General features: G+C 46.4%; 46 protein-coding genes and 2 riboswitches (2 of these 48 running past the window's edge). Of the genes, 15 read left to right on the top strand and 31 right to left on the bottom strand.

Features of this window, described 5'->3' with window-relative positions:
• Nucleotides 1–54 carry the 5' portion of a hypothetical protein gene (locus tag AC58QT_RS27230; protein WP_497411754.1) on the bottom strand. Its footprint begins 588 nt before the window's first position, so 54 of the gene's 642 nt are visible here — the first part of the coding sequence; its start codon is at nucleotides 52–54; its stop codon lies off the left edge, out of view.
• A 150-nt stretch (nucleotides 55–204) separates the two neighbouring features.
• Here AC58QT_RS27230 and AC58QT_RS27225 point away from each other — a divergent pair, with 150 nt between their 5' ends.
• On the top strand, nucleotides 205–651 hold the full coding sequence (locus tag AC58QT_RS27225; protein WP_497411753.1) for a MarR family winged helix-turn-helix transcriptional regulator: 447 nt from the start codon (nucleotides 205–207) through the stop codon (nucleotides 649–651).
• 293 nt (nucleotides 652–944) lie between these two features.
• Here the strand turns inward: AC58QT_RS27225 and atzF are convergent, their stop codons facing one another.
• The 4 genes from atzF to AC58QT_RS27205 are packed head-to-tail and all read right to left on the bottom strand — an operon-like array spanning nucleotide 945 to nucleotide 7800.
• Nucleotides 945–2726 (bottom strand): allophanate hydrolase, encoded by a 1782-nt coding sequence (atzF, locus tag AC58QT_RS27220; protein WP_497411752.1) that lies wholly within the window; start codon nucleotides 2724–2726, stop codon nucleotides 945–947.
• 16 nt (nucleotides 2727–2742) lie between these two features.
• Nucleotides 2743–6366, bottom strand: coding sequence for an urea carboxylase (gene uca, locus AC58QT_RS27215; protein WP_497411751.1), 3624 nt, complete (start codon nucleotides 6364–6366; stop codon nucleotides 2743–2745).
• Between the two features lie 32 nt (nucleotides 6367–6398).
• Complete coding sequence (locus AC58QT_RS27210) at nucleotides 6399–7049, bottom strand: urea amidolyase associated protein UAAP2 (RefSeq protein ID WP_497411750.1); 651 nt, start codon at nucleotides 7047–7049, stop codon at nucleotides 6399–6401.
• A gap of 31 nt (nucleotides 7050–7080) precedes the next feature.
• Nucleotides 7081–7800, bottom strand: coding sequence for an urea amidolyase associated protein UAAP1 (locus AC58QT_RS27205; RefSeq protein ID WP_497411749.1), 720 nt, complete (start codon nucleotides 7798–7800; stop codon nucleotides 7081–7083).
• Between the two features lie 68 nt (nucleotides 7801–7868).
• Nucleotides 7869–7968, bottom strand: a riboswitch (guanidine-I (ykkC/yxkD leader).
• A 190-nt stretch (nucleotides 7969–8158) separates the two neighbouring features.
• Nucleotides 8159–8263, top strand: a riboswitch (guanidine-I (ykkC/yxkD leader).
• An 89-nt stretch (nucleotides 8264–8352) separates the two neighbouring features.
• On the opposite strand from AC58QT_RS27205, the gene AC58QT_RS27200 reads away from it, so the two are divergent.
• From AC58QT_RS27200 to AC58QT_RS27180, 5 genes are all read left to right on the top strand, one after another.
• A complete protein-coding gene (locus AC58QT_RS27200) occupies nucleotides 8353–9714 on the top strand; it encodes an APC family permease (RefSeq protein ID WP_497411748.1) in 1362 nt (453 codons plus the stop codon).
• 269 nt (nucleotides 9715–9983) lie between these two features.
• Nucleotides 9984–10937: a metal ABC transporter solute-binding protein, Zn/Mn family gene (locus tag AC58QT_RS27195; RefSeq protein ID WP_497411747.1), complete on the top strand. Its 954-nt coding sequence runs from the start codon at nucleotides 9984–9986 to the stop codon at nucleotides 10935–10937.
• Between the two features lie 48 nt (nucleotides 10938–10985).
• Complete coding sequence (locus AC58QT_RS27190; RefSeq protein WP_497411746.1) at nucleotides 10986–11741, top strand: metal ABC transporter ATP-binding protein; 756 nt, start codon at nucleotides 10986–10988, stop codon at nucleotides 11739–11741.
• A gap of 13 nt (nucleotides 11742–11754) precedes the next feature.
• On the top strand, nucleotides 11755–12702 hold the full coding sequence (locus AC58QT_RS27185; RefSeq protein WP_497411745.1) for a metal ABC transporter permease: 948 nt from the start codon (nucleotides 11755–11757) through the stop codon (nucleotides 12700–12702).
• A complete protein-coding gene (locus tag AC58QT_RS27180; RefSeq protein ID WP_497411744.1) occupies nucleotides 12695–13588 on the top strand; it encodes a metal ABC transporter permease in 894 nt (297 codons plus the stop codon). Before AC58QT_RS27185 ends, AC58QT_RS27180 begins: the two co-directional genes overlap by 8 nt.
• Before the next feature lie 81 nt (nucleotides 13589–13669).
• Here AC58QT_RS27180 and AC58QT_RS27175 read toward each other — a convergent pair whose 3' ends face one another.
• From AC58QT_RS27175 to AC58QT_RS27160, 4 genes are all read right to left on the bottom strand, one after another.
• Nucleotides 13670–14656 carry a Gfo/Idh/MocA family protein gene (locus AC58QT_RS27175; protein WP_497411743.1) on the bottom strand — a complete coding sequence of 329 codons (987 nt, stop codon included), beginning with the start codon at nucleotides 14654–14656 and terminating at the stop codon, nucleotides 13670–13672.
• A gap of 101 nt (nucleotides 14657–14757) precedes the next feature.
• Nucleotides 14758–15867 (bottom strand): Ger(x)C family spore germination protein, encoded by a 1110-nt coding sequence (locus tag AC58QT_RS27170; protein ID WP_497411742.1) that lies wholly within the window; start codon nucleotides 15865–15867, stop codon nucleotides 14758–14760.
• Entirely contained in the window at nucleotides 15860–16939 is a 1080-nt protein-coding gene (locus AC58QT_RS27165) for a GerAB/ArcD/ProY family transporter (protein ID WP_497411741.1), read from the bottom strand. Before AC58QT_RS27165 ends, AC58QT_RS27170 begins: the two co-directional genes overlap by 8 nt.
• Nucleotides 16940–16952: 13 nt before the next feature.
• Complete coding sequence (locus AC58QT_RS27160) at nucleotides 16953–18458, bottom strand: spore germination protein (RefSeq protein ID WP_497411740.1); 1506 nt, start codon at nucleotides 18456–18458, stop codon at nucleotides 16953–16955.
• A 270-nt stretch (nucleotides 18459–18728) separates the two neighbouring features.
• On the opposite strand from AC58QT_RS27160, the gene AC58QT_RS27155 reads away from it, so the two are divergent.
• From AC58QT_RS27155 to AC58QT_RS27140, 4 genes are all read left to right on the top strand, one after another.
• On the top strand, nucleotides 18729–19151 hold the full coding sequence (locus AC58QT_RS27155) for an SRPBCC family protein (protein WP_497411739.1): 423 nt from the start codon (nucleotides 18729–18731) through the stop codon (nucleotides 19149–19151).
• A gap of 1 nt (nucleotide 19152) precedes the next feature.
• On the top strand, nucleotides 19153–19527 hold the full coding sequence (locus AC58QT_RS27150) for an ArsR/SmtB family transcription factor (RefSeq protein WP_497411738.1): 375 nt from the start codon (nucleotides 19153–19155) through the stop codon (nucleotides 19525–19527).
• A gap of 188 nt (nucleotides 19528–19715) precedes the next feature.
• Nucleotides 19716–20483 carry a DODA-type extradiol aromatic ring-opening family dioxygenase gene (locus AC58QT_RS27145; protein WP_497411737.1) on the top strand — a complete coding sequence of 256 codons (768 nt, stop codon included), beginning with the start codon at nucleotides 19716–19718 and terminating at the stop codon, nucleotides 20481–20483.
• Nucleotides 20484–20497: 14 nt separating this feature from the next.
• Nucleotides 20498–20944 (top strand): DoxX family protein, encoded by a 447-nt coding sequence (locus tag AC58QT_RS27140; RefSeq protein ID WP_497411736.1) that lies wholly within the window; start codon nucleotides 20498–20500, stop codon nucleotides 20942–20944.
• Nucleotides 20945–20999: 55 nt separating this feature from the next.
• Here AC58QT_RS27140 and AC58QT_RS27135 read toward each other — a convergent pair whose 3' ends face one another.
• The 10 genes from AC58QT_RS27135 to AC58QT_RS27090 form a co-directional block, all read right to left on the bottom strand.
• Nucleotides 21000–22283, bottom strand: coding sequence for a ferredoxin reductase family protein (locus AC58QT_RS27135; protein WP_497411735.1), 1284 nt, complete (start codon nucleotides 22281–22283; stop codon nucleotides 21000–21002).
• Entirely contained in the window at nucleotides 22284–22574 is a 291-nt protein-coding gene (locus AC58QT_RS27130; protein ID WP_497411734.1) for a hypothetical protein, read from the bottom strand.
• Entirely contained in the window at nucleotides 22575–22916 is a 342-nt protein-coding gene (locus AC58QT_RS27125) for an ArsR/SmtB family transcription factor (RefSeq protein ID WP_497411733.1), read from the bottom strand.
• Nucleotides 22917–23168: 252 nt separating this feature from the next.
• Entirely contained in the window at nucleotides 23169–24074 is a 906-nt protein-coding gene (locus AC58QT_RS27120) for a GyrI-like domain-containing protein (RefSeq protein WP_497411732.1), read from the bottom strand.
• 72 nt (nucleotides 24075–24146) lie between these two features.
• A complete protein-coding gene (locus AC58QT_RS27115; protein ID WP_497411731.1) occupies nucleotides 24147–24857 on the bottom strand; it encodes a metallophosphoesterase family protein in 711 nt (236 codons plus the stop codon).
• A gap of 158 nt (nucleotides 24858–25015) precedes the next feature.
• The gene (locus AC58QT_RS27110) at nucleotides 25016–30421 is read right to left on the bottom strand and encodes a right-handed parallel beta-helix repeat-containing protein (RefSeq protein ID WP_497411730.1); all 5406 of its coding nucleotides are present in this window, start codon (nucleotides 30419–30421) and stop codon (nucleotides 25016–25018) included.
• Between the two features lie 471 nt (nucleotides 30422–30892).
• Nucleotides 30893–31768 carry a carbohydrate ABC transporter permease gene (locus AC58QT_RS27105; RefSeq protein ID WP_497288412.1) on the bottom strand — a complete coding sequence of 292 codons (876 nt, stop codon included), beginning with the start codon at nucleotides 31766–31768 and terminating at the stop codon, nucleotides 30893–30895.
• Between the two features lie 34 nt (nucleotides 31769–31802).
• A complete protein-coding gene (locus AC58QT_RS27100) occupies nucleotides 31803–32753 on the bottom strand; it encodes an ABC transporter permease (protein WP_310502950.1) in 951 nt (316 codons plus the stop codon).
• Between the two features lie 87 nt (nucleotides 32754–32840).
• Entirely contained in the window at nucleotides 32841–34376 is a 1536-nt protein-coding gene (locus tag AC58QT_RS27095) for an extracellular solute-binding protein (protein WP_497411729.1), read from the bottom strand.
• Nucleotides 34377–34801: 425 nt separating this feature from the next.
• Nucleotides 34802–36319: an extracellular solute-binding protein gene (locus tag AC58QT_RS27090; protein ID WP_497411728.1), complete on the bottom strand. Its 1518-nt coding sequence runs from the start codon at nucleotides 36317–36319 to the stop codon at nucleotides 34802–34804.
• A 156-nt stretch (nucleotides 36320–36475) separates the two neighbouring features.
• Here AC58QT_RS27090 and AC58QT_RS27085 point away from each other — a divergent pair, with 156 nt between their 5' ends.
• Nucleotides 36476–38797, top strand: a complete 2322-nt coding sequence (locus tag AC58QT_RS27085) for a helix-turn-helix domain-containing protein (RefSeq protein WP_497411727.1) — start codon at nucleotides 36476–36478, stop codon at nucleotides 38795–38797.
• Nucleotides 38798–38884: 87 nt separating this feature from the next.
• On the opposite strand, the gene AC58QT_RS27080 is transcribed toward AC58QT_RS27085, so the two are convergent.
• From AC58QT_RS27080 to AC58QT_RS27070, 3 genes are all read right to left on the bottom strand, one after another.
• Nucleotides 38885–39181, bottom strand: a complete 297-nt coding sequence (locus tag AC58QT_RS27080) for a hypothetical protein (RefSeq protein WP_310502954.1) — start codon at nucleotides 39179–39181, stop codon at nucleotides 38885–38887.
• Between the two features lie 1079 nt (nucleotides 39182–40260).
• Nucleotides 40261–41097 carry a sugar phosphate isomerase/epimerase family protein gene (locus tag AC58QT_RS27075; RefSeq protein ID WP_497411726.1) on the bottom strand — a complete coding sequence of 279 codons (837 nt, stop codon included), beginning with the start codon at nucleotides 41095–41097 and terminating at the stop codon, nucleotides 40261–40263.
• A gap of 35 nt (nucleotides 41098–41132) precedes the next feature.
• A complete protein-coding gene (locus AC58QT_RS27070; RefSeq protein WP_497411725.1) occupies nucleotides 41133–42206 on the bottom strand; it encodes a Gfo/Idh/MocA family protein in 1074 nt (357 codons plus the stop codon).
• Nucleotides 42207–42328: 122 nt separating this feature from the next.
• On the opposite strand from AC58QT_RS27070, the gene AC58QT_RS27065 reads away from it, so the two are divergent.
• Nucleotides 42329–43219 (top strand): helix-turn-helix domain-containing protein, encoded by an 891-nt coding sequence (locus tag AC58QT_RS27065; protein ID WP_497411724.1) that lies wholly within the window; start codon nucleotides 42329–42331, stop codon nucleotides 43217–43219.
• 49 nt (nucleotides 43220–43268) lie between these two features.
• On the opposite strand, the gene AC58QT_RS27060 is transcribed toward AC58QT_RS27065, so the two are convergent.
• From AC58QT_RS27060 to AC58QT_RS27025, 8 genes are all read right to left on the bottom strand, one after another.
• Nucleotides 43269–43637 (bottom strand): aminoacyl-tRNA deacylase, encoded by a 369-nt coding sequence (locus AC58QT_RS27060; protein ID WP_497411723.1) that lies wholly within the window; start codon nucleotides 43635–43637, stop codon nucleotides 43269–43271.
• A 165-nt stretch (nucleotides 43638–43802) separates the two neighbouring features.
• A complete protein-coding gene (locus tag AC58QT_RS27055; RefSeq protein ID WP_497411769.1) occupies nucleotides 43803–44786 on the bottom strand; it encodes an aldo/keto reductase in 984 nt (327 codons plus the stop codon).
• A 192-nt stretch (nucleotides 44787–44978) separates the two neighbouring features.
• On the bottom strand, nucleotides 44979–46307 hold the full coding sequence (locus AC58QT_RS27050; protein ID WP_497411722.1) for an ABC transporter substrate-binding protein: 1329 nt from the start codon (nucleotides 46305–46307) through the stop codon (nucleotides 44979–44981).
• Between the two features lie 177 nt (nucleotides 46308–46484).
• Nucleotides 46485–48095 (bottom strand): response regulator transcription factor, encoded by a 1611-nt coding sequence (locus tag AC58QT_RS27045; protein ID WP_497411721.1) that lies wholly within the window; start codon nucleotides 48093–48095, stop codon nucleotides 46485–46487.
• Complete coding sequence (locus tag AC58QT_RS27040; protein ID WP_497411720.1) at nucleotides 48073–49842, bottom strand: sensor histidine kinase; 1770 nt, start codon at nucleotides 49840–49842, stop codon at nucleotides 48073–48075. Before AC58QT_RS27040 ends, AC58QT_RS27045 begins: the two co-directional genes overlap by 23 nt.
• An 80-nt stretch (nucleotides 49843–49922) precedes the next feature.
• Nucleotides 49923–50768, bottom strand: a complete 846-nt coding sequence (locus AC58QT_RS27035; protein WP_310502220.1) for a carbohydrate ABC transporter permease — start codon at nucleotides 50766–50768, stop codon at nucleotides 49923–49925.
• Entirely contained in the window at nucleotides 50765–51724 is a 960-nt protein-coding gene (locus AC58QT_RS27030; RefSeq protein ID WP_497411719.1) for a carbohydrate ABC transporter permease, read from the bottom strand. The genes AC58QT_RS27035 and AC58QT_RS27030 overlap by 4 nt, the downstream gene beginning before the upstream one ends.
• 183 nt (nucleotides 51725–51907) lie before the next feature.
• A complete protein-coding gene (locus AC58QT_RS27025; RefSeq protein WP_497411718.1) occupies nucleotides 51908–52108 on the bottom strand; it encodes a hypothetical protein in 201 nt (66 codons plus the stop codon).
• 196 nt (nucleotides 52109–52304) lie between these two features.
• On the opposite strand from AC58QT_RS27025, the gene AC58QT_RS27020 reads away from it, so the two are divergent.
• From AC58QT_RS27020 to AC58QT_RS27010, 3 genes are all read left to right on the top strand, one after another.
• Nucleotides 52305–53048, top strand: coding sequence for a spermidine synthase (locus AC58QT_RS27020; protein ID WP_497411717.1), 744 nt, complete (start codon nucleotides 52305–52307; stop codon nucleotides 53046–53048).
• Between the two features lie 96 nt (nucleotides 53049–53144).
• Nucleotides 53145–54701, top strand: a complete 1557-nt coding sequence (locus tag AC58QT_RS27015) for an ABC-F family ATP-binding cassette domain-containing protein (protein ID WP_497288428.1) — start codon at nucleotides 53145–53147, stop codon at nucleotides 54699–54701.
• Between the two features lie 144 nt (nucleotides 54702–54845).
• Nucleotides 54846–55181, top strand: coding sequence for a DUF5658 family protein (locus tag AC58QT_RS27010; RefSeq protein WP_497411716.1), 336 nt, complete (start codon nucleotides 54846–54848; stop codon nucleotides 55179–55181).
• Nucleotides 55182–55284: 103 nt separating this feature from the next.
• On the opposite strand, the gene AC58QT_RS27005 is transcribed toward AC58QT_RS27010, so the two are convergent.
• Nucleotides 55285–57671, bottom strand: partial view of a hybrid sensor histidine kinase/response regulator gene (locus AC58QT_RS27005; RefSeq protein ID WP_497411715.1) — the 3' portion only. The gene runs 580 nt beyond the window's last position; 2387 of the gene's 2967 nt are visible here — the last part of the coding sequence; its start codon lies beyond the right edge, outside the window — the gene reads right to left on this strand; it ends in the stop codon at nucleotides 55285–55287.

Raw genomic sequence — 57671 nt, 5'->3', positions numbered from 1 at the left:
AGCGATAATTGAAGGAATCAAAACTCCTCTACTTTTGCTTTTGCTCATCGACATTTCGTCATAACCTCCTAAGACGCAAAAATAGTACGTGATACAAACAATATAGTTTGCGCCACGTACAATGTCAATGACTTTTATGATAAAATAAAATTGAAAATAACTTACAGGCTGTTTACGAATATCTGAGCTTAGCTGGAGTGAATAATGGTGAACGAAAAAAACACTAATTCCCAAGAAAATCTCTCGATTATGGATAGTTTGATCCAATTATCCTTCCTTGTTCAAGGAATCCTTACCCGGGTCGGAGCTGAATACGATGTTTCCATCATTCAGATTCGGTTGTTCGGCATTTTACGCGATCGAGAATTAAGTATGTTACAGCTAGCCCAGTACCTTGATCTCGACAAATCCAGCATTACCGGATTGATCAATCGTGCGGAGCGCCGGGGGCTAGTTGAACGCAGTAATTCCCCTCACGATGGTCGCGTCGTTCATGTAAAGGTGACCGCCGAGGGACATCAACTGATTCAGGTTGTAAGCAGTAAGATCGGACGTCAAATTAAAGCCATCACGGATACCCTTACTGACAAAGAGAGCTTACAATTCCGTGCTCTTGCTTCTAAAATGTTGTTCCCTTTAAGCCAACAATAGGTTGGCTGACCTCAACATAAAAATGAGGCGGTCCCAAAAGACCTAAATAACGCAACTACTTTACATAACGTTTCGGGATAACGCTAAAAGCTCCAAAGTCGATGTTTTCCTGCGTATTTCAACGCTTTAGCGCTATACCATCACTTTATTTCCAGTAAAAAGGAGAAAACACGCAAAATAAGATGATGCCATCACCTTATCTTGCGTGGTGGTCTTCCGAGTAGCGAAAACTAACTAAAAGGAGCTTAGCAGGTACTAGGTACCAACTGCTAAGCTCCTTTGTCATTCACTTATTAAACCACGTTGCGCCAACCGCGCAACGCCGTAATATCTTCCGCGCCCGCAGCCGCGTAAGCTTCACAAACAAAACCCGGGACTTCCGTGCCGTCCCGGAGCTCAACCTTACCGATCCCGAGCGGAGCCGGGATCGCTGCCGCGAAGCCGCCGAATGCCTCGAGCGGCATCTCCCAAATCTCCAGCAGGATGGCCGCGCCACCCTGCTGTTGCTTGATCATCCCCGGCTTCGCAGGGGATGTCGGCAGCTTCACAAGGCTGTACTTCGCCGCAGATTCATCCTCCCGGATGAACCGCGCTCCGCAGCCTTGCATCTGTTTCTCCAGCGGGTAGCCACGCATGTGCAGCCCACAAACCGCCACCAGCGTCGTCGGCGCTGGAAGTGAAGGTGTTGGTTTGGATATGAATATATCCGCCGCCCCACAAATCAGTCCCTCCTCCTCCGCCACAGCGAAGAGGGTAATTCCAAAAGGCGTCTCCGGCGCCGCATCGCCCGCAGGCACAGCAACCGCGCACAGATCGAGCAGGTTGCAATGGTTCGTATAACGACCCATATCGCGATTCGTGCTGATCGGGTCTGCAAGAACTTGCTCACGCGTCCACGTACCACCACAGGTTGGCATTACAAGCACGGCATCCTCAAGTAACTTGCGAGCCTCCAGCTTCAGAGCTTGAAGCTTATGCATCGCAACAAATACCGATGCTGCATCATACTCGACAGCTGCACCCGAGCGTAATATCGTCTCCGTCACTGGATAGGCTACGCCAGGATTAGCTTCGATAAACGGACCAATATCCGCCCAGCGTTCCGCCACCCAAGGACCTTCATATAAGATCGCCGCAGCTTGCCCGAATAGTTCGACATCTACCTCAACAATCGAAATCCCCTCACGGCGGCTAACCTCACGGACCTGCTCAACGGCGCGCAGCCACGCTTCACGATACTCCGCAGCGTAAGGCCCATAGAAACCTAACTCGCCTTTAGGCAAGCAAACTCGACTAGGCAGTCCCGCTGGCTTCCGTACCACGTGGCGGGACCAAGGATCTTCCGCGTGGACACCCCGCGCCACGCTGTCTACGACAAGCGCATCCGCCAGGGTATGCGCGAAGACCGTGACACAGTCGAGGCTCGCACAGGCTGGCACGACCCCAAGGGTCGGCCATGCGCCGAGACTCGGCTTATAGCCGACTAGGCGATTCAGCGCTGCCGGCACACGGCCGGAGCCTGCTGTATCGGTGCCAAGTGAGAATACCACTTGGCCACGGGCCACGCTGACGGCTGAGCCTGAGCTCGAGCCGCCGCTGATCAGTTCGGGACGCAAGGCATTATGTGCGTCCCCGTAAGGGCTGCGAGCGCCGACTAAGCCTGTTGCGAACTGATCCAGATTGGTTTTGCCCACAGGAATGGCGCCTGCCGCAATCAATCTCGCCACGACACCCGCATGCTCACTCGGTGTAAACGCGTATTCCGCGCAGGCAGCCGTCGTCGGAATACCAGCTAGGTCAATGTTATCTTTGATTGCGAAGGGAATACCCCACAGCGGTGCATCCGCAAAGGATAGCGTGGATAAACGGTCCAAGTACGGTTGAATCGCATCCATCGACGGCGGTGTAATCCAAATGTTCATGTCAGCATCCGCGATGGAACGCTCTACAATAGCCGCCATAACCTCTTGTGGAGATAACGCGCCTGCTTCATACTTTTCACGCAAGTAAGATAGAGTTAACTCTTTTTCCAACAAATCACTCATCGTTCGTTCTCCGTCTCTTCGCTCTCCCATACCCTTCACCTCTCCCTTACGCAGATTGTGCGATACCTAGAATTAATTGTCCGGCATGCACTTGATCACCCGGCTTCACACCAACCATTGACACATAACCATCACAAGGTGCGTGCTGTGGGAACTCCATTTTCATACTTTCGAGGATCGCCAGTTGGTCGCCTTTCTTCACTTGCTCACCGGGAGATACCAACACTTTCCAAACACTGCCTGGCATAATCCCCCGTACCGCAATCGTGCCTGCAGGCAGCTCATCTTCTGGCGCAGCATCCCCTGTCTCCTGCTCGGAGACATATTCAGCAAGTCCTTTCGCCTTCCAGCTCTCACGCTCCTCATTGAACGCTACGCGCTGCTCAGCACGGAAAGTTTCCGCACTTTCTTCTATAGAACTTAAAAATTGCAGATACTCCCCTAAATCAAACGTCGTCTCTTGAATATCAGCCTCATATCGACCGCGAGGGAAGTCCTCGCGCAGTTGTAGCAGCTCTTCCGCACTCACTTCATAGAACTGGATTTGATCAAAAAATCTCAACAACCAAGGCTTACCCGTCTGAAAGCTCTCCGTTGAGCGCAGACGATTCCACATTTGAATGGTGCGACCTACGAATTGATATCCGCCAGGACCTTCCATTCCATACACACACATGTAAGCTCCGCCGATGCCGACAGCATTTTCAGGGGTCCATGTACGAGCTGGATTGTATTTCGTAGTAACTAGACGATGACGAGGATCAACCGGCGTTGCTACTGGCGCCCCTAAATACACATCACCTAACCCCAGTACAAGGTAGTTGGCTTCATATACAATCTTTTTCACTTCATCTACGGTGTCTAGGCCGTTAATCCGTTGAATGAACTCAATATTGCTCGGACACCAAGGTGCATCTGGACGCACGCCTTGTTGATAGCGCTCGATCGCAAGCTGCGTTGAAGGATCATCCCATGACAACGGCAGACGCACAATACGCGAAGGTACACGGAACTGTTCCAAAGGCGGGAGAGCAGCGTCGATCTCGATGACCTTTTGGCACGCTTCGGATACCGTAATTTGCGATGGATCAATATGAATTTGCAAAGAGCGAATTCCCGGCGTCAGATCAAGCACTGGAATTGAACCACTTTCCACGATTGCCTGCATCAATGCCTGAACTTGGAAGCGAAGCAGCAAATCCAGCTCAAGCTCACCGTATTCGACGAGCAAGTTTTGGTCTCCACAGCAGCGGATCGTGATTGGGAAGCGACGGTTCTCCACAGCATGATAAAGACGCGGATACTCCGGCGTAATCTCCTCATTTACATCAGGCAACTGCACGTGTACCAATTGGTCAAAATGTCCCTCGCCAATCGCACGCAGGTTGCTCTCTTGCAGATCACGCAATGCCTCGGCTTCCGGCAGCGTCAGCAGGTGGAAACGGATGGAGTCACCAGGATGCAATTGACCTAGCTTCCAGAACTCGGCTGACGCCGTCGTCACCGGACATACGAAACCGCCAAGACTCGGCCCATCAGGCCCTAGCAGAATCGGCATATCGCCGGTCAAATCCAGCGTACCAATCGCGTAGGCATTATCATGAATATTGGAAGGGTGAAGTCCCGCTTCCCCGCCATCTTCACGCGTCCATAGCGGAGCAGGCCCTTTCAAGCGAACACCAGTTCGAGAGGAGTTAAAATGCACTTCCCAGCTCGTTTCGGTCAGTTGATCCAGATACTCCGTCCGCAAAAACTCACCTGTACAATGTGGTCCAGGCACGACCCCAATCGTCCACTCGCGTGTCATGCCAGGGCGATGATCTTGAGCTAATTCATAAACGTCTTGCACACGGTTGTCGCCGCCTTCATTCACACCAAGGACGTCGCCTGTGCGAAGCGCACGTCCCCCGTGACCCCCGAAGCCGCCCAGCGTAAACGTGGACGAACTGCCTAGTAGCTTCGGCATATCGAGCCCGCCGCCGATGAGCAAATACGTGCGCATGCCCTCTTTGGCTTCGCCAAAGCTCAGCACTTGCCCTTTCGCCGCATGGACAGGTCGATACGTTGCAACTGTCTCTCCATCCAACTCCGCCTGCATATCCGCCCCAGTCACACAGAACCACATGTCGCTGCGGAACTTGTAGGAGCCGCCACGCAGGGTCATTTCAAGACCAGGCGCATCGTCAGCATTGCCAAGCAGCTTGTTCCCGATACGGAAAGACAAAGGATCCATCGGTCCGCAAGGCGGGACACCGACATCCCAATGGCGAATACGACCCGGGAAGTCTTGCACGGTTGTTTGAATGCCACCATCGACGACTTCTAGTGCACGCTCTGTAGGTTCAAATGTGTTAAGTAACTGCGTGTATACATTCCCGCTCAAACAAGCTTCTTCTTGCAGAAGTGCACGTACATACTGCAGATTCGTCGTTAACCCATACATGCGCGTTTCAGCCAGCGCTTCTACTAATTTATGGATCGCGTCTAAGCGGTCCTTGCCGTGAACAATGATTTTAGCCAGCATCGGGTCATAGAGTGTCGTTACGGTCAGACCATCGCGAACCCATGTCTCATTACGTGCATCGCTAGAGAAAACAGCACGATCCAATTGTCCCGCACTCGGACGGAACTGTTGGAGACAGTCCTCCGCGTAAATCCGCGCTTGGATACTGTGGCCTTGCGGCTTGCGGATCAACGACCCTAGATCATCCAGTTCCAACGCCGCTTCACGCACCATCCACTCCACGAGGTCAATGCCAAGTACTTCCTCTGTCACACCGTGCTCCACTTGAAGGCGCGTGTTCACTTCCAAGAAGTAAAACTCACACGTTTCTGGATCGTAGAGATACTCAACGGTGCCTGCACTGCGGTAGCCAACTTCAGCTGCCAATCGTTTCGCCGAAGCGAACATCGCCTCACGTACTTCGTCCGATAAGTTCGGAGCTGGGCTTTCTTCAATAACCTTTTGATTACGGCGTTGAATAGAGCAATCGCGCTCACCTAGCGTTACGACTTCACCTAAAGAGTTGCCAAAAATTTGTACTTCAACGTGACGAGCACGGGCAATATATTTCTCGAGGAACATGCCCCCGTTTTTGAAATTCGTTTCAGCCAAATGGCGTACACCATCGTAGGCAGAGCGCAGCGTAGCTTCATCTGCACAAACACGCATGCCGATACCGCCGCCGCCAGCTGTACTTTTTAGAATAACGGGGTAGCCAATACGTGCTGCTTCTGTCAGAGCTTCCTCTAATTCCGTGATTAGAGGCGTACCTGGCAGCATCGGAACGCCTGCTCTTTCGGCAATCTCACGTGCAGAATGCTTCAGTCCGAACATCTCCATTTGCTCCGGCGTCGGTCCGATGAATACAATGCCATGTTCGCGACATGCGCGGGCAAAATCCGCATTTTCGCTCAAGAAGCCATACCCAGGATGGATCGCTTGCGCACCAGTTTCGAGCGCTGTTTGGAGAATCAGCTCCGTATTCAAGTAACTCGACTTCGCTGGTCCCTCACCGATTAGAACGGCCTCATCGGCTCCATCCACATGTAAACTATCTTGATCTGCAGCCGTATAGACAGCTACGGATTGAACTCCCATTTTACGCAATGTACGCTCGATACGCACTGCGATCGCTCCACGGTTCGCAATTAGCACTTTTGTAAACATCGTAACCACTCCTTCGCATTTATGTTCGTCAGTTATTTATCCCAGATAAGCACCTGAATCGGTGTCGGGTTATAGGCATTACATGGATTGTTAAGCTGCGGACAATTACTGATGAGTGCCATCGTGCTGGCAATGGACTGCATTTCAACATAACAGCCAGGCGCAGACACGCCATCATCGAATTTCAGACCGCCATCCGGTGTCACCGGTACATTCATGAAGAAGTTAATGTTCGGCGCCAAGTCCCGCTTCGTATAGGAGCCGTCCTGCCCAGCCAGCTGCAGCATGAACGTATCGCGACAATTGTGCATCGACAGCTTATCGTGCGAGTAACGCACGGTATTGCTCTGCGCCGAGCACGAGCCACCGACCGTATCATGACTGCCGCAGGTGTCAGCTACGATTTTCAGCAATTCCTTGCCCGACTCCGCTCTTAGGATCGAACCTGTGCTCAAGTAAATATTGCTTTGACCTGTGATCGTTGCCACTGCACTGTAGTGATCCTCTGGATTTTCCGCATCATAGAACAATGTGTCTGCTGCCTGATTGCCTTCCAGATCCACGATCCGCATCACTTGCCCTGGCTTCAGGACACGCATCCAGCCATCTCCCGCCTGAATCACTTCCCTATATATCGCATCCTCCACTAGACGAGGGCTCTCCACTCGATTAAATACAGCCATATTCCCAGCCTCCTCCGATTAGTTAGTTCTATTAAGAACCTAGCAGTGTGTGATATTCCCATGTATTTTCAAAAGCTCGGCGATTCTCCGGGCGATAATTCAAGCAAAAATCATCTTCATTGAGGGGTGGTGCTGCTAGCACTTCGATTTTGACAGGCACGGATGGATAACTCTCTCTTGGATCAAGTGGGTTCGGTGTATTGGACAGAACGACTAGTGTATCCAGCTCTGTACGTAAAGTCACCGTTGCCCCTGCTGGGCAATGCCCCAGACTCAACCGCATATCCCCATTCTCATCCACGACCACTTTGGAAAAGAGATTCACCACCGGCATCATATCCCGCATGCTCAGGCCGTTGCGAACCAACTCAACCGCGAAGTTCTCTTGACCGCTCCGCAGCCAATCGTTACGCAGCTCTTGGTAATTCGTCGTTCCATACTTGGCATCTGTTGCTGCACGACTTGTGTATCCACTAAGTGGATCATGCCAGCCTAAGCTGTCTTCCACGATACTTACCATCGCACGGCCGTTGTCACTCATTAGTACATTTCCACGGGTTAAATGCGCCGTATGCTGTGCCTTGAGCGTATCCGGCATATTGTAACGCTCCGTCAGATCCTTCGCGTGGTAGAACTGGATTGACACATTCGCACCCGCTTCCAGCGCAGTCAAACGAATCAACTTTCCTTTGCCAATCGTCCCTGACCATTTATCCCCTGGCCCGATGTCTTTGCTCCAAATGTTCCCCATGCTATCGCTCTCCTTCGCTTTTTGCTTAAACAAAAAGGGAGACATCACAAGACCATTGTCTTGGTGATATCTCCCAGGTTTTTATCCTTCCGTGGCACTCTCTCACAAGAGTGGTTTACTCTCGGACCAGCCCGGAACATTACCGGCGGAACCCTAGTAAACAATCGTATTCGTTTGTGTTACTAAACATAACATCGTTGATGATATGTGTCAATAACTTCTAATTTTTTTAGTTTATATACGTAAAATACTTCTCATAACCCTAACTATGTGTTATATTAACTTACACAAACGACGGATATCTAACATCATAAATGAAATGGTTAACCACCTTATATAAAAGTCATGAAACATGACATACAAAGTTTTCTAGGGTTCCGCGGGCAGCCTAATTCCCGGTCTGGACCAAGAGAAGACGCACAGCTAAACACTGTGTTCACGGAGGGATAAAAGCCCGGGAGATATCTGTAACCTAGATATCACCTTGGCTTTTTTGCATATAAAATCCTCTTCTGTGTTCACATAAATCACTGATGAGGGAGTGTTATCGCTATGACCACTGAAGGCACACTACGTAAATCCCTAAGCCTGTACCAAGTTGTTTATATGGGACTCGCTTGGATGACTCCTATGATTTATTTTTCCATCTACGGAATTGCTTATGAGAATGCACATGGCATGTTAACGCAAGCCTATCTGCTCGCCTTCATCGCTATTTTCTTCACCGCGTACAGCTATGGTGTGATGTCGAAGGTTTTTCCGACTTCGGGTTCCGCCTACACGTACACCAAAAAAAGCATCCATCCCTATCTAGGGTTTCTCGTCGGCTGGGTCTTGCTCCTAGACTATTTCTTCTCCCCTATTATCGCGTGCCTAACCTTCGGCATCTATCTGCATGCTCAATTCCCGTCCATTCCTGCTTATGTGTGGATCATTGGACTTAACATCGTCCTCGGTCTCATCAATATCATCGGCATCAAATTTTCTGCAAATATCAGCAAATTGTTCGTCTGGATTCAGATTATTTTCATCGCCGTATTCTGTTTCTTTCTGTTCCGTAACTTATCTGGTGTTGGTGAGATTCATCCCTTACAGCCTTTTCTGCAAACCGATGTGCCTTTCTCCACCATTCTCGCTGGCGCCTCCATTATATGCTTCTCTTTCTTAGGTTTTGATACAGTAACAACGATGGCGGAAGAAACGGTCAACTCTGAGAAAACCATCCCGCGCGCTATCATGATCATCATTATTACAGCCAGCGTTCTTTACTTAGTGCCCTCTTTTCTAACGCAGCTCGTATATCCGCATTTAACTTTTGTTCATATCGATTCTGCCAGCTTTGAAATTGTCAAAATGGTTGGCGGCGCCGCATTAAGCTCCGTATTCCTCACTGTTTTGATTCTTGCAATCTTCACACAAGGATTATCGTCCGTTACGAGCGTGTCACGCCTCCTGTTCGTGTTGGGGCGAGATAATGTGCTGCCGAAGCGAGTGTTCGCGTTCCTTCATCCGAAGTTCAATACACCGGTCTTCAACATTGTAATCGTTAGCGTCGTCTCGTTGCTCGCTCTCGTGATCTCCCTAGATAATGCTGTGAAATTCGTTAATTTCGGCGCCCTTTCCGCCTTCTTCTTCGTCAACGTATCTGTGATCGCGCAAAAGTATATGAAAGAACGCCAACGCTCGCCAAAGCAAACGATTTTGTATCTAGTGCTTCCGTTGCTAGGTGCTGGATTCATCGGCTACCTGCTGTCGCTGCTGGATAAGGACGCGATATGGATGGGCGCAACATGGCTGCTGATTGGGATGGTGTACCACCTCATTCAAAAGCGCACCTCACTAATGAAGAGCTCCACGTCAGTAGTGACTGAGCGTTTGCCCGGAAGTGCACAGCCCGCCGGCACATTGAAGTAATTAGTAGTGGCAGCAGCAATACTACAACATAAAAACAGTTGGAGCGAACAGACTCCGACTGTTTTTTTATTGTGATAACCCACTTCGAATGGAATGTGGTTGCAACAAAAAAAAATGAATCAACAAAAATTTGTTTCCCTATTGCAACTTTTTCAGATATGGATAATAATATAAGAAATAAATGTTTCCCAAAGTCAACAATTGTGGGCTTGTACAAGTTTTAAATATCGCATGATAAAAAAGCGAAAGATTGGGGAGGACATAACGAAATGAATGTGATGACTTTAAAAAGCTTTTGGAAGAAGAGTGCCGCCTTTGCTTTAGTAGGCGTTTTATTGATCGCAACCGCTTGTGGGACCACGGGGAAATCGCCAACTTCAGCGGAGAAGGAGATTAAAGTCACCACAACAATAGGAATGATTACGGACATCGTCCAGAATGTTGGTTCGACACATGTCAAAGTTACTGGGCTCATGAATGCTGGTGTGGATCCGCATTTATATAAAGCTTCCCAAGGCGATATTAAAAAGTTAGATGACGCCCAAATTATTTTCTATAATGGTCTGCACCTCGAAGGTAAAATGGTTGAGATTCTAGAGAAAATGGGTAAAGAAAAGCCAACCGTTGCGGTATCCGAAAAAATCGATCGTAACGCATTGCGCTCCGGTGCCGAGATGGCAACAGAATACGATCCACACATCTGGTTTAATGTGAAGCTGTGGATGAAAGCAACGGAGCAAGTCCGTGATTCTCTCATCGCGTTAGATCCGGCTCACAAGGAAGATTACACCAAGAATGCTACCGCTTATTTAGGGAAGCTTGAAGAAATAGATCGCTATGCAACGGAGCAAATTGCTTTAATTCCTGAGGCATCCCGTGTGCTCGTAACTGCTCATGATGCTTTCGGTTACTTCGGGGACGCTTACCACATTCAAGTGAAGGGTCTTCAAGGGATCAGCACCGCGTCGGAATACGGATCTAAAGATGTCAGTCAGTTAAGAGATTTCTTAGTCGAGAAAAAAATCAAAGCTGTATTCGTTGAATCCAGTGTGCCTAAGAAATCCATTGAAGCGGTTATCCAAGGCGCGAAGGAAAAAGGTCACCAGATTCAAATCGGGGGAGAATTGTTCTCTGATGCTATGGGTGCAACTGGAACACCGGAAGGCACTTATGTGGGGATGGTTCGTCATAATGTAGATACCATTGTCAAGGCGCTCAAATAGACGTGAAGCGAAGAACGGTTTGAATAGAAGCGTAATGGAGGAATAACTATGAAACATGCTCCACTAACCATACAGAACATGACTGTTGCTTATCATAAGAAACCTGTTTTGGAACAAGTCTCCTTAACGATCCCCGAAGGCAAACTCATCGGTATTGTAGGGCCGAACGGCGCAGGAAAGTCAACCTTAATTAAAGCAGCCCTTGGTTTGATTCCGAGTCTCTCAGGTGAAGTGAAGATATATGGAAAGCCCTATAAGGAACAGCGTAAGCTTGTTGGTTATGTGCCGCAAAGAGAATCCGTCGATTGGGATTTTCCAACGAATGCGCTCGATGTTGTAACCATGGGCAGATATGGGCATTTAGGTTGGTTCCGCAGACCGGGAAATAAAGAGAAACAAATCGCTATGTCTTGTTTAGAAAAAGTAGGGATGGCTGACTTCGCAGACCGACAAATCAGTCAACTGTCCGGCGGACAGCAGCAGCGTATTTTCTTAGCCAGAGCACTGGCCCAGGATGCCAGCTTATATTTCATGGATGAACCCTTCGTAGGCGTAGATGCCGCTACCGAAAAAGCGATCATCACCCTGCTCGGTGAGTTGAAGAAACAAGGAAAGACCGTACTCGTTGTTCATCATGATTTATCAACTGTAAAAGAATATTTTGATTGGGTGATTTTGCTCAATGTAGGCCTTGTGGATATCGGTCCGACCAATGAAGTCTTTACCAAGGACAAATTACAACAAACGTATGGCGGTAAACTAGCCATCTGGGATCGGGAAGATACCGAAAAGCAAATAGGATAGCGAGGTGAGCTACATGTTGGATTCATTGCTTCACTTATGGTTAGATCCGAATGCGCGATGGATATTACTCGGATGCTCATTACTCGGACTGAGCAGCGGAGTGTTAGGCAGTTTTGCTTATTTACGTAAACAATCGTTAATGGGCGATGCGCTATCGCATGCAGCTTTGCCAGGTGTGTGCGTGGCTTTTATGATCACCGGCTCCAAATCTATTCTTTTCTTCCTCATCGGAGCAGCTGTAGCCGGCCTTCTTGCAACGTTAAGTATTGGATGGATTACGCGATATTCTAAAATCAAGAATGACTCGGCGTTAGGTATTGTATTATCCGTTTTTTTCGGGGTAGGCATCGTATTGTTGACGCAGATTCAGCATAGTTCAAGCGGCAATCAAAGTGGTTTAGATAAATTTCTATTCGGTCAAGCGGCATCCATGATACACTCCGATGTCATGACAATGGCCATTATTTCTTTTTTATTAGTCGGTGTGTGTACATTATTCTTTAAAGAATTTAAATTATTGAGCTTTGACCCCGGCTATGCGAGAGGTTTAGGCTTTCCTGTAGGGATCCTGGATCATTTCATGATGTTTCTCATTGTCGTTGCCGTCGTTGTCGGCATCCAAGCGGTAGGCGTCGTCTTAATGGCGGCACTGTTAATTACACCTGCTGTTGCAGCCAGATACTGGACTGAAAAATTAGGGTTAATGGTCATCTTATCTGGCCTATTCGGAGCATTTAGCGGATTCGTGGGGACTTATTTAAGTACAATGGGCAGCAACTTGCCTACAGGTCCACTCAGTGTGCTCGCGGCTACGCTGGTATTCGTCTTCTCTCTCTTTTTCGCTCCAAAACGAGGGCTTCTCATTAAAATGATTAGACAGTCGTCGATGAAACAAAAGATTCAAAACGGCTCCGAACCAGAGCACTACGTCAAGGCAAAAGAGGTGAGTCCTGTTGAATGATTTCTGGATTATTCTCACCGCTGCGCTTGTCGCTGCCTCTTGTTCCTTAGTTGGCTGCTTCCTTGTCCTGCGTAAAATGGCCATGATTGGTGATGCCATCAGCCATTCGGTACTTCCGGGTATCGTTATCGCTTTTCTGATTAGCGGTTCTAGGGGTTCGATCTTTATGCTGATCGGCGCTGCAGTAATTGGACTCATTACGGTATTCTTAATCCAACTTTTCCAACAAAGCGGTGTACAGTCGGATGCTTCTATCGGTGTCGTGTTCACGGCCATGTTCTCGATTGGCGTTGTACTTGTCAGTTTGTATACGAGACAAATCGATCTAGACTTGGACTGTGTGCTTTATGGCGAAATCGCCTATGTGCCGTGGAACACGATTGAAGTTGGGGGTATAAGTATCGGACCCAAAGCTGTCTGGGCAGTTGGTTTTGCGCTCGTACTGAGCAGTCTTGTCATCGGCATCTTTTATAAACAGTTTAAACTCTGTTCGTTCGATCCGGCTCTTGCTGCTGCGGTGGGCATTCCGGTCTTACTATTCCACTATCTATTGATGGGCTTAGTATCGATCACGACTGTGGCTTCTTTTGAAAGTGTGGGTGCCATTCTGGTCGTCGGTATGTTAATCGTACCTGCAGCTACTGCCTATCTGTTAACTGAAAAACTCAGTGTCATGATCCTGCTGAGCATGGCTGTCGGGGTTATCTCCTCTATAGCTGGTTATTATGTCGCCTACTTACTGGACGCTTCCATTGCCGGCTGTATGATTAGTGTGGCAGGCGTAATGTTCGCACTCGCTTTCCTCCTCTCACCAACCAACGGACTCATCATCCGTAAAATCCGTCAAAAGCGCGGATTGTCTGGGATGACACCAGAATCCGCTTAACCTTCATGGAACAACAAAGAAACCACTCCCAATCTCGTACTTGGTTGTGGTTTCTTTGTTATGTTGAGCCCTTAACGTTCCTTACTTCCGATCCGCCGGGAACTCCAGCCCGATCTGTCTCCGCGCCTCATCCATAATCGCCATCGCCGCACTGGAATTCGCATGTGAGTTCGTCGGGGACTCCAGCTCGCCCGCCTTAATCAGTCGGCTGAACTCTTCCGCCTCGTAGCGCATCGTTCTTACACTTTGCTCCTGTGTTAAATCCTCGACAGAACCGTCGCGGTAACGAATTTGCACCTTCTCGGGTTGGTTTATCTTATCGATAACCATCGTCGCCAGTTCGCCTTGAATTTCAGCAGGCAGGTAGGAGCTTGCAATTTTGGAGTGCTGAATGACAGCATCCATCTCTGGGTAGCTAAGCAGCAAGCTCCCTTCACCATCAACACCGGATTCCAGCATCACTGCACTTGCCTGAACCTTATCCGGCGCACCAAACAATACAACCAACGGATAGATGCAATATACACCTAGATCCATCATGGACCCATTGGAGAATACAGGATTGAACGCATTCAGCACAGTCCCCTGCTTATAGGCGTCATATCTAGATGAATATTGGCAATAACCCGCAAAATAACGTCTTACCTTTCCAATTTTATGTAAATTTTCTTGCACGACTTTAAAATTAGGCATCAGCGTCGATTTCAACGCCTCCATGAACACAACTTTGTGACTGCGTGCCGCTTCAATCATTGCCGTAAGTTCCGTACTGTTCGAAGCCGCAGGCTTTTCGCAAATTACATGCTTGCCGTGCTTCATACAGTGAACCGCATACTCCGCGTGCAAGGAATTCGGGCTAGCAATATAGACAGCATCGAACACATCACTTTGTGCAAATGCCGTTAAGTCTGTAAATTGATGTACGATGCCAAATTTCCCAGCAAATTCAGCCGCTTTATCCGCCGTACGAGAGTATACAGCTGTCACTTCGAACTCTCCTGTTTCGAGCGCCGCGTGTATGAATTCCTCTGTGATCCAGTTCGTACCAATAACTGCAAATCGTATCATTTTCCCCATGGCTCCTTCATTCTAGCTATATTCTTTGACCTCTACCCTATCAAATTCAACCTCCGAATTCAATTGTCATTATAATACTGCCTATCTTGAACTTACTGAAGCTTCCCGTAGTGCTTGATCTTCACTTTCGTTTGACAATGAATCTCTACCTCGGGGTACACCACCCGCCAATCCATCGCTTTCCATTCTTGATAGGGAATGATATTCTTCACAGCATTTCCTATACCAAGACTATCCACATTGTGCTTTTGCATATCCTTTACCATCATCTCCATGGAGTCGGTAATTTTCTGTGCAATTTTTTCCTCAAGCTTATGCCGATCCCCTTCCTTACTAATCTTCAAATCTCCCCTATACTCGAGAATAGAACCGCTTACTGAGATCTGAAAATTCACTGTAAACGAGCCCGAACCCCCACGCGCTACGTGAACTTTTCTTTTACTAGTCAGCGAATCGAACAAGACCAGCTCTTTCGTTTCATTTTCTTCATTCAGTGTCATTGGCAAAGAACCTAACTTGAAATTTTTACTCAGCATTGCAAAATAAATCGCTTCCTTCGCAGCTATCTTACTCAGATAACGATCATCTCGAAATAAAGCAATCCCATCAATTTTCACATGTTCGCCAATATCCTTAATGATGGGAGCAACAGGATCTATACCATCATCATAATAATCTCTTGTAAAATCATATAAACTGACCTTCGGAATACTCTGAAATTTCGATTCTGATTCCATCATTCGGTCAATATACTGAGCCGTTCGCAGGTAATTGCTGTAGGTTTTGACTAATAAATCATTGGCATTGCCATCCACAACGGTAACTCTGACTCGTGGTGAAATGGAGGGATCTCTGACTAGGGTATCAATATCGTCCCAAAATCCTCGCCGCGCGAGTGACGAACCGAACAGGATATTACGCATCTGACCGCTCACTAAAATTAACTGGCTCTGTCTTGCAAGGTCTACCTTTGCGCCCTTACTACTATCCGTAACAGTCGTCAACACCTCCCTTGGCTTTAAGCCTTCACCTACAGCTAGAGGGATGCTATTCGTTACCCTAAGCATCCCCCCAGGCAATAAATCAAAACTTGTCGTATGGGTTAAACCAATCTTCTCTAAGACTCGCTGGTCATTCCCACAGCCTGTGGTCATCATCAGTAGCATACAAATAATCAGACATGAATACCGAGTCTTAAGCAAGCTGTTTTCGCCACCTTTGAATAGAGAGAATACCAATTAAGCCAAGTGGAAGAACAAATGTATAGGCAATATTGAAATAAGTAGCAATAAACAACCATTTACCGACCTCATCCAGCACACTTGGAATAAACGAAATTAAATACGTGATCCCCATCATAACTAGCGTGATATGTTCAATCTTCCTACTTTTGAATATCTGTTGCATACACAATCCTGCTGCCCAATGATACATCACAATGGTAATAAGAACCCTGAGGAGTAGAAAGCTAAAGAGGATATTCTCCGCTCTCTCGATAAAGGGAAATTTAATATAAGCGAGCAAATCAATGAAGGGAAACATAATTAACTTTAACTGCTGTAAGCTGTAGAAGCCGAAGCAAATCAGAGTCACACCCAAATAAATCAGAAAGCTAAACACATTAGCTAGTTGGACACTTGTGAAAAATCGCGTTTTCGGCTGAACATAAGGAAATAACAGCAGGCACAACTCAAACCCTAAGTAAGAACCAAATAGATTAAAGGCGCCCAACCAGTATTCTTTTCCTTCTTTAAACAAATAGTGCGTATATCTCGATAGTTTCAAATCATTATAAAATGTAACTTCCAAAATGATCATCCACATCACCAAAAAGAAAAACACAGTGCTCGCTTTAGAAATGACGTAAACGCCTTTGATCGTCAATAGATAGGCAAGCAGCGTAATGAAGAACATGAAAATCATTGGGTTTGCCGTCGGAAATGCTGTAACCTGAAAAATGAGGACGTACTGCTTAGCAACAAGGCTGGCTGTAAAGGACCATGTAAACGCCAAAATGACATAGATCGGATAAACGACCCATTTAGGCAGGTAACTTTCAAAAATAACAAAAATACTTACTCCCTTCCCCATCTTCCACACGATCCACATTAGATAAATATTGAATGCGACGATTGCCGCAATAACAACTAACATGAGCCAACCGTTATAGCCAAAGTACTCAGCTGCAACACGTGGTAAAGCAAAGATTCCCACTCCGACTTGGATCATATGGATCAAAATAAAGATATGGAAACCATTCAGCTTCTCATTCACGTTCGGATCATCCTTATTTTCTCATTTTATTCTTCTTGGGATTGGTTGTTCTCACTTGATCAGGTCGTGAAGTTAGTGTAGAGAAAGGACCACGAATGAAAACATCCTTCCAATCTGTCCATTTCGTAGGTGCAAAAGGTGATAGATAGGATGTCCCTAGACTTGTCAACCCACATAAATGGATCACAATGAAGGCAATTCCCAACATCAGACCGAAATTCCCCCATACACCAGCTAGTAAAATCAAACCAAAGCGGATAAGACGAATCGATGCACTCATCACATAACTCGGGATCACAAAGGACGATATCGCAGATGATGCAACTGCAATAATGAGAATGTTACTCGTCAGTCCCGCTTGAACGGCTGCTTGACCGATAACAATACCGCCAACGATACCGATGGTTTGTCCGATTTTGGTAGGCAATCGCGCCCCTGCTTCCCGCAGAAGTTCTATCGTCACTTCCATCAACATCGCTTCAATCACAGGGGGAAACGGCACCTTACTTCGTGATTCTCTCAACGTTAAAATCAACGCCTCCGGAATCATCTCATAATGATACGTAGTGACAGATACATAAATAGCTGTAAACGTAATGGTGATCACAAAGGCGATAAACCGAAGCATTCGGGTAGCCGTCCCAATCGACCATCTCTGATAATAGTCATCCGCAGAAGAAAAGAAGTCGAAGAAAGCCGTCGGAGCGCTCACCACTGCTGGACTACCGTCTACAATGGCAAGCATGCGACCTCCCACCAGTTTGGAAACAGCCGTATCTGGACGCTCTGTAATGAGGAATTGCGGGAATAACGAATACGGAAAATCATCAATATACTGAGAGAACATATTGCCATCATAGACCGCATCAATTTCAATACCACGAATACGCCGAACAAATTCATCAACCAGTTCCATATTCGCAATGCCCTTGATATAAAGGACAAATACGACGGTTTTGGTAACTTCACCAACTTCTAGCTTAACCACCTTTAAATGCGAGCTTCTCACCCGTCTCCGCACTAAAGAGAGGTTGATACCAGCTGTTTCTGTAAACGAATCATGCGGCCCACTGATAACTGTCTCCGTTTCAGACTGCTGCACACTCCTTGATTCGGGGCCATAAGCAAAAAATAGATATACCTTCTCACGATGAAAGATAGCCGCTTGCCCAGACAATATGGCAAGGACTATTATTTTAGGATCAACCGCTGCTTCAAATTGTGTCTGCTCCAAAATGGTGCTTAAATCATCCATTTGCGCATTCGTTATGGGATCCATGACTTCCCTGGACAATTGCAAATGATCAACCATATGAGGAATATAAATAATATCCACTTGGATACTCGGAATGTGGCGATGAAACACATCAACACAATCCTCAAATTGCTCCAGGATATGAGCTAGAGATACCGATTCATCTGTATGGACGGCCTCCGTTAACACGGGTACCTCAAATCCTTTAAGCTCTCTATTTACTTGCCGTGAGAAGGAAAACAATATACGATCCCATATGGCCATGCATAATCCCCCCACCTAGAGCTTTCTTTTATTCTGAGCAGATATGTTCAAAATAATCCATTTCGCCTAAAAGTTGCGCTTTGGTAACGGATCTTGAATGCACCTTGACACGAAACCAAATGGTTTCGTATAATCAGACATGTAACCAAACGGTTTCACTTTAGCGATACCCAATGGAAATGTGATTTTAAGGGAAAACTAGATTGATGCGCTTCAAAACGAAGTCATGTACAAAGTAAATAACTATACGATTACTGGAGGCTTTTACTAATGGAAAATCAAATGCAATCCCTACCTGATATTAAACAAACGCTAGTTTTCAATGCCCCTATACAAAAAGTGTGGAACGCTGTTGCCACTTCTGAAGGCATCGCCGTCTGGTTCATGCCGAACAATTTCATGCCAGAAATCGGCTATGAATTTCATTTGGAAGCTGGCCCTTTCGGCAAATCCCCTTGTAAGGTCACAGAACTAGATCCCCCGAATCGTCTAAGCTTTTCTTGGGGGAAGGACTGGTTTCTGACCTTTGAATTGACTGATCTAGAGGGTAAAACCGAGTTCACCCTCACCCATGGCGGTTGGGATATCGACAAAGTTACCGAATTCGGTCAACCGCATGATACCGTGCGCGATACGATGTCACAAGGCTGGGCAGGCATCGTCCAAAGGCTTTCTGCTTATATCGAGGCTTAAGATGGCTATTCCTGAGCAAAAGCATGACGTCTTCCAGGCCATAGCGGATCCCACGCGACGACATCTGCTGCAGCTTCTGGGTGACCAGGAGATGCCCGTCACTGTTATCTCCAGCCACTTCCCGATGAGCCGTACAGCGGTTTCGAAGCATCTTCGAATTCTCGCCGAGGCCGGCTTAGTGAAAGAACGTAAAGTCGGCCGCGAGACCCGTTACCGGTTGGAGGCTGAGCCGCTGATGGAGCTCAAACGCTGGCTTTCCTATTACGAGCGCTATTGGGAAAATAAACTTAATGTGCTCAAACGTTTCGTTGAGCAAGACGATAACACCGAGGGACTTACTTATTCTCGCCTAGAGGCAGTGGAACCTGAGGAGTAGATGAATGGCGCGAGGAGCCTCCTGTTTTGGGAGGCTCTTCTTTATTTGATCACAAATACGACATCAAAAAATAACTAACAAAAAGTAATTAACTTACTTGACGAAGCGTAATCAGAAGCGTATGATCAGTTACATAAAGTAATTAAATATATTTAAGTGTATTAACCATAAATAAGGAGATGTTCGCTATGATTTCACCGATTTTCGTAGGGCATGGTTCCCCCATGATGGCTCTTCAAGATACTGCTTGTACCCAATTTTTGCTTGATTACGGTTCAAAGTTATCGCCCAAAGCTATTGTCCTCTTCACCGCACATTGGGAAACCGAAGTGCTCACTATTTCCTCCACGAATGAGGTCTACGACACGATTTATGATTTCCGCGGATTTCCTGATGAACTGTTTCAAATCAAATACCCTGCAAAAGGTGACGCCTCACTTGCTCAATCCATTGCTAAGCGCTTTGAAGCAAAGAACATTCCTGTTCAATTCGATCACACACGCGGTCTAGACCACGGCTCATGGGTACCGCTGTTGAGAATGTTCCCTACACCTGTATGCCCGGTCATTCAAATCTCGGTGAATCCGTATTTGCCGCCCGCCGAGCAGTACCGAATCGGCGAAGCATTGCGTGGTCTGGATCAGGAAGACATCCTGATCATCGGCAGCGGCGCCACGGTCCATAACCTGCGCGCGTTGAACTGGAACGCCACCGAGCCTGATGCTTGGGCGGTTGCATTTGATGATTGGCTCGCTGCTAACATGCAAGCCCAGAACTTAGAGGCGTTGTTCAACTACGCCACCGAAGCTCCCAATGCGAAGATGGCGGTACCGCGCCCTGAGCATTTCATTCCGCTCTACATTGCAATGGGCAGCGGTGATCCGCAGCGACCTGTTGAGATTATCCACCGCAGCTACGAAGTCGGCTCGTTGAGCTATTTGGCAGTATCATTTTAAGAGGAGTATCCCGCATGAAATTGGCTGGGTTGCACAAGCTAACAGTACCAATTTCAACAAACAGAGGTGCTCTGGTATTGGCTTGGACATGGACAACTCGCATCATTCAAATTTTGTTAGCGGCAGCTTATGTCATGTTCGGAGTTCTGAAGCTGTCCGCCCATGATATGCAAACGGAAGTCTTCACATCAACCTATGGGTATAGTCTAACTTTCATGTACATCATTGGGGCAATCGAACTCGTCGCGGGCATCGGCCTCATCATCGGCCTGTGGCAGCCACGAACTGCCTTGATCTCCGCTGGTATTATTGGGATGATCATGGCCAGCGCAATGCTGACGCATATCCGTTCCCATGAGGGAATGCGCACTTCGCTACTACCACTAATCTTCCTCCTCATGGCGATATTCGTCATCATTAGCAACTCACGTGGCGTGGAGCGAAAACGAGAGTGGATTTAAAATCAAAAAGCGTGTGAGCTCAGGCTCGCACGCTTTTACTCTTTTTTACCTTCCATCATCTAAATGCAAACTCCTCAAAATGAACCGAATTGGCGGGAACGCCGAGACGTCGGAATTCAACTTGAAACGCCGATATCATCGCTGACGGTCCACACATATATACATGCTTATGAGCTAGATTTTCACCGGATCTTTCTACTATGGTTTCCATAGTAAGCCTGCCCTGGTTCGCAGAATAGTTAATATACGTACAGAAGTTTGGATGTTTGCGGGCTGCTCCAAGTATCTCCGTCACAAACAAAGCATCTTCTTGCGTTCTTACTGTGTAATAGAAATCGATTCTTCGCGTGAGCTCTTGGGGCATATCTCGAATCCAACTGAGGAAAGGAGTAACGCCAATCCCACCAGCGATCCAGATCTGATCCTCACCACCTTGGCGATAGTCCATCCTTCCATACCCCCCTTCAACCCGTGCTCGAGTACCTACCTTAAGGTTTGCGTATAGATATCCTGTGAAATCACCAGCCGAAGCAATCGTAAGTCTTACATTTTCTTCACGAGGTGAAGAGCTGATGGTGAAGGGATGAGGCTCCGAGAGTAAACGATTACCTTTAAATCGAACGAAGAGGAATTGCCCAGCAATAAAATCCAATGGTTTCTTCACTGGTTTAAGCACGATTTCTACTACCTTGGCGTTAAGATAATGTATATGTTCTACTAAATACTTAGCTTTTCTTCTAATAAATATCGCAAGCAATTGGGTATACAAGTAAGAGACGATCCCTATTACGATAGCTGACATTAACGCTATGAATGGCACCAGTGTTGTTCGAACAAGTGTATCCACCAACAACATGTGAGCTGTCCCGATAATAAAGAAAACACCAATAAATTGATGTGATATTCGCCATCTTTTGTAGCTCATATGTAATATTTTTCGGATAACAGGGAGTCTTGGCGCAAGTGTCAGTAAGATGAGTAGGATGAACCCTGCAAATGCAATATAGCCCGGTGCTCGTCCAGGCGGAACTGCCCTCCGAGAAAGCGGGGTAACGATAAAATGGAGGAGAAGCAGCACAAACGCCGTAACTCCTGTCTTTCGATGTGCCACATACATCTTATCAAGACCATGAAAGAGAGATTCAAGGAATCGAAATCGTGTTGCTAAAAGTAAAGTTAATGCCATTAATATCATCATCGTTGAACCTATCACTTCACCCACATACTGAGCAATAAAATCCGCGTGAGACCCATCGTCATTCGGAGGGAACGCAATCCATAACGCTACATTGACGAAAGGAAGCGCAGCTACAAGCGCGCTCCCCCAGTTCCTTCCCATCTATTCCACCTCACGCAGCAGTTGTTCAATCGCCACGACACGAGTTCGTAATTGTGCAAGCTCGGTTACAAGCTTATCTTGCCCTTCCTTTATGACTTGCTGAAGGTGAAGTGAGTTTTCCGCAAATTTTCGAACCTCTGCATTGGCAGCGACGTCGGCTGTGCTCATCATTTGAATATGCTTCGTTTTATAGCCTTGCTTAATTAAGGTGATTAACAAAACAACGATCAACACTAATATCCCAAAAATAAATCCAATACCCAAATATCCATAAAGGTTATTCCCATCCATTTATTGTTCCTCCTCAACATGATTCGTTTCTGATGGCATATTCATTTTAAGTGTTTGGACTGCTTCAAAGATTAACTCCGGTGTAATATGGTAGTCGAATTCCGATAGCTCATAAAACTTCATTGCCTTCCCGCTATCTGAAAGCTCTAAACTGCCTGTAACCAATCCAGCCGCCTCCAACCTTCGCAAATGTAAATAGAGCAAAGGACGACTGAGGCCTACTTCTCTTGCTAGCTCGCTAACATACTTGCGTTCCACCTGTAAGGAAGCAAGAATTCGCATGCGATGCGGGTTCGCTAAGGCTTCAAAGACTTGTAATAACGCATTCCCATTAGCCTTCATACATCACCTCTACTCCAATTCACGAAGTTTTTCATAAAAATCATACATGTGTAACAATTTTATTACATATATGATATTCAGTCAATGTGTGAGCTAATTAACGCCCTAAAATCAAAAAAAAGAGACCCACAGCAACGGGCTGCGGGTCTAACATATATATATATTTAAAAGGGGGTCGAATTTCATTATAGGTCTCGAACCTTAAAGCAAGATGAAATTCAGATGTCATTTCCGTGACAAATCATCTCCGTTTTACTTCGCCTTAATTGGAATATAAATATCCATCTCCAGAAGCTCATGCCGGTTCGAATGACAGCGCTCATCATAATATTCGAATTCAGCACTTCCCGCATGCTCATACCCCGAGTGAGGAAACCATTCCGCGAAAATGGCCTGCCATGTCGTCTGAATCGAGGCAACAAATTGGTCCTGCGTCACCTTCGGCGTCGTAAACACGGCGTAATTCGCCTCTGGAAACTCGCGGCATATCATATCCGCAGGTACATTCTCAAAATTCGTCGCTTCCATCCCGATGATGTAGGTTAAGTCCCCACTTTCCAAGTCAAAATCCGCACAGATTCCGAGTTCAACAGGCAATCCTGTGTGAAGACGGTTCGGGATTCGCTCCCCCAAGCCCTCTTGCATATACTTCTGCCAGAATGCCGGGATATCGCGGTGGTTCTGTCCATCCTTACATGAAGTCTTCAATTCATATCCAATTATTTTGAACCCAGGTTTCGTTTTCAGCTCGTAGTTCATACGTATTCCTCCTAAATAGGGATTAAATTTCCGATCCAACACGTTCACTTTGGGATAACTAGGCGGTCGTATACCTTGCTTGCGATAAGCGAGCGGCGTACGTTCAAACACCTTTTTGAAAGCCCGTGTGAAATTCTCGTGGGATTGGAATCCATTGTCGAGGGCAATATCGATCAATTTGTGCTCCGTATGCGCGATTTGATAAGCCGCTCTCGCTAATCTCCTTTTGCGAACATATTCCATCACAGCATCTCCCACCATGGTTTGGAAGACCCGATGAAAATGAAACGCTGAGAAGCAAGCTACCTCGGCTAAACACTCAACGGACAGCGGTCCCGATAGATGTTCCTCAATATGATCCAGCGTCATCTGTATCCGCGCCTCATAATTGGTGTCCATCGCTTGCCCCCTTCAACTTGATAATCTCAGTCTACGCTATTCAGAACTACGCTTCTTGATATTTCTTGCTCACTATTTCCAGCTTCCTTTGGAAGGCACCGCATAAGTCTTGTACTGATTCTTCCCATTGATTTCAAGAAGATTCAACTGCAGACCGTAGGCACAGCCGCCATCGATTCCTATTTTGTCCGTATCAAACCACACATCCGCTTTCCCATGAATGTCCTTCGTCGTCGTATGACCGAACACAACAGGCTTCTTCACTACCGTTTTCTGCCCTAAAAAAGGCGCACGAATCCAAATAAAGTCCCGCTCCGGCTGTGTTTTCCAATCTGCGTAAGCAGGATTAAGACCAGCATGTACAAAAATATGCGTATCATTCTCGTGATACAGAGGTAACTCCCGCAAAAAGGCAAGATGCTCGCTACAATTCGCCCTAATGCGTTCTTTCGCTGTTTTCAAATCAAAGTTTCTAACGCCACTAAAGCTTTGAAACGTCTGGATGCCGCCATGCTCGAAAAACTTCATTTCCGTCAAGTCATCAGTCCCGTCCATCACTTCCAAGAAGCGCTGATCGTGGTTCCCTTTGAGCGCAATAGCACCCTTTTCACGCACCAAAAACATCACATGCTCCACGGCCTCACGGCTCGCCGGTCCCCGATCCACATAATCTCCTAGCAAAACAAGCTGATCCTCTTCCGCATTAAACTTTGCTTTATCTAGTAATTCCTTAAATTCAATCGCACAGCCGTGGATATCACTGATAGCTAGCAGTCGTTTCATCGACGTTTCCCCCTGATGTTCACTTGTCGAACTCCCATGTGTATGTAGCTTATTTTAGCATATTTCGCCGCCTACGAGCTTCCTTAATTATGGAAAATGCCTTAGAGGCAGGAAAAAGGACGCCCTTATTGGACGCCCTCCTCTTATTCTATGATCGTTTATTCATTGATAAAATGGACAACCAGCAGGAAACGTTTCAGCATAACAGCAGCTTCCGCTCTAGTCGCATCTGCCTTCGGATGGAACGTCGATTCTGTTACTCCCCTTACAATGCCCGCATGCATAGCTTGGGACACAGCATCTTTTGCCCAAGCGCTAACCTGTGCCGCATCCGCAAATACCGCCAAAGCCTTCAGGTCCACATCGACAATTGTACCTGCAAATGTCATAGCTCTTGTCATCATCACAGCCATCTGCTCACGGGTGATCCGCTCATTCGGCAGGAAGGAACCATCTTCGAAGCCATTAATAAGATCAGCTTTCACTGCAGCGCCAATGCTTCCTGCATACCAACTGCCAGCAGTAACATCATTGAATTTAGCAATTGCCGTAGCCGCATCTTCATTCAAACCTAATGATCTAGTTAACAATGCTGCAAATTCTGCGCGCGTGATGGAAGCATTCGGTGCAAACTGGCTGTCACTCACTCCTTTAATCACTAATTTGGAGGCAAGCAATTCCACATCCGCTTTTGCCCAGTGCGCTTTCACATCGTCGAACGTTTTGGAGGTTTGCACGATCGCGTACAGACTATTTCCTGGACGTTTGATCGTCACCGTCGTTTTACCATGACTAGTGTCAAAAATAGCAGGAACGAAAGTCATTTCACCGGTTTCCGGATCGTACATAACCGCAGTTAATTGGTTGGTATCTCCAGCTTGAACAAGCGTAATCATTCTAGATACGTACGTATGCCCAAAATCGTTCACGATGACCGTCTTCCCATTGCCTTCCGCCTTAATCATAAAATCGAAAACATCGGAAACTAGTGATAACCCTGCTTCTTTCGCTTTAGCGTTGATCAGATCCGCTGCCTCGCCGGTTACTTTCTCCATAGAGATATTCATTTTCACCTGATTGACTTCAGCACCAAGCTTTTTAGCTATATCAATAAGATCTAACGACTTGACCGGAAGATGGTAACTAACTCCATTGCTTGTAATGGATATGATCGTATTCGGAGCTTTTTCTAGACCAGTTGCTAATACGTTAGCATCAAACTGAACTTTAACCGCGTTTTCACTACCGTTCACTTCAATAAAAATCTTTTGTTCCTTGGCTTCTTTTGTTACAAGTGCATCAAAAGCTTTGCTCAACGCACTTTCATCCACCGTAGCTACAGCTACGGTTTTTCCGTTAATCGTTTGATTCACAGGTTCCACTAGCAGATACACACTGTCTTCATTGCTTGTTGGGGACGCAGGTGACGAACCACCGGAGGAGTAGTCGGTTGTAGTATCGGGTACTACTCTTACTGAATTCGAATATTGACCTTCCCCTAGAGCGTTAGCTGCAGTTACTTTGAAATAATAAGTCGTGCCGTTAATCAATCCACTATTTGTGTACGTTGCACTCGTAACGTTTGTCGCTATTTGAGTATAGGAGTCATGCTCCGTCATTCCACGATAAACGTTATAATACGCGGCTCCAGTCACGGTATTCCAGCTTAAAATCGCTTTCGCATCACTTGCTATAGCCGATAAGCTTGTCGGTGCAGATAGCGGTGAAATAAATTGAAGAAAAGCTCCCCAGATAATGTTGCCATCTGTATCTCTTTGATACGGCAATTCCGTCAAACTTTCGAAGTTAGCATCTGAAAGTTTGACACCTGATTTATTCGCTGAAACCGTACCATTGAACAAATAGTTGTTATCTGAGACTAATACTGACGGATAGTTGTCTTTCTTTGATGAATTCTTTTGGTAGGAAACAAAGCCGCTCAATGTGAAATCCGTATCTACAACGCCCTGACTTCCTCTTAAATCCAAGTTTCCACCAGCATTATTAAAACCAACATTGTTTTCAACAATAAGACCAGGGTTACTATTGCTAGTAAAACCGTTCGCACCATTTCCAAATGCCATGCTGTTACGGATAATATGAGGCACATGAATGCCTTCTCCACCAAGCTTGAAGCCATTTTTGTCACCTGCCCCAACAAGACCAGTCGTTAGTTTGCCGTTATTGTAAGCAATGCTATCTTCTATCGTGACGGCGCCTATTGCACCTGAACCCACTTTGGTATACAGATCCCAACCATCATCAATGTTATTATGGGCGATGTCACCGCGGAACACATTACCCTCGCCCGATGTCAGTTTTGCCGCAAATCCATCAGCATTGTTGTTAGCTGGATCTATATTATCGAAGGATTCACAGTTCAAAATCAGATTGTACGACGGCCATTGCGTTCTGTCTGCTGATCCGTCCGTGCTGCTAATTTGCAAACCTGTGTCGCCATTCGAATAGAATCGGCTATTCTCAACGATGTTGTAATTCCCGCCTACCGTAAATCCTTTCGTGTTCGCAGCCGATCGTTTAACATCAATTCCTTTAACATGCCAGTAGTTCCCACTTAAAACAACGCCCTCAGACTTCTTCACGAAATCAATAACAGGTTGTGCACCAGGAGCCGCAATAAGAGATTTCTTGGCATTGGCCGTACCGTTATTGCCCTTCTTAATATCTAGTTTAGTGTTGCGAACGTATCTGCCGTCTTGCACAATAATCGTCTGACCAGCACTTACATAAGCGATAGCTGTGTCAAGATCAAGAGGACTGCTGACAGAACCTGTACCAGCACTTGTACCCGTTGGCGATACATAGATATCTTCGCCTTGACCAAACGTTTTCATCGTGACCGAAAAAGTTTTCACCAATCGGCTATAGGAGGTTAGAAGCTGTGTATCGTCTGGTAAAAAAGTCGCGTTAAAATTCGTAGTTGCGTTCTCGGCTACCGAAGTTTGGAACGTAATTGCTTTGCCCGCTTCAACGATTGTATCAAGCGCGAGTACTTCTTCACCTTTTTTAATCGTTACTGTACCATTCACAGTAGGCTTAATTGTTAAATCATAAGCTGCCTTTGAAGTTTGATCCAAAGATAGCACTTGAAGGTCAGGCGTAACTGCAGTTTGTGGCCCTTCAACTTTTGGAGCATCAGCTTCTGCTGCTGTGATTTTGAGTTTGACATTGCTTACATCAATCGTGGCAAGACGCGCTGTATAAAACCCCACATACATCTTAGAATCTTGGATGTTCATAATGTCAGGAACAAAGTACTGCGCTTCTGTACCACTATTTAAACTTCCGCTAAAACCACTGTTCGTTTTCGATAACGTAAGTTTGTAAGGTACAGAAGGAGGATTAGCATTAACTACAGCAGGTCTTACATTGTTTAGCATCGTACTTTGAATCCCTTTGCTGCCTTTACCATCCTTATCCTCTACACCTGTTCTTACAAATAGTTGTGTGCCAATTGGTTTGGTTGTACCTCCACTGTATCCACCTATAGCTGCAATATTGGAAGCGAACACACTAGAGTCGCCTGGGGTTCCAATTGCATCTCTTGCCATGATCCCAAAAGATTCTTGGCCATCGTATGGATTTTTGGCAAAGAGAGTAACTTTAATATCGGCCGATAGCTCAAAGTTATCTTGAACTGCATCAAGTTCTGTATAGTAGAAGGAGATACCATCATGATCACCAGTAATCTTTCCACCGCCCTCCAAAGCTACTAGGTTGTGCACATTAGGACTTACATGAGGTGTTATCGTATTATTAGCTGCAGTCGTTGATTGTCCGAATCGAATCGTCTTCCACTCCGGCTCCACAGGTGCTCGTACAGCCACTTTATACGTAATCGGCAGAATCGCAGTATCTGTAGGAATGATTCGTATATCGTAGGTTCCTACGGTGTTTTTATCATAATTCGAAGCGTCTGTTGTGAAGCTTGTTAAAGGCTCTGTATCCAAATTATCGAAGACCTTGGAGACGCTTAATCCAGTTGTGCCTAAATCTTCACCAACGAAATAGGTCGTTTTGGGATATTTGTTAACTTTAATCCCCGTTAATGCTTTTTGTTTTACCGTAACGCTTGTAGATGCTTGTTGTCCTCTATATAAAATAGCAACCTGCTTCGAACCCGCAGTATTCGTATCAAGTACAGCGATATATTCATTATTCATCAATCTTACTCTCGAATTATCATTGTATTTCGCATATACAGCCATTCCATTAGGTTTGAATGTATCTCCTAGATAATAAATTGTCTTTTGCGGAGGCTGGGCAATTTCCAAGCCCGTGAGTAGTGCATTTTTCACAGTCACATTAAAAGTAGTCTTTCTTGCAGGAGTCTCCGTTGATTGGATTGTAACGGTTTTGGTCCCCGGGGTATCGAACGTATACGTAGAACCCGTAACTGTTGCATTGGAAATCGAGACTGTGTATTTATCTCTAGTCAGATCGGCTCTATGACCTGAATCATAGCCAGCTGTAATCACTAAACCTTCAGGCTCAAAAAGATCACTTGTGTAATACACCGTTTTACTAGGAGGACTGGTCATGTCCAATGACGTAACTGTTAAAGGCGAGATTGTGAGATCAATCGTTTTAATTGCACCGTTATAGTTGACGGTAATTGTATTCGTTCCAACCTTACTGCTATCAAACCCTGTAATGACATAATCATTGTTAGATATTTCCTTGTACACGTTTCCTGTTACCGATGTTACTTTCAAACCAGTTGCATCAAAGCTTTGATCTTTCAAGTACGTGGTTTTCATAGCCGTTTTGTCAATTTGGATGTTAGTTGGTGCCTGGGAATCCACACTAATGTTGAAATTACTAAAAATAACTTCCGCGTCCCTAGCTACATAAAAGCCAGCATATGCCTTATTCGCGTACACGGAATGAGAAAATAAATCAAGAACAAAGGTCTGACTTTGCCCATTAATCGTCAATTGATAGGCGTTTCCTGATTTTTTAATCGATAGTTCATATTCTTCGCCTTCAATAGGTTCGTTGACATTACTAAACGTATTCAATTTAAATTGCGTACCCTTACCCGAACCAAATTCGGTAGCTCCCGTTTTATAAACCACTTGAGTAACGGTAGAAGCAGGAGTACCCGTAGCAGGGACTGCTGCAACACCAAATCCACCAACTGCCACATAATTTGATGATGTAGCTGTTGAACTCGAACCGACGTTCCCTCTGACCATTAACCCAAAAGAAGCTTGGTTAGGGGTATTCGCCGGATTAGTAAAACTCACTACTTTTGCTCTAGCACGCAATTCAAAATTCGCATCAGCAGGCAAGCTTATCTGTTTATAGTAAAAAGACAGCCCCTCATCCGTACTAGCAATTTTACCTCCGTTAACTGCTTTTAGAGTAACAGAACCATCCGTATTACTTGTAATGGAGTTCTTGGGTGCAGCACCTGTGCTTCCGCCAAATGTACTGCCTGTCCACGCCCCTAATGCGACAGCGGATCCACCAAAAGGGAGCATCGAAAATAATAAAACAAGCGACATCACTGCTGCAAACAACCTTTTTCGTTGGTTCAAGTAACATTCCTCCATATAAATTCGGTTTGTATGCGCTTACTATTTGGATGGTTAATCGTGTGGAATTTTCTCGGATGTATAGAGCGAAAGATTAGAATTTGATAATTTAGCAGAAATGTAATGTGCGCATAGATGTAGGTAGTATTACGAGGGTGGAAATCTGGTTAGCAGGACGCCAGCGGGAAGGCAGGTACAGGCAGGCGGAAGTTCCATCGGTGTATGCGTGTCCATCATTAAGTTGTATATAATTTACAACCACTCGGTAGTGTACGGGTTGTTGTTAAAGCCATGAGGTGTTTCGCCTTTCCGGATTAACTCGTCCCAGCATCCATTTAAAATGGACAAACTCCATCTAACTCACATTAGGCGTGTTTGAAGAACTAACTGTATGTCCTACAGTTAGTTCTCCTCCCTTTAGCGAGAAACGGTTGAAATCACCGAATTAGCTGGAGTTTGTCCATCTAGGGCTACCTAGCCCTTAATGGAACCGATCATCGCACCCTTAGCAAAATGCTTCTGCAAGAATGGATACACCAACAGAATTGGAAGCGTAGCTACGACGATAACTGCCATTTTGATCGATTGTGCTGGAGGAGGTGTTGCACTGTCTAGATCTGCACTCACGTCCATGCCACTGGCAAGTACGACAATTTGGCGAAGCAGGACCTGAATTGGCCACTTAGCACTCTCATTGATATAGAGAATCGCGCTCATATACGTGTTCCAATAAGTTACCGCGTAGAACAAGGAAATCGTCGCAATCGCTGGCATCGACAATGGCAGAACGATACGGAATAGGATACCGAAGTCGCTGCAGCCATCAATTTTGGCAGACTCTTCAAGTCCTTCAGGAATGTTCTGGAAGAAATTTTTCAAAATAATTAAGTTAAACGCACTAATGGCTGTTGGAAGAATTAACGCCGCATAAGTGTCGATCATCCCAAGCTCCTTGACCACAAGGAACGTCGGGATTAGACCGCCGTGAAATAGCATCGTAAATACTACAAGGAACATGATGATTTTACGCCCATCCACGTCTCTGCGTGACAAGCCATACGCCATCAACGCTGTGATAAACATACTGATAACCGTACCGACAAACGTCGTCCCAATCGAAACGGCCATCGCTTTAAATATCGTATTCGTTGAAAAAATAAATCGATATGCTTCGATACTCCAATCCGTCGGAATGAGGACGAATTTCTTCGTCGCCATTTCCGCACTCGTCGTGAAGGAGCCTGCCACCACGTGGACGAATGGGATGATCGTAATGAATCCGATGATCGTTAATAACAAATAGTTGATGATACCGAACATTCTGCCGGCCAATGTTTTATCTTCTACCACGATTTCAACCTCCTAGCTGCTGGGGTTTACAGACCTAGTAAACGCCCTCTTCACCCATTTTCTTCGCAATACGATTCACGATCATGACCAGCACAAGTCCAATGAATGATTTGAATAAACCAATCGCTGAGCTGTAGCTAAATTGACCTTGTTTAAGACCTGCTGTATATACATAAGTATCAATGATCTCAGCAACTTCTCGGTTCATGGAGTTAAGAAGCAAATACACATGTTCAAAACCGAGCTCGAGAACCGCACCAATTTTCAAAATTAATAAAACTATGATGACACTTCGGATCGCGGGCAGCGTAATGTGCCACACTTGTCTAAGCCGTCCTGCACCATCCATACGAGCAGCCTCATATAAGCCAGGATCGATGGAAGCAATCGCCGCTAAATAAATGATCGTTCCCCAACCTGCTTCTCGCCAAATGACTTGCAAAATATAAATCGGTCTGAACCATTCTGGAGCCAGCAAAAAGTTAACTTTTTCAAGGCCAAAATACGAAATGATCTCATTAATAATCCCGCCATCCATGGTCAGCATAACGAAGCTAATGGAGACGATGATAACCCAAGACATGAAATGAGGCAGGTAAACAATTGTTTGGAACACTTTCTTGAAGAGATCCCCTCTGACTTCATTCAGCATAAGGGCTAAGATGATCGGAATTGGGAAATAAAACAAAAGATTCATGACGAACAAGATTAACGTATTGCTCAAAATATTTAAGAAGTCCGGCTCTGTAAACAAGCGCTTAAAATGCTCTAAACCGACCCATTCACTGCCCATAACGCCTTTGAAAGGTTTGTAGTTCTGGAAGGAAATAATTAATCCGTACATCGGGATGTATTTGAAAACGATGAAGTACAAAATACCTGGCAGCAACATGACATAAATCCATTTGTTTTTCCAAAGACGTCTGTTCAATTCACTACTCGATTTCCTAGTGACCACGCTTTGCGCTACATTCACTTCTTGCATAGGACTTCTTCCTTTCCTTAAAAGGAGAAGACTGCCGCGATACCAGCAGCCCTCTCGCCTTGACTTATCAAACGTACGATTGTGGAATTACTTTTTGTAAACTGCGTTGTATTCTTCGATGATTTTGCTGCCGCCACGACTTTTCCAATCTTCAACTGCTTTATCAAAACCAGCTTTATCAAGTGTTCCGTAGATGTACTTGTTCGTTGCATCCACGATAACTGCTTGCAATTGAACGCCTTTTTCAAGGTTTGTTTTGGAATCTAGCGCTGCTACTGGATCTTGAACAGCGAACTTCAGGTTCGCAATTTTCAACTCATCTGCTTTGCCTTGTGCAGGGATTGTTGGAATACCCAAGAATCGGCCGGATGTATCTTCGTCACCAATTGCTGCATCTGTGAATGGTTTTACTTCACGTGTCCATTTCTCTTCATCCAACTTCTTCGCTTTATTGTCTGTTACGCTGTAATTGACATCTTTAATGCCCCAGTTTGCCATATTGGCTACTTCTGGTGTCATCATTTTGTCGAAGTAAGCAAGCACTTTACGAAGATCCGCTTCTGTTTTGTTCGCAGATTTCGGGAACAGAACGACGTTCGCATAACCTGGAAGTGCCCATGCTGCGAATTTGCCGTCAGGACCAGCTACCATACTGTGAACATCTACTACCGCAGTCGGTACATTTTTGACCAAGTCTTTGTTCAACGTGGAAACATCCGTCATGGCGCCGATATACATACCTGCTGTGCCACTCGTGAATAGTTTTTGTTGATCCGTTTTACTTGTTGCCGCGAAGTCTTTGTTGATGTAGCCGCCATCACGCATTTTTTTGACATAATCCATCGTCGCTACATATTGCGGGAACATGAATTCAGGAGCTAGCTTGCCGTCTTTCACACCCCAGTTGTTCGGTGTGCCCATCCATGCTGCAAGTGTTTTGAATGCGCCGTAGATCAGATCGTTACGATCTGTTAGACCGATTGTATCTTTTTTACCGTTGCCATCAGGATCGTTTTCCGTAAACGCTTTCGCCATTGCTAATAGCTCATCCATATTCGCAGGAGCCTTCAGACCCAGCTTATCTGCCCAATCCTTCCGGTAGATAAGACCTTGGCGAGCAATGTCGACACCACGGTACAGCGTGTAAAGTTTTCCATCTACTTTCGTATTATCATTCGTTGTGGATTTCAGCTTGCTGAGGTTCGGGAAGTCTTTCAATAGAGGTCCGATTTCCCAGAACTGTCCGTCACGGATTGCGGATTTCATTTGGATGAATGTTGCTTGGTTTTTCAAATAGGTTGCTTGTGGCAGTGCGCCAGTTGCGAACGTCGTATTCAATTTCTCTTCATACGTGTCGGCTGGGAAGAACTGATACGTCAATTTCGTGTTCGTCAGCTTTTCAAGTTCTTTAATAATCGTATCTGGTGGTGTTTGTGCCGTATTCAGTGGGGACATGATTGTAATCGCTGTAGGTGTGTTATCTGTCGCTTTTGGTGTTGCTGCTGTCGTCGTTGCTGGAGCTGCTGATGACGATGCAGGCGTTTCTTTATCTCCGCATGCTGCCAAAGCAAAGCTGGAAACCAGTAGTACGCTCATTGGAATCGTGACTAATTTTCTCTTCATATCGGGTTGACCTCCGTGAAAATGTGGTGTGCTACAACTCACACATTACACGGCACAATTGGAGTACCGAAACAATCATTTACTCATATAACCCCTGTCTGGCGCGGGATGTGAGATGATGATTATCGGGCGGGGAGATGATTATTGAGGGGGAGAAATCTACCGTAATCACGGCAATTATCCATATTAAAACAGAAAAGAAAAAGCCTACCAGTTGGTAGACTCCCTGTCATATATTTAGTTTGGTACAATCTCAACTTATATCGAAAAACGAAAGTAACCCACTCAGGTTGAAGGCCTAATCAGTGGGTTACACCTTGCAACTACCTTGGAGGTTGCCCACCAAACGATTGTGCAGGAGACGTGTTAGCCGCACGTCTCTTTTGTTATTTATAATCTTATCACGCCATATTTATACACGCAACTTACTTCTTCCCATACGCCTCATTATACTCCTGGATCATCTGATTCCCGCCGTTGCGTTTCCAACGCTCGATCTCTTGCTGGAAAGCCGCCTTATCCAACTTACCCAGAATGTAATTGTACGTCGCGTCGGAGATAATTTTGTATAATTCGACACCGCGCTCATCATAAGTCTTCGACTCAATCCCCAACGTCGGATCCTTAATCGCATACTTCTCATTGTCCAAACTGAGCGTATCCGCCAGCTGAGATAACGATTCGCTTTCGACAACAGGAATAATGTTCGGATTGTTCAAATCAGCGATCATCAGCGCGTACAACGCATTGACCTCATTGACGCGAATCTTCGATGTCTCTTCAGAGAGCTGAATTTGTCCATTTTTAGCCGTATAATGACGTCCTTCCAAACCATACTTCATCAGATTCGCGACATCCTTATCCATCGTCCGATCAAAAAACTGCAGCATCTGCTTAAGCTCCGCCTCAGTTCTAATCGCTTTTTTCGAAAATAGATATAACGCACTATAATTAGGAATAGACCAAATTTGAAATCCTTGCGGTCCTTCAATGTGATTCACAAGCGTTAACCTTGCCTCCGGATTCACCAACTGTGCCTCATCTGAAAGACGCTGTACATCCTGCATACTGCCGATATACACGCCAGCCGTGCCCCGAATCAATTTATCCCGCTGTACATCTTTGCTCGTTACGGCAAAATCCGAATTAATCAGCTTCTCTTCATACAGCTTCTTCATAAAATTCATCGTATCTACATACGCCTGTGTTTCGAATTCGGGTACAAGCTTTCCAGCGGAAACGCCCCAATTATTCGGTGTTCCGAAGTAGGAGCTAATCGTCTTAAAGGAGCCGAACACCAGATCATTGCGATCTGTTAACCCAAATGTATCGTTCTTCCCATCACGATCAGGATCCCCATTCGTGAAGGCTTTGAGCACATCGTACAGTTCATTTAGATTGGTCGGCTTCTTTAAATTGAGATTATTCAACCAATCCTCCCGAATAATGATGCCCTGGCGCGAGGACGGCCGCTCGGTGTATAAGCCATATATTTTGCCATCTACCGTAGCCTGACCTAGAATCTCTTTATTGAGTTTTTTCAAATTAGGATAGGAAGACAAATAAGGGCCAATATCCCAGAAAGCGCCGGATCGAATCGAATTTTTCATCAGCATATAGTCTGTATATTTGACATAGGTCGCTTTTTTCAACGAGTTGGTCGTCAGAGCTGTGTTCATTTTATCCGTATAAATGCCATCTGGCACCCAGTTCAACTCCAGCTTCGTTTGGGTCAGTTTCTCAATGGCTTCTACAAGCTCAGGTATCGGCGGGTGTGGAAAATGAAGAGGTGCCATAATTGAAATAACAGGCCTTGTCCCCTTCTCTTCTTTGGCCTTGGGCGTGCTCTCATTCTGACAGGCACTTAGCAGCATTAGGATATTCAGAGCGATAATCATTCGTCCTATCCAACTGAGGCGCTGACCAAACAACTTACTTCTCATGCTTACTCCCCCTTGCAACACAAGTGTTTTTTAACAGCAAATATGAGATAATGATTATCCCAAATGCAGATGATTATTGATCTGAACTGGACTCTTGTCTACAATACATAGATAGTCTGACGAATGATTCTTCGAATAGATAAGGTGTTGAATACGATGCGCTCTTTAAGTTTTCTTAGCAAAATGACGATATTCAGCTTCCTGCTCAGCACGCTGCCTGTGATTTTTATCGGTGCTTTTGCCTTTGTCACATCCTCAAGTGAGATCCAAAAAAATGTAAACGAAGGTAAAATGCAGTTAATCACCCAAATCAATTCCAATGTAGAGCAGAAATTAACCACTGTCAACCATACACTAAATCAGGTCATCAATTCCACTGTTCTCAAAAAGGCTATGGAAATGCCGCTAAGTGTAACCGATTTCATGATGTACGATGATCTGCGCAGCGAAATTCGGTATATGCAATCTTTTGACACGAGGCTCGAAGATGTGCTCTTGATTAACGCGAAGCAGGATTGGATGATCAAAAACTCAGGTCTCTATCGTTTTGACAATTATCCGTTTGCCGATAAATTGATTTCACTGATGAACACGCCAGACAACACGATATGGACCCTGAATCCGTCGGAGTGGTTCTACACGGAAGAAAATGCGCGCAGCGTAAGCTGTGAGTACAGTATCTCATTAGTCAAAAAGCTTCCGACAACCGGTCTGGATAAATACGGCTTAGCCTTAGCTAATATTCCCGCCTGCTCCTTGCAGGATATGATTCAAAGTGACTCTGAACACCCCGATGACATCGTCATAATCGATGAACAACAGCGGATTGTGATGAATCGCGATCCCGGTCTAATCGGGAAATCCATCACAGCGGCAGGTCTGACCGACCTGAAACCGCTTGAAGAAGCGAGCGGTCAGTTCCGCGCCAGCATTCATGATAAACCTTATTCCGTTACGTTCCTGCGCTCGAACTTGAATAACTGGACCTACTTATCCTTGACCTCAATCGACAGCTTGACCAAGGAATCCAGCAAAATCGGAACCTATACCATCTACATCTGCGCCCTGATGTTGCTTCTTGCATTAGTGCTCGCTTGGCTCGTTTCACGCAAAATGTACTCACCGATTCAGCTGCTTCTGAATCAAATCGGCGGCTTGGTGAGTGGAAACCAGAAGCGCAAGGCCAATGAATTCCAGATGATCAGCGAGCACGTGCATACCTTGTTCCAATCGAAGTCGCAGCTTGAAAAAGAAGTCCATCAGCACATCGGCCAAGTCCGGACGTTCTTCCTCATCAAGGCTTTTCAGGGGCATATCAAATCGGCGGAATTGGTAGAAAAACTCGCACAATTCGGTTACACCGAACATATTGCCTTATGGAAAACGATGTCCGTCATCACGATCCAAATCGATGCTATTGATCATACTCGCTATGAGAAAAAGGACATGGAACTGCTGCTATTTGCCGTGCACAACATGCTGGAGGAACTAATTCCTTCGGAACAGCGCTTAGCGCCGATCCTCATTGATCAGACCATCGTTACGATGATCGGTAGTGCAGATTCGGTTGATAGTGACTTCCGTACCATGGTGTACAGCTTAACGGAACAGGTGCAGCAGCATATTTACAACTTTTTGAAGCTGCATATTTCCATCGGAATTTCCTTGCCGATCCATTCTTTTACCCAGATGGCACTGGCCTACAAAGAAGGTCTTGAAGCGCTGAAGCACCGAATTAAGCTCGGTGAGGGCATCATCATTCAATATGAGAACATCAACTCTGGGAAGCATTACTTAAACTTGAACTATCCGAAGCCTCTTGAGAATGAACTGATCGACAGCATTAAGTTAGCCGAAAAGGATAAATCCCGCGAGCTGCTGAAGCAGCTGCTGCATGCTGTATTCGCTGCGCCGCTATCGCCGCAGGAGTATCAGATCCCGCTGGCGCGGCTGCTCAACAACCTGCTGATGATGATGCAGGAATCCGGCATCGCCTTGAATCAGATTCATCCGAACAAAGGCTCTTTGTTCGAAGAGGTGCTGGGCTTGCATACGACAGCCGAGATCGAGGATTGGTTCTGGACCGAAGTTGTCCATCCCCTGATCCAGATTTACCGTGACCGTCAGGATGCGCAGTACCACAATATTTCTGAGAAAATCATCGATCTCGTGCAGCATTATTACGACACAGATTTGACGCTCGAGGAATGTGCTTCCCGCTTGCATTACAATGCGAATTATTTAAGCAGCATTTTCCGTAAAGAGACGAACTGCTCTTTCAGCGACTACTTATCGAACTACCGCTTCAATATGGCGAAAAAATGGCTTTCCGAGACCGATATGCCGATCAAGGATATCTCCTCGAAGCTGCGCTACAACAACTCGCAGAATTTCATCCGCTCCTTCCGCAAACAGGAAGGACTCACGCCCGGTCAGTACCGGGATAAGCAGAAAGAGGGCTTGCCGCCTAATTCGTAGCGCGAGTGGACAAAGCAAACAGCCTGCGAAGCCACCACATGATTGTTGGTGGTTTCGCAGGCTGTTGTTCCGTTATACGGGCCTGTCCTACGCGGAAACGACTTGGCTAGCTTCAATCGCTATTTTCAGCGCAGCACGGTTGTCCCACAAGAAAGAAAGAAGCTGATTGCGCTCTTCGAAAAATGACTCATCCGCATCCCCATAATCGTGCCCAACGCCATGAACACTGAAGCGTTCCCCTTCATAGTGCATTAAGGTCCATTGACCTCCACGTTTTTTATCAGCAAAAACAAGGTAAAGCTTCTTCCCTGCTGCATCCCACTCTGCGAAGCTTGAAAAGTTGTCCAAAATCAGGCTGATGTCCTGTTTATTCTTAATTTGCATGATCTTATCTCCTTTTCGCTTTTTTAAAATCGTACCCGAGATTCCATGAGAAGTTTGTCACACTTTAGGGACGAAACGTAGGAATTTTTGTCGACGGGGATGGGAACGCTGCACCAAGCTTATAGCACTGCTTATGCCGGTCTATAGACACTATCCCTTTGCCTCAGAAAAAGAGCGTTACTCTAGCTGCCTATTACCACTATCCCTTTAGTTCAGAAAGACCGATTTGCTCAAATGAATCTCTATCCCTCTTCACTCTCGCACCATTGCGTGCTGTTTCATTTTTCCGAAACCTTTACAATTCACCACTACTGTGCGTTTCTGCAATCGAACCTCTAGCTGTCCTTTTGCTCCCCTGCTATTCATCCTCGTGCTCGTTCTATTACCACTATCCCTTTAGCTCAGAAAGACGGATCTGCTCAAATAAATCGTTTATCCCCCTTCACTCTCGCACCACTGCGTGCTGTTTCATTTTTCCGAAACCTTTACAATCCACCACTACTGCGTTTCTGCAATCGAACCCCTAGCTGTCCTTTTGCTCCCCTGCTATTCATCCTCCTGTTCGTTCTATTACCACTATCCCTTTAGCTCAGAAATAGAATGTTGTTGAAATTGATTACAGAGTTGATACTGAGTCAGCGGGATAGTGGTGATAGAGTAAGTAATGAAGTTATACGAAGTAGGGCTTTGAACCTGAGCCAAAGGGATAGTGGCGATAGAGTAAGCAATAAAGTTATACGAGGCAGGGCTTTGAAACTGAGCCAAAGGGATAGTGACGATAGAGTAAGCAATAAAGTTATACGAGGCAGGGCTTTGAAACTGAGCCAAAGGAATAGTGGCGATAGAGTAAGCAATAAAGTTATACGAGGCAGGGCTTTGAAACTGAGCCAAAGGGATAGTGACGATAGAGTAAGCGATGAAGTTATACAGGGCATAGCTTTGAACCTGAGCCGAAGGGATAGTGACGCTACGAGGGTAGCGATAGATAGAATAGTTAGTGGTGAACCAAGATCAAAAAAACGAACCCCTAACGGGGTTCGTCTAACACATCAAGCTTCAAGCTTCAAGCCTCAAACTCCTTAAATCCCCGCCGCGGCATAGACCTTGTCGAAGCCTGCCTTGGAGCGCTCAGCCAAGCTCTCTGGAGAAGCCGTCGGCGCTTCCGCCGTAAGGATCTCCTGTGCCACAGCGCCGGTGTAGCCAATGCGCTGCAGGCCTTGCAGGAAGCCTGCCAAATCAATAACACCCTCGCCCGGGTACACGCGTCCGTTGTCGAGCACTTCCTCTACTGGCACATCTGGTGCATCGTTGATGTGCACGTGTACGATCTGATCGGCGCGGAGCTTCTCGATATCCGCGACAGTCCCGCCATTCGTGTACCAGTGGTACGAATCGAACAACAAGCCCACGTTGCGCTCGCCAATCGCATCGATCCAATCCAACGTTTCATCAATGGTCCAGATGAACGGGTTCTGCCACCGTGTCCGCAGATGATGCGGACCGACGAACTCCAGCCCTAGGCGGATGCCGTAGGCGCCTAGGATTTGGGCGCACGTGCGCAATCTGCGTGTCGCGAGCGCCATGAAGTGCGCTGCCCCGAGGTCCGTCGAGGGCAGCACATACGTGCAGCAGCTCGTGCAACCGAGCGCTGCAGCCGCTTCCGCGGCTTGGGCTAGCTTCGGCAGCCCCTCGCGGAACACCTCTTCCGTGGAACGCCATTCCACGGGTAATCCAATGGACCCGACAACGAGTCCATTCTTCGCTAAAAGCTCCCGCGCACCAGCAACGGTGTGAGCTTCTACAAGGCTCACAGCGTCGATATCGACCGCTTGGAAGCCATTTTTTGCCGCTAACTCGATAAATTGCTCGTTGCTCTCGATCTTGCCAAGCCCTGCTCTAGATAACCCTCTAAGCATCGGATAATCCCTCCAAATGGTGTTTGTTTACTCGACTAATCCCAGTTCAATTTCACTTCACTACCTGTACGCGAAGATTCATAGATCGCATCTAGAATCAAATTGTTCGTATAACCAGAAAGCGCCGATGTGATTGGCTGTTTGCCTTCACGAATACAAGCTAGGAAATGTTGGCTGAGACGTTGGCGCTCACCTTCATCATTTTCAGGCTTTTTCAATTCCGTCTCGATCGCACGGTTGAATTTCTCTGTCAACAATTTACCCGTAGGACCTTTGTAGCTAGCTCCGCCATCTGCGCCCATGAGGTGTACGAATGGCGTGTTGTCCGTGTCCATGTGAACTGCCCAGCTCACTTCAAGCGTCAGCGTGCTGCCATCCTCCATACGAATCAGAGCCGTTGCCAAATCCTCCACATCGTACGTACCGTTCCAATTCGGTTTCCCCCATGTGCCAATCCCTTTACGGCGTGGTCCGAATTCCGCATACGTTGCACCAACAACTGAAACTGGTTTCGGATTCCCCATCAAATAGAGCGCAAGATCCAACATATGAACGCCGATATCGATCAACGGGCCGCCGCCGGACTCATCCATTTTCGTGAACCAAGTCCCCCAGCCTGGAATACCTTTACGGCGGAACCAGCCGGTTTTGGCTGTATAGATTTTGCCTAACTCGCCAGCTTCAACCTGCTCCTTAATCTGCATAGGGACTGACTCCCAGCGCATTTGATGACCAATCATTACAATTGTATTCGAAGCCTTACTGGCATCATATATTTGTTTGGCCGCAGCGGCGTTAATCCCCATTGGCTTCTCGATAAGTACGTGTTTGCCCGCTTCAATTGCTTGTACAGCAAGGGAGGCATGGTATTGATTCGGCACCCCAATGATGACGGCATCGACATTTGCGCTTTGAATAAGTTCCTCAGGTGTAGCCGCGACATAGGCAATGCCATGCTCCTGCGCTTTCGCCTGAGCCAAAGGCAAGTAAGCATCTGTAATCGCCGTAATTTCGCACTGTTCTGCCAGCTTGGAAAATTCCCGAATATGAACACCGCCAATATTGCCTGCACCAATAATTCCAATTCTAATTTTGTTAACGCTTTCCACGATTCGTTCCTCCTCATAAGTACACGCTGTTGACCCTGCTTTTATGATAAAATAAGATCACTAAGAAGTCGTACCGTATATTCGGAAAACGTCCCATTTTTTCGAAGGAGCCCTGACTGATCATGACGTATTTTCCAGATTATCTAAAAACATACCCAAATATGCACTCTCCCTTCCCATTCCACCTTAGTAGAAATACATTGGAGCACGGCTTTCGCGCGCACCGACATGATTACCTGGAGTTCTCTTATGTTGTTGAAGGACGTGGAGCTGAATCAATAAATGATGTGAAACATACGATGGCACCTGGTACCTTCACGTTTGTACTGCCCTATCAGGTGCATGAGATTTTTACGGACCCAGGTCAAAAGCTAGTTCTCTTCAATGGCATGTTTAGTATGGATCTGCTCATGGAGCCGGGGAACGATCAGGGACTGTCTGAGCTATTTCAGGACTCGAATGCATTGCCAGCCTATGTGCAGTTCGATGGGGCCGAACAGGCACAGATGACCGCCCTCATCGAAGATATGGTGAAAGAGTATCACGGCGACGAACGCTATAGGCAGACGCTCCTAAAGGCCAAATTGAAAGAAATTCTGATCCGCTTTGATCGGCATCGCTTCCAGCACGCAGGGCAAGAGGAAGAAGCTACGACATTGGCCAAATCGCCATCAAGGTCCAGCCACGCCGTGTGGCCGATTATTCACTACATCCATCGGAATTATCAAGAGGATTTGGCGTTATCCGATTTGGCGGCTCGCTTTACAATGAGCGTCTCGCGTATCAGCGAGGTGATTAAGCAAACGACAGGTCAAACCTTCGTTCACTTCCTGCATGATCTGCGTCTGCGCCACGCCTGCAGCCTGCTGGTCTCCACTGACATGAGCGTCACGGAGATTGCGCTAGAGGTGGGGTATGGATCATACAAAACCTTTTCGCGGATATTCCGAGAGAGCAAGGGGATTGTGCCGAAGGAATACCGGCGGGTTGAGCATGGTCGGGCGCTGACATAAGAAGAACCTGCCATTCGCACTACGCGGATTGCAGGTTTTTTGCATGTTGCTATGTACTTGTTATGTCCACAAGAGTGGCCTCAGAGGCTCTGATTAAATCCGCACCGCTTATAAATATTTGCAGCCCACGACGGCCCGCACTAATGCTGACCAGCTCCATCATTGCCGCGGAACTATCCAAGAAGAACGGATAGTTCTTTTTCATACCAAGCGGGGACACGCCGCCTCTGATATACCCTGTCAAACTTTGAATATCCTTTACAGGAACCATCTCTACCTTTTTATTACTGCTTTGGATCGCTAAGCTTTTCAAATTGAGTTCCCGATCCCCTGGGATACAGGCTACGATTACCCCTGTTTTATCCCCCTTCAAAACTAATGTTTTATACAGCTGACTAACGGACAAATGAAAGATCATCTATTGCCCCTTAAACAAAAAAGTGACCCACAGCAACGGGCCGCGGGTCTAATGTATTTATATTTAAAAGGGGGTCGAGATTTAGTATAGGCTTGTTACCTTAAATCTACCTGAAGAAAAGATTGCAGCCCTGTTACAATTACATAACGACTTGTTGCAGTAGGTTTATTTATTCAGCACCCGATTGGAAACATCGCTGATTTGCTTCAATTCCTCATTGGTTAGTGTGAATTGCATCGCCTTCACATTCTCCTCAGCATGGTGCGTCTTCGATGCACCAGGAATAGCAAACACCGTCTCCCCATGTGCATGGATCAACCAATTCAGCGCAATCTGCGTTGGTGACGCATCATAAATGACTGCGAGCTCGTCCAACTTATCGATGAGGGGCTTCGACTGCTGTAACCCCGCTCCTCGAAAGGCTGAAGTGAATTTACGAGGGCCCTTGATCGCTTTCACCAGCGCAGGATTCTTATGGAACTTACCGCTTAAGATCCCTTGCTCCAGCGGGGAGTACGCGATAATCGCGATGCCCAGCTCCTTCGCGGTATCCATGATGCCGTTGTGCTCAATCCGACGATCCAACAAGCTATATTTTACTTGGTTGGAAATGAGCCGGAGTCCGTGCTCCCGCAGTACACGGTCAGCTTCACGCATCTTTTTCGCCGAGAAATTGCTGACGCCGACGTTCTTGATTTTGCCCCGCTTCACCAGTTCAGCCATCGCATTCATTTCCTCGCGAACAGACGAGAATGAGAATGGCTGATGCACCTGATGCAGCTCTATTGTCCGGTTTTCCAGCAATCGGAGACGCTCATCGATGGTGCTCGTGATGCTGCTCGCCGTGCGCAGGGCAGGCCACCACTTCGTAGCTATGTGAGCCCCTTCAGCTAGTGGCCCAGCTTCACGCAGCGCTTCCGCCAGCATTTGTTCGGATTGCCCTTTTCCGTAAACTTCTGCTGTATCAAACCAATTAATCCCGCCTTTGAGACTGGTCTGAACAATGCTGCGCACATCTTCCTTCTTCAGCACCGGCCAAAACTTGCCCACCATCCCCTGGCCATTGCTGAACTGCCAACAGCCGAGTCCAAGTGGTGACAAGGCCAGAGACGAGCTGCCCATCTGCCTGAGTACCGCTTTTCCCACCATACTTTTCCACCCATTCTTCGCTATGATGTGATTCTTCCATTGATTATACACGATCTCCGTTGGAATCACCCGATTCACGCGAAGGTGCTCCGCATCCACATTCTTCAACGAGAAAAACCCAAGCTGCCGAGAGAATCTCGACGGCCTGGTTCTAAAGGTATCGCTTATAATTGCTGGAATGTAGTAGGGCTCTTATTGGTAATCCTTTGCTTTCTTCACCAATTCCTCATACGCCGCTTCAGGCGTAATTTTGCCAAACATCACTTTTTCGCCAATATCCTTGAAATCCTTAGCTGTGTAGTTACTCCAGCCTTTTGCCCCAGGGTTAAATGGCTGCGCATCTGGCGCAACATTCTTGATCAGCTCGATTTGCTGTTTATCTGCCGGCGTCAGCTTCGGTGTCAAGTACTCAAGAACTTTTTTGGAAACGGGTACACCACGCGTTGTTGTCAAAATATCTGCTGCTTCTGTATCGTTCACAAACCAGTCGATGAATGCTTTAGCCGCGTCAGGGTTCTTAGAATCCGCACTGACAGACCAGAACATGGACGGCTTCAGGAAGCCGCTGGCTTGCGCACCTTTGGGCTGTGTAACAAACTTATAAGCTCCCGGTTTCACGCCCTCATAGCCAGGCAGCAAGGCCGCGAAACTACGCTTGATTAAGACCGTATCGTTGTTCATCAAATCCATCTTCGCATCGGATTCTTTATCTGTCGTCGCAACATCTGGCGGAGGAACTACGCCTTCTTTACGAAGTTCAGCATATTTCTTCGCATACGTAATGTACGTATCTTTGTCCAAGTTGAATTTGCCTTCTATTGTAACTGGATAGCCCTTGCCTTGGCTGCTTTGGTAGGAGGAATACACGGTATAGTCACTTGTCGCATCCATTAAGGCATATTTATCTTTTTCCAGCTTTGCTTTCGCGTCTTTGCCAAATTGGAAATATTGATCCCAAGTCCAGCCATTAGCTGGAGGTGTGATGCCCAGTTTGTCTACAGCATTCTTATTAAATAACATCCCCGTAGCGTTATTGCCTAATGGAATCGCATACAACTTGTCTTTATATTTACCGGAATCAACCAGAGACTTATCTATATCTGCGACATTAATGCCTTTGGAAAGGTCCACGAGTTGGTTTCTACCACTGTATTCCGCTAGCCATGCCGGGTCCATCTGGATTACGTCAGGTGCGTTCTTTGCCGCAGCCTGAGTAGCTAGCTTATCCGCATAGCCATCAAACCCGGAAAATTCCGGCTCAAACGTAACGTTCGGATGCTTCTTTGTATAAGCTTCGAGTGCCTTCAAGGTCGCATCGTGTCTAGCTTGTGAGCCCCACCATACAATGCGCAGTTTAACCGGCTTATTATCGACTACAGCTGCTGTTGGTGTTGCTGCTGCACCACTACTCGGTGTCGCAGCTTCGTTCGTTTTGGTTCCGGCACCGCATGCGGTCAGACTTACAGCTGTAAGTGCCGTAATTGTCAGTACACCCCATCTTTTTATCTGCTTGTTCATCATTTTGTTAACCCCTTCCTGTCTTCCATATTCAGAACTGTGTCAAAGCCGTTTCAATTAAAAACGAAGATGCCGTAGCAGCTCCATTCATTCAGCAGCGCTTCTAGCTTCATTATATGAATGGAAGGACACAATCAAAATAAGGGTAATGAACACATTTCTACCACAATCGAGCACAACCTATTTTTTTCCGAGCTCACTGGGATTCATCCCATAATGCTTTTTAAAAATGGAACTGAAGTAAGCCACATTCTTGTAGCCTACCATTTCTGCGATCTCATAGATCATGTGCTTGCCTTCCGCCAGCAGCACCTTAGCTTTCTCTAGCCTTACACGGATCAAATAGTTCGTAAATGTCTCCCCTGTCGCTTTCTTGAATATCCGGTTCAAATAATTGCGTGTTAGATATAGTTGTTTAGATAAATCCTCCAAAGCAATGTCCTCTGCATAATGCTGATGCGCATACTGAATCATAAAATCGATAGCTTCCTTATGTTTGGAATGTTCGCTCCATCCGCGTTGTGAGGCAATACCCGAGATTTTGTTCTCGAGCCAATTCCGAAGCTCCTCAATCGTTGAGATCTTGGCAATTTCCTGACTTGCTGGCAAACCGGGGAACAGATCGTCGAGCACGACACCCGTACTGTATAACGAATAGGCGAGAATCGTCCACAGCTCTGAGCATAAGTATTGTAGGTAAGCCGGCGAAACGGGCGACATCTGGCGGAGCTGCGCTAGGTAGGCGTCAACAATCGCAAGTGTCTCCTCTTTCTTGGCATACACAATAGCCTCGGCCAGTTCTTGATAAAACTTGATGGGACGTATCTTAAACTCAGGCTCCGCTTCATCGGGAATCGATAGTCGAGTCCCATGATCTTCTTTCAACGTTTGCTGGAGTAAATCTAGGAACGCCTCTTCCGTTGAGTTGGGAAGCTGTCGCCAATCGCTCTGTACACTGCCAATTCCGATACGGATACTCAGCTTCAAATAGGTCTGCATACACGCCGTGAGATGCTCTCCGATATGCCTTATATTCGCCCTGGCCTCTGCATTCGATTGGGCTGAAGGGATGTGATACACGATGGCAGCATGATGGCTGTGCAATTCGATGAATTCCGATTGTGGCCATTCTTGCTCTAGCACTTCACATATGATATTGGCTAGTGCAAATCGGAACAAGCTCCAATCTGTTAAGGTAAGATTCGATACGCGATCCGTCCCCATCAGCTCAATGCCCATGACGAGATGCTTCTGCAGCAGCCACACTTTCTCATCGATGGGCTCCATGCTTTCCTCTGCCATAGCCCGACCCAATGTACCCGTAACGACCGATTTTAGCCATTCCTTCTGCACGAAGGGTTCGTACATCATCAACCTGCGCCGTGTCTCCTCCTGCTCAAGCTTGGCCAATTCCTTAGTCTCCAGCTCGCGAATTACCCGCTCCAGTACGCCCCCCAGCTCATCCATCGTAACTGGCTTCGACAAGTAATCGCTCACCTGTAGCCGCAAGGCTTGGCGCGCATACTGAAAATCGGAATAACCACTGAGAATAATAATTTCTCCAGAAAATCCAACCTGTTTCAGCTGCTCAATCATCTCGAGGCCATTCATCACAGGCATGTAGATATCCGTTATAATAATGTCCGGACTCGTTTCCTTAACCATGAGAAGCCCCTCTTGCCCATCCATGGCTTCTCCTACCCATTCTGCTTCCAGCCGCTCCCAGGGAATCGATTTCTTCATCCCTTCTAACACTTGAAAATCATCATCAATAATAAGTACTCTCCACATGAAGGGCCTCCTCCAGTTCTGTTTTATTGTGCAAAATAGGGAGCAGCAGGACGACTTCCGTTCCGCCTTCCTCTCTGTTTCGTAAAGTGACACCGTAAGGCTCCCCGAAATATGCTGCGATCCGGTCCATCACATTTCTGACGCCATAGCCTCCCGTTTTGCGTGGCTTCGGTAATGCCCAATCTGTCTTCAGCCCAACGCCATTATCGCAAATGATAATTTCTAATTCGTATTCCTTACGCTTAAGGGAGACGTGGACTTCCCCAGTCCTTCTGCCATGGAAACCATGAATGAAGGCATTCTCCACAAACGGCTGGATCGTTAATCGCGAAATATACAGATCTTTTAGATCTTCTTCGATATCCATGCTGTATGTGAGACGTTCTCCCCAGCGAATCTTTTGAATTTGCAGGTAGCACTCCACATGCGTTAGCTCATCCCGAATGGGAATGACCGTCTCTCCGTTCGAAAGGCCAATACGAAACATCTTGCCCATTAGCGAGACGATGGTACTGATCTTCTCTTGCCCGGAATCAATCGCTATCCAGTTCAACTGATCCAAGGTATTGTATAAAAAATGCGGATTAATCATCGCCTGCAACGCCAGTATCTCCGCTTCCCGTTTGCGCTTATGCTGCGATTGCAGTGATTTCAGCAGCTCTTCAATCCGCTCCATCTGCCGTCGATAGCCATTAAATAAGCTCCCGAACTCGTTCTCATAGTCCGTGGGCAGATCCACCACAGCCCCTGCAGCAGGTACTCGCCCCATTCGTGACAGTAACAATCGAATTGGTTTCGTGAACTGTCGGGATAGAAACAGCGTGAAGAAAGCGGTGATGAATATCGCGGTCAATCCAACGGAGACTAAAATATAAGCCAAGCGGATACTGCCATGCACGATCTCATTCCATGGCGTAATCTCAATCAGCATCCAGTCTGATCGCACCTTGCTCCATACGAGAAGCGCACCCTCGCCATGATCTTGGTTCTCCGGTAGATGAATATAATTCGAGGCGTTCTCCTTGCTGTTGATCAGCCCAAGATCATTTTCACTTAATGTCGGCTTACCAATCGTAGCAATTGTCCTGCCGCTCGCATCCAACAACAGCCTGTTCTTCTCCTTGCCAGCAGACCCGCCACGAACAAGGCCTTCAATCGCCGTTGCCTTCACATTAAGCATCAGCAGCCCATAATATTTGTCCGAATTATTATAGAGCTTGCGGGCGAAGCTGATAAACTGCTGCGGTCCTTTATTCGTTGGGAGCGTCCGTTCCCCGACCCAGGTGAAGTCTGACTTCTCAATCTCCGGATACCAAGACTCCTCCCGGACATGCGCCATATCCAGAATTTGCACCGGAGCCTGTGGGTCGGTTTTCGTAGGGTTATCTATATATAAGTAGATAGACTGCACCATTGTCGTGCTGTAGGTGATGCTGGCCAGCATCCGAAGCATATCGTCCCTACGATGAAATAATTCGAACGGATCTTTCTCAAATGGATCATACCCAATCGTATTCATATTTCGGGATGCCGCAAGCGACATCTGCTCAATCGATTTCAGCTGAATATCAATCTGCTTATTTAACTCATTAAGCATATCTTGCTGATAGTAAGAGGATGTATTCGCAAGTTCCTTGGACGTCGTACTGTAGCTAATCCAAGTAAAGACGAGCAGCAAAATGGATAAGAAAGAAGCGAAGCTCCCGAAAAACAAACGGTCAATCCGCACGCGTTTAAATAAATTCATTCAGGCTCTCCCTTCTAGCGTAATCATGAAAGCCAAAAAAGCTGCACAATATCGCAGCTTTTCAAATAACTCTCCAAATTTTACCCCTTCACCGCACCGGAAGCAATGCCGTCTACAAAGTGGCGCTGAGCCATAAAGAAAATAATTAAGGAAGGTACAACCGATAGGAGCGACATTGCGAGCAGTTGACCCCAAGGCAAAGCAGACTGACTATCTACAAACAATTTGAGCGCAAGTCCTACTGTATATTTATCCACGGAGTTGATATACAACAGGTGGCCGAAGAAATCGTCCCAGTTCCATAAGAAGCAGTAGATTGCTACCGTAACAAGTGCAGGCTTCGTTAGTGGCAGGACAATGCGCCAGTAAATACCGAACCAGCTGCACCCATCTATTTTGGCTGATTCGTCCAGATCCTTCGGAAGCCCCCTAATGAATTGAATGAGTAGGAATATGAAGAACGGTCCGCCTACCCCGCCAGCCAGCGCATGCGGGACATAGAACGGCAGATACGTATTCACCCAGCCGAATGTATTAAACATAATATACTGTGGAACCATCGTTACCTGACTAGGCAGCATTAACGTGACCATCAGAATAGAGAACCAGACATTTTTGAGTGGAAAATCAAGACGGGCAAATCCGAATGCGACGAGACTACAGGAGAATACGGATGTAATCAGTACGCCCAGTGTAAGCTCGAAAGAGTTCATATAGAAGTGCGTGAACGTATATTTCGGCAAAGCCACCCAGCCTTCGGTGAAGTTGCTCCACAGCCACACTTTCGGGAACAAACTTGGCGAGCTCATCTCATCATTGGATTTGAATGCCGCTCCAACCCACCACAGGATCGGATAGACCATAAGGATACTGAATATCGCTAAAAAGATATGAGAGCCGAGGGTCCGGCGTTGTGTAATTGTCATTTCTTACGGCCTCCTTCTGTCTCATAGAATACCCAATAGCGGGACGATGCGAAGATCAAGGCAGTCGCGATGCCGATAATAACAAGCAGTATCCAGGCCAATGCGGAAGCATAGCCCATATCATAGCGAGCGAAAGCTCTTTCGTACAAATACAGTGCGTACATATACGTGGAGTTGATCGGTCCGCCTTTGGTAATGATGAATGCCTGCGTGAACATTTGGAACGAGCCAATCGTCTGCAACACTAGATTAAACAGGAGTACCGGAGAAAGCATGGGCAGCGTAATGGTAAAAAATTGTCTCAACTTTGATGCGCCATCGACCGAAGAAGCCTCATACAGCTCTGCTGGAATTTGCTTTAGCCCTGCAAGGAAGATAACCATCGAAGAGCCGAACTGCCACGCCACCAAAATAATTAAAGTGCCTAGCGCTGTGCCAGGACTACTGATCCAACTAATCCCTTCCACACCGAAAATACTTAAAAATCGATTGATAAATCCGTCGATACCGAAAATATTTTTCCATAGAACTGCAACAGCAATACTGCTTCCGATCAAGGATGGTAAATAAATAAAAGTACGGTAGATGGAGATACCCTTGATATTCTTGTTAAGCAACATCGCGACCAATAGGGCGCTCACCAGCTTCAGGGGCACGGATATGACAACGAACAACAGCGTGACGGAGAGAGACTGCCTGAACGTTTCATCATCCGTGAAGATACGTTCATAGTTTCTAAACCCCACCCATTCGGGAGCATCGAGCAAGGTAAACTTGGTAAAGGAATAATAAACGGACCGAATCATCGGCCATAAAGTTAAGAGTAAGAAACCAAGCAGCCATGGGGAGATGAACAAATATCCGGCGACAGGCGATTCCCAGCGGCCCTTCCAATTGAAGGCGGCGAACCGCTTTTGAGCCTGCTTACTGGCATTTGTCGTAGGTTGTGTACGCATATCGGGGCTCACCCTCTTCTCAAAGTAATTTCATATACCTGTAGTATAAAAGAGCCCTCCCTTCAAGAAAATGAGGGGATTGAACACAACTTCATCCCAATCGAACACAACCGCTAGGCAACTCATTTCTAACTAAACGAAAAAGGAGCTGCCCTCAGCAGCCCCTCTCTCGCCTAATCTTACTTATACCCTTGCACCCACTCCCACGTCTTCCTGGCTCGAAGATAACACTTCGCGTTTCATAAAAAAACACGTCATAAGCGCAACAATCCCGAATCCGAATCCGATGGCGACTATATACTGGAGGGTCTCTTCAACAAATGTAGTGATCCGCAGCATCACACCTAACATCAGCCCTTTCGAGGTATCTCTTCCTTGATCCATCCTAAGACCCCCTTTAACCTTCAATGAGATTGATTTCCTTCACCCGTAATTGTCATTAAATGCTATACATCTATTGTACAGCCGCAGCCCCCCACGCTCATCAGCCGTGAGTTTTAGCCGCATCTCCGTCTAGAGATGTAGTTTGCCTGGCTATGGTATACTATCCACATACGCATGATTGAAGGAGCTATGATCGTTGAACGTGCTATTCAAGCAACAAACTGACCACCATGACATCTCCATTTATGACACAAACACCTTTTCAGGGGAAAAAGGCCGATTCCGCATCTTAGAGTTTTCCAACCAAGCCATGCAAGGTGCACTGGATATGGCACATCCAGATCGCATTCTGTTCGAGTACCCGAGAGCCATGATTCATCTCATGACGGTGAACGCCCCTTGCTTTGATCGTGTTTTCCTCATCGGTCACGGCATTGGCACCATCGCCTCCCACCTCGCTGAGAAACGTTTCACTGTGGCGGAGCTGGATGCGCACGTCGTCGAGCTCAGCAAGCGCTACTTTGGCTATAGCCAGGATAATGTACATATTGGCGACGGCAGGCAACTCTTAAGCAATGAACCTGCACACACGTACGATTATATTCTTGTCGATGCTTTTACCGAGAAGGGCACGCCCCTTTCGTTAACTTCATTAACCTTTTTTCAGTTAGCACGCGATAAGCTTGAGTCCGATGGCGCAATTCTTCTAAACGTGATGGGGAAAGGTGAGCACGACCCGTTCCTCGCCGCCATTCATACCACGCTTAGCGAAGTATTTAACCATGTTAAAGCATTCGCCCTTCCCTCTGAGGGACGCCGCGACTTGCTGAATATCATTCTAATGGGTCAAAATAAACCGATCACCAGCCACATGCGCCATATGGCGGGCTTCGTAGAAACAGAGTTAGGCTATGGGCATATTCTGATGGATGAAGTGTAATTTCCTTTTTTTATTCACCTGGGGGAGTTGTTTGCTTCCTATCGTTTATAATAAAATGTAAGAAGCAAAAAAAGTTCAATAGAAAAGGTGTCATTCATGAGCATATTAAATGTAGAACGACTTAGTCACGGATTTGGGGATCGCGCGATCTTCAACGATGTATCTTTCCGCCTGTTGAAAGGCGAGCACATCGGACTTATTGGCGCAAATGGTGAAGGGAAATCCACCTTCATGAACATCATTACCGGCAAGCTGCAGCCGGATGATGGTAAAGTGGAATGGTCCAAACGCATGCGCGTAGGTTACCTGGATCAGCACGCGGTGTTGAGCAAAGGAATGACGATGCGCGACGTGTTGAAGGGTGCCTTTCAGTATCTCTTCGACATGGAACAAGAAATGAACGATATGTATGGCCGTATGGGCGACGTTTCACCTGAAGAGCTGGAGCGCCTGCTCGAGGATGTAGGAACGATTCAAGATACGTTAACGAATCAAGATTTCTACATGATCGATGCCAAAATCGAAGAAACGGCCCGCGGTCTGGGTCTGACAGATATCGGCTTAGATAAAGATGTCAATGATTTGAGCGGTGGGCAGCGTACGAAGGTCTTGCTGGCTAAGCTTCTTTTGGAAAAGCCAGACATCCTGCTCCTCGATGAGCCTACGAACTATTTGGATGAGCAGCATATCGAATGGTTGAAGCGCTATTTGAATGAATACGAGAATGCCTTTATCCTCATCTCCCATGATATTCCGTTCTTGAACAGCGTAATCAACTTGATCTACCACATGGAAAATCAAGCCTTGAACCGTTATGTCGGCGACTATGACCATTTCCTAGAAGTGCACGAAATGAGAAAATCTCAGCTGGAATCTGCGTACAAACGCCAACAGCAGGAGATCTCAGAGCTGAAGGACTTCGTTCAACGTAACAAGGCGAGTGTCGCAACGCGTAATATGGCGATGTCTAGACAAAAGAAGCTCGACAAGATGGATGTCATTGAGCTTGCCAAAGAGAAACCGAAGCCACAATTTAACTTCAAAGAAGGACGTACGGCAGGGAAGCTCATTTTTGAAGCGACGGATCTGGTTATCGGTTACGATTCACCATTATCCCGTCCGCTTAATCTGCGCATGGAACGCGGGCAGAAGATTGCGCTTGTCGGTGCTAATGGTATCGGTAAGACGACGTTGTTGCGCAGCATTTTAGGCGAAATCCCGGCTTTAGCGGGTTCTGTGCACAAAGGTGAAAACCAACAAGTCGGCTACTTCCAACAGGAAATTAAGGAATCCAACAACAATACGTGTATTGATGAGGTTTGGAATGAGTTCCCTTCGTTGAATCAATTCGAGGTGCGCGCGGCGCTTGCTCGTTGTGGACTTACGACGAAACATATCGAAAGCAAAATCGTTGTACTCAGCGGTGGTGAAAAAGCAAAAGTTCGCTTATGCAAGCTGATTAATCGCGAAACGAACCTGCTTGTACTCGATGAGCCGACGAACCATTTGGACGTGGACGCGAAGGAAGAACTGAAGCGTGCGCTGAAAGCGTACAAAGGCAGCATCATCCTGATCTCCCATGAACCTGATTTCTATCGTGATGTTGTAACAGAAACATGGAACTGTGAGTCCTGGACGACCAAAGTATTCTAAGCTGCACACTTAAAGAGCCTATCCCATCACTTGATGATGGAGGTAGGCTCTTTGCTTTTCCACAAATCTGGACAAACCCTCTCTAAAATGATACATTATGTATCAGGCGAAATTTGAACTAAGCCACGGAAAGCGAGGAACCGTATGCTTGTTTTTCGATTCTTCTTTAAAAGCAAATTGCTGCTATCCCTGCTGATTCTTTGCTTCTTTGACGCACTATTTACCGACATTGGCCTGCAGCTAGCTTTCATCCAAGAGGCCAATCCATTGATTCGCTATCTCTACGAATGGCATATTATCGCCTACTATCTGGTGAAGCTCATTTTCCCAGTCGCTCTCATGCTGATATACCCCTACATTCGTTCAAAACTTTGGGTAAAACCTTGCCTTACCCTCACCGTCGTGATTTATGCTGCCGTCAATGTGTATCACTTCGTCTGGCTTTCTTATGGACTAACCTACGTCGCTGGTCCTGCTTAGAAGGGATTGCAGCTCATCGGAAACATATAGAGAGGCCTGCTGTTACGTCTACCGACTCACTCGGTATTCACGTGAACAACAGGCCTTTGGTCTTTTCTTATTTTCAATAACCCTCACGAATGGAGACGGTTGCGTCTTGCTGTCCCAGTATGCCGTCAATTTCATGCTGAATTCGTTTCAAAAGGGAGAACACCTCCTGTGGATCGATGCCTCTCTCCAGCTCTTTCTCCATTGCAAGGACCTGCGCTACCAGCGCGTCCGCGTAAAAATTCACAGCGATTCCTTTCAGCGTATGGATCTTTCTTTTTACCGCAACAAGCTCTCCATCGCTAATAAAAGGTGCCAGCTGATCGTGGAAATCATAATAATCCAGCTTGAATTTCTCTAGCATGTACTGGAAAATATGCAGCTTATGATCAATATTTCGCATTAACTGGTCCACACCAACACCTGGATATTGCTTTGACCAGTTCAACATGTCCCATTTCCCCAACATATCTGTCAGCTGGCGTTCCGTAATCGGCTTAATGAGCAAATCATTCATGCCCAGCTTCAGAAGCTGCATCCGATCCTGCATTAACATATTCGCGGTAAGCGCGACGATTGGCACAAGATTCAAACTTTTGCGCTGCCTCAGCTTCTGTGTAGCCTCGTAACCATCCATCTCTGGCATGTGTATGTCCATAAGAATCAGCTTAAATGTCTCTTTATCCGCCAATTCCAAGGCTTCAAGACCATTCTCAGCGATCAATGGGTGATAGCCTAGCTGCTTCAATAACTCCGAAATAACCAGTTGGTTGATTTCATTGTCTTCTACCACGAGAATGTTCCCTTTGGACGCCGCGGCCTGTTTATTCACTAAAAGTGCTTGTAGTACCGGCTCCACTGCAACGGATTGTATCCGCTCTTGAGCTAATCCTTCAATGACTATCTTCAGTTTAGCTCGGCTCACTGGTTTCACGAGCACCGCATCCGCCTGCAAAAGGTCTGGAAGTTCTGACATCTGCTCCCTGCCGTCAAGTGTCGTATAAGCAATGACCTTCGTGCGAGAACGATCGATTGGAGCCATCACACGCTCTAGCCCATCTTGATACTGGAGATCCTCCATTTGCATATCGAGGAGCACATAGTCCACGGGTGCAGCATACCAGGCATCTTCTTCCAACGTCCTCACCAAGTCTGCTGTCGTTGAAACGCTGTCGATCTGAACAGGCATAGCGCTAAGCAATTCACGGATATGCTTTGCAACAAGCGGGTTATCTTCAGCAATCCGAATACGCTGGTTCTGAACGGAGTTCATCTGCCCATCCACATCTATAGGCTTCGTCCCTGCATCTGTTCCCGCTTTCCCCAGCATTAAGTTGAAGTAGAATCGGCTGCCTTGACCTAGGGTGGATTCCACTTGCAAAATACCGCCCATCGACTGAACCAAATGTTGGCAAATAACCAACCCTAAACCTGTCCCTCCATAGCGCCGACTCATCGATGTATCCGCTTGGGAGAACGGAACGAAGAGCTTCGAGAGCTGTTCCTTGGAAATACCAATTCCCGTATCTTCCATGGCGAATGAAAGTAAGTAACCTTCATCTGTTGTAGCCTCCAGAGCAACTTTCAACCTCAAATATCCTCTTTTGGTAAACTTTATTGCATTATTCGTAAGATTAATGAGCACCTGCTCCAGACGAAACGCATCACCATTGACAAGATCAGGTAGATCCTCTGAGGTATCCAGCATAATCTCAATTCGCTTCTTTCCAAGTGAGACACTCGCCAGATCAGCTACTTTTTGGATGGATTCTTCGAGTGAGAAATCCAGCGTTTCTAGGGTCATTTTGCCTGCTTCAAGCTTCGAGAAATCAAGAATATCATTAATCGTAGCAAGCAGAACATTAGAAGATGAATCAATTTTGTTCAAATAATCCTGCTGGATGGGGGATAACTCTGTCCGTTGCAGCAGCAAGGAGAGGCCGATAATCCCGTTTAACGGTGTACGTATTTCATGACTCATCCGAGCTAAGAACTGACTTTTGGCCCTGTTGGATTGATCAGCCTCTTCCCGCTTCTTCAGATCGGTGATATCGTGGACCGTTCCCGTTACACCATCAATCTCCTCATCCCCATCCATATAAAGAGGGGACAACGTGACATTATACGCATGTTCCGAACCATCCGGATGCAGCAGCTGTATGCCGAATTGTTGCGTTTTCCGCTTCAGAATGGTTTGCTCGAATTTCATTTCCCACTTCTCCGGGTCATCCATCTGCACGACTTCCGTCAGCAGCTTTCCTTTTACTTGGTCCGATTCCAACTCATAGGTAATATACATCTTACTATTCGATGAAGCTATTGTTCCATCGAGTCGAAAACGGAAGATAAAATCCTCTGAATTTTCTACTAATGTTCGATATTGCTCATCCCGCACTCTTGCTTTAACTAAGGCAGCTCGATGCTCCGTAACATCGCAAGCCGAGCCAATCAGTTCTGTCACAT

Source organism: Paenibacillus sp. J31R109 (genome assembly GCF_059692055.1).
Note: the sequence above shows the minus strand (reverse complement) of the source record. Positions and strands in the feature narration are given on the sequence as shown.

Excerpts from the sequence above, each read along its gene's own strand:
- AC58QT_RS27225 (WP_497411753.1), top strand. The coding sequence starts at position 205 with ATGGTGAACGAAAAAAACACTAATTCCCAAGAAAATCTCTCGATTATG.
- atzF (WP_497411752.1), bottom strand. The coding sequence starts at position 2,726 with ATGGGAGAGCGAAGAGACGGAGAACGAACGATGAGTGATTTGTTGGAA.
- uca (WP_497411751.1), bottom strand. The coding sequence starts at position 6,366 with ATGTTTACAAAAGTGCTAATTGCGAACCGTGGAGCGATCGCAGTGCGT.
- AC58QT_RS27210 (WP_497411750.1), bottom strand. The coding sequence starts at position 7,049 with ATGGCTGTATTTAATCGAGTGGAGAGCCCTCGTCTAGTGGAGGATGCG.
- AC58QT_RS27205 (WP_497411749.1), bottom strand. The coding sequence starts at position 7,800 with ATGGGGAACATTTGGAGCAAAGACATCGGGCCAGGGGATAAATGGTCA.
- AC58QT_RS27200 (WP_497411748.1), top strand. The coding sequence starts at position 8,353 with ATGACCACTGAAGGCACACTACGTAAATCCCTAAGCCTGTACCAAGTT.
- AC58QT_RS27195 (WP_497411747.1), top strand. The coding sequence starts at position 9,984 with ATGAATGTGATGACTTTAAAAAGCTTTTGGAAGAAGAGTGCCGCCTTT.
- AC58QT_RS27190 (WP_497411746.1), top strand. The coding sequence starts at position 10,986 with ATGAAACATGCTCCACTAACCATACAGAACATGACTGTTGCTTATCAT.
- AC58QT_RS27185 (WP_497411745.1), top strand. The coding sequence starts at position 11,755 with ATGTTGGATTCATTGCTTCACTTATGGTTAGATCCGAATGCGCGATGG.
- AC58QT_RS27175 (WP_497411743.1), bottom strand. The coding sequence starts at position 14,656 with ATGATACGATTTGCAGTTATTGGTACGAACTGGATCACAGAGGAATTC.
- AC58QT_RS27160 (WP_497411740.1), bottom strand. The coding sequence starts at position 18,458 with ATGGCCATATGGGATCGTATATTGTTTTCCTTCTCACGGCAAGTAAAT.
- AC58QT_RS27155 (WP_497411739.1), top strand. The coding sequence starts at position 18,729 with ATGGAAAATCAAATGCAATCCCTACCTGATATTAAACAAACGCTAGTT.
- AC58QT_RS27150 (WP_497411738.1), top strand. The coding sequence starts at position 19,153 with ATGGCTATTCCTGAGCAAAAGCATGACGTCTTCCAGGCCATAGCGGAT.
- AC58QT_RS27145 (WP_497411737.1), top strand. The coding sequence starts at position 19,716 with ATGATTTCACCGATTTTCGTAGGGCATGGTTCCCCCATGATGGCTCTT.
- AC58QT_RS27140 (WP_497411736.1), top strand. The coding sequence starts at position 20,498 with ATGAAATTGGCTGGGTTGCACAAGCTAACAGTACCAATTTCAACAAAC.
- AC58QT_RS27135 (WP_497411735.1), bottom strand. The coding sequence starts at position 22,283 with ATGGGAAGGAACTGGGGGAGCGCGCTTGTAGCTGCGCTTCCTTTCGTC.
- AC58QT_RS27130 (WP_497411734.1), bottom strand. The coding sequence starts at position 22,574 with ATGGATGGGAATAACCTTTATGGATATTTGGGTATTGGATTTATTTTT.
- AC58QT_RS27125 (WP_497411733.1), bottom strand. The coding sequence starts at position 22,916 with ATGAAGGCTAATGGGAATGCGTTATTACAAGTCTTTGAAGCCTTAGCG.
- AC58QT_RS27120 (WP_497411732.1), bottom strand. The coding sequence starts at position 24,074 with ATGGACACCAATTATGAGGCGCGGATACAGATGACGCTGGATCATATT.
- AC58QT_RS27115 (WP_497411731.1), bottom strand. The coding sequence starts at position 24,857 with ATGAAACGACTGCTAGCTATCAGTGATATCCACGGCTGTGCGATTGAA.
- AC58QT_RS27100 (WP_310502950.1), bottom strand. The coding sequence starts at position 32,753 with ATGCAAGAAGTGAATGTAGCGCAAAGCGTGGTCACTAGGAAATCGAGT.
- AC58QT_RS27095 (WP_497411729.1), bottom strand. The coding sequence starts at position 34,376 with ATGAAGAGAAAATTAGTCACGATTCCAATGAGCGTACTACTGGTTTCC.
- AC58QT_RS27090 (WP_497411728.1), bottom strand. The coding sequence starts at position 36,319 with ATGAGAAGTAAGTTGTTTGGTCAGCGCCTCAGTTGGATAGGACGAATG.
- AC58QT_RS27085 (WP_497411727.1), top strand. The coding sequence starts at position 36,476 with ATGCGCTCTTTAAGTTTTCTTAGCAAAATGACGATATTCAGCTTCCTG.
- AC58QT_RS27080 (WP_310502954.1), bottom strand. The coding sequence starts at position 39,181 with ATGCAAATTAAGAATAAACAGGACATCAGCCTGATTTTGGACAACTTT.
- AC58QT_RS27075 (WP_497411726.1), bottom strand. The coding sequence starts at position 41,097 with ATGCTTAGAGGGTTATCTAGAGCAGGGCTTGGCAAGATCGAGAGCAAC.
- AC58QT_RS27065 (WP_497411724.1), top strand. The coding sequence starts at position 42,329 with ATGACGTATTTTCCAGATTATCTAAAAACATACCCAAATATGCACTCT.
- AC58QT_RS27060 (WP_497411723.1), bottom strand. The coding sequence starts at position 43,637 with ATGATCTTTCATTTGTCCGTTAGTCAGCTGTATAAAACATTAGTTTTG.
- AC58QT_RS27055 (WP_497411769.1), bottom strand. The coding sequence starts at position 44,786 with ATGGTGGGAAAAGCGGTACTCAGGCAGATGGGCAGCTCGTCTCTGGCC.
- AC58QT_RS27050 (WP_497411722.1), bottom strand. The coding sequence starts at position 46,307 with ATGATGAACAAGCAGATAAAAAGATGGGGTGTACTGACAATTACGGCA.
- AC58QT_RS27045 (WP_497411721.1), bottom strand. The coding sequence starts at position 48,095 with ATGTGGAGAGTACTTATTATTGATGATGATTTTCAAGTGTTAGAAGGG.
- AC58QT_RS27040 (WP_497411720.1), bottom strand. The coding sequence starts at position 49,842 with ATGAATTTATTTAAACGCGTGCGGATTGACCGTTTGTTTTTCGGGAGC.
- AC58QT_RS27035 (WP_310502220.1), bottom strand. The coding sequence starts at position 50,768 with ATGACAATTACACAACGCCGGACCCTCGGCTCTCATATCTTTTTAGCG.
- AC58QT_RS27030 (WP_497411719.1), bottom strand. The coding sequence starts at position 51,724 with ATGCGTACACAACCTACGACAAATGCCAGTAAGCAGGCTCAAAAGCGG.
- AC58QT_RS27025 (WP_497411718.1), bottom strand. The coding sequence starts at position 52,108 with ATGGATCAAGGAAGAGATACCTCGAAAGGGCTGATGTTAGGTGTGATG.
- AC58QT_RS27015 (WP_497288428.1), top strand. The coding sequence starts at position 53,145 with ATGAGCATATTAAATGTAGAACGACTTAGTCACGGATTTGGGGATCGC.
- AC58QT_RS27010 (WP_497411716.1), top strand. The coding sequence starts at position 54,846 with ATGCTTGTTTTTCGATTCTTCTTTAAAAGCAAATTGCTGCTATCCCTG.